General features: G+C 63.6%; 57 protein-coding genes, 1 tRNA gene, 1 other RNA gene and 1 pseudogene (1 of these 60 cut by a window edge). 33 read left to right on the top strand and 27 right to left on the bottom strand.

Annotation, left to right across the window (positions count from 1 at the left end; all coding sequences use genetic code 11):
* Positions 1-21 precede the first annotated feature (21 nt).
* The 4 genes and pseudogenes from EKN06_RS15945 to glmU form a co-directional block, all read right to left on the bottom strand.
* Positions 22-123, bottom strand: a pseudogene (locus tag EKN06_RS15945) (3-hydroxyacyl-CoA dehydrogenase); the annotation flags it as partial.
* A 4-nt stretch (positions 124-127) separates the two neighbouring features.
* On the bottom strand, positions 128-1,951 hold the full coding sequence (gene glmS, locus EKN06_RS07990; protein ID WP_127612403.1) for a glutamine--fructose-6-phosphate transaminase (isomerizing): 1,824 nt from the start codon (positions 1,949-1,951) through the stop codon (positions 128-130).
* A 39-nt stretch (positions 1,952-1,990) separates the two neighbouring features.
* Positions 1,991-2,317, bottom strand: a complete 327-nt coding sequence (locus tag EKN06_RS07995; RefSeq protein ID WP_127612404.1) for a hypothetical protein — start codon at positions 2,315-2,317, stop codon at positions 1,991-1,993.
* Positions 2,314-3,678, bottom strand: coding sequence for a bifunctional UDP-N-acetylglucosamine diphosphorylase/glucosamine-1-phosphate N-acetyltransferase GlmU (gene glmU / locus EKN06_RS08000; RefSeq protein ID WP_127612405.1), 1,365 nt, complete (start codon positions 3,676-3,678; stop codon positions 2,314-2,316). Before glmU ends, EKN06_RS07995 begins: the two co-directional genes overlap by 4 nt.
* A gap of 128 nt (positions 3,679-3,806) precedes the next feature.
* On the opposite strand from glmU, the gene EKN06_RS08005 reads away from it, so the two are divergent.
* Positions 3,807-4,541, top strand: coding sequence for an HAD-IA family hydrolase (locus EKN06_RS08005; protein WP_127612406.1), 735 nt, complete (start codon positions 3,807-3,809; stop codon positions 4,539-4,541).
* Positions 4,542-4,610: 69 nt separating this feature from the next.
* On the opposite strand, the gene EKN06_RS08010 is transcribed toward EKN06_RS08005, so the two are convergent.
* From EKN06_RS08010 to EKN06_RS08025, 4 genes are read right to left on the bottom strand one after another with little or no spacing between them, the layout of a single operon-like run.
* Positions 4,611-4,958, bottom strand: coding sequence for a DUF2794 domain-containing protein (locus EKN06_RS08010; protein WP_127612407.1), 348 nt, complete (start codon positions 4,956-4,958; stop codon positions 4,611-4,613).
* A gap of 37 nt (positions 4,959-4,995) precedes the next feature.
* On the bottom strand, positions 4,996-5,706 hold the full coding sequence (gene epsC / locus EKN06_RS08015) for a serine O-acetyltransferase EpsC (protein ID WP_127612408.1): 711 nt from the start codon (positions 5,704-5,706) through the stop codon (positions 4,996-4,998).
* Between the two features lie 47 nt (positions 5,707-5,753).
* Complete coding sequence (locus EKN06_RS08020; RefSeq protein ID WP_240654686.1) at positions 5,754-6,374, bottom strand: P-loop NTPase family protein; 621 nt, start codon at positions 6,372-6,374, stop codon at positions 5,754-5,756.
* A 10-nt stretch (positions 6,375-6,384) separates the two neighbouring features.
* Positions 6,385-7,692, bottom strand: coding sequence for a heavy-metal-associated domain-containing protein (locus EKN06_RS08025; protein WP_240654687.1), 1,308 nt, complete (start codon positions 7,690-7,692; stop codon positions 6,385-6,387).
* A gap of 122 nt (positions 7,693-7,814) precedes the next feature.
* Here EKN06_RS08025 and purM point away from each other — a divergent pair, with 122 nt between their 5' ends.
* A complete protein-coding gene (gene purM, locus EKN06_RS08030; protein ID WP_127612409.1) occupies positions 7,815-8,933 on the top strand; it encodes a phosphoribosylformylglycinamidine cyclo-ligase in 1,119 nt (372 codons plus the stop codon).
* A gap of 12 nt (positions 8,934-8,945) precedes the next feature.
* Here the strand turns inward: purM and EKN06_RS08035 are convergent, their stop codons facing one another.
* Entirely contained in the window at positions 8,946-10,094 is a 1,149-nt protein-coding gene (locus EKN06_RS08035; RefSeq protein WP_164843995.1) for an AI-2E family transporter, read from the bottom strand.
* Positions 10,095-10,220: 126 nt separating this feature from the next.
* Here EKN06_RS08035 and purN point away from each other — a divergent pair, with 126 nt between their 5' ends.
* Positions 10,221-11,183 carry a phosphoribosylglycinamide formyltransferase gene (gene purN / locus EKN06_RS08040; protein ID WP_127612697.1) on the top strand — a complete coding sequence of 321 codons (963 nt, stop codon included), beginning with the start codon at positions 10,221-10,223 and terminating at the stop codon, positions 11,181-11,183.
* Between the two features lie 94 nt (positions 11,184-11,277).
* Here the strand turns inward: purN and ndk are convergent, their stop codons facing one another.
* From ndk to EKN06_RS08060, 4 genes are all read right to left on the bottom strand, one after another.
* Complete coding sequence (gene ndk / locus EKN06_RS08045) at positions 11,278-11,700, bottom strand: nucleoside-diphosphate kinase (RefSeq protein ID WP_127612411.1); 423 nt, start codon at positions 11,698-11,700, stop codon at positions 11,278-11,280.
* 130 nt (positions 11,701-11,830) lie between these two features.
* Positions 11,831-12,346: a putative periplasmic lipoprotein gene (locus EKN06_RS08050; RefSeq protein WP_127612412.1), complete on the bottom strand. Its 516-nt coding sequence runs from the start codon at positions 12,344-12,346 to the stop codon at positions 11,831-11,833.
* Between the two features lie 13 nt (positions 12,347-12,359).
* On the bottom strand, positions 12,360-12,794 hold the full coding sequence (locus EKN06_RS08055) for a DNA polymerase III subunit chi (protein WP_127612413.1): 435 nt from the start codon (positions 12,792-12,794) through the stop codon (positions 12,360-12,362).
* Between the two features lie 41 nt (positions 12,795-12,835).
* Positions 12,836-14,296 carry a leucyl aminopeptidase gene (locus tag EKN06_RS08060; RefSeq protein ID WP_127612414.1) on the bottom strand — a complete coding sequence of 487 codons (1,461 nt, stop codon included), beginning with the start codon at positions 14,294-14,296 and terminating at the stop codon, positions 12,836-12,838.
* Between the two features lie 156 nt (positions 14,297-14,452).
* On the opposite strand from EKN06_RS08060, the gene EKN06_RS08065 reads away from it, so the two are divergent.
* The 4 genes from EKN06_RS08065 to rsmA all read left to right on the top strand — a co-directional run bounded on the left by EKN06_RS08065 (position 14,453) and on the right by rsmA (position 20,230).
* Positions 14,453-16,777 (top strand): LPS-assembly protein LptD, encoded by a 2,325-nt coding sequence (locus tag EKN06_RS08065; RefSeq protein ID WP_127612415.1) that lies wholly within the window; start codon positions 14,453-14,455, stop codon positions 16,775-16,777.
* Positions 16,778-17,015: 238 nt separating this feature from the next.
* Complete coding sequence (locus EKN06_RS08070; RefSeq protein WP_127612698.1) at positions 17,016-18,398, top strand: peptidylprolyl isomerase; 1,383 nt, start codon at positions 17,016-17,018, stop codon at positions 18,396-18,398.
* A gap of 18 nt (positions 18,399-18,416) precedes the next feature.
* The gene (gene pdxA, locus EKN06_RS08075; RefSeq protein WP_127612416.1) at positions 18,417-19,415 is read left to right on the top strand and encodes a 4-hydroxythreonine-4-phosphate dehydrogenase PdxA; all 999 of its coding nucleotides are present in this window, start codon (positions 18,417-18,419) and stop codon (positions 19,413-19,415) included.
* Complete coding sequence (gene rsmA / locus EKN06_RS08080) at positions 19,412-20,230, top strand: 16S rRNA (adenine(1518)-N(6)/adenine(1519)-N(6))-dimethyltransferase RsmA (protein WP_127612417.1); 819 nt, start codon at positions 19,412-19,414, stop codon at positions 20,228-20,230. Before pdxA ends, rsmA begins: the two co-directional genes overlap by 4 nt.
* A gap of 28 nt (positions 20,231-20,258) precedes the next feature.
* On the opposite strand, the gene EKN06_RS08085 is transcribed toward rsmA, so the two are convergent.
* Together EKN06_RS08085 and EKN06_RS08090 are read right to left on the bottom strand one after the other, a co-directional pair.
* Positions 20,259-21,278: a sensor histidine kinase gene (locus tag EKN06_RS08085; protein ID WP_127612418.1), complete on the bottom strand. Its 1,020-nt coding sequence runs from the start codon at positions 21,276-21,278 to the stop codon at positions 20,259-20,261.
* Between the two features lie 125 nt (positions 21,279-21,403).
* The gene (locus EKN06_RS08090; RefSeq protein ID WP_127612419.1) at positions 21,404-23,506 is read right to left on the bottom strand and encodes a malate synthase G; all 2,103 of its coding nucleotides are present in this window, start codon (positions 23,504-23,506) and stop codon (positions 21,404-21,406) included.
* A 224-nt stretch (positions 23,507-23,730) separates the two neighbouring features.
* Between EKN06_RS08090 and EKN06_RS08095 the strand changes: the two genes are divergently transcribed.
* The 4 genes from EKN06_RS08095 to EKN06_RS08110 all read left to right on the top strand — a co-directional run bounded on the left by EKN06_RS08095 (position 23,731) and on the right by EKN06_RS08110 (position 27,614).
* Entirely contained in the window at positions 23,731-24,972 is a 1,242-nt protein-coding gene (locus EKN06_RS08095) for a hydrolase (protein WP_127612420.1), read from the top strand.
* A gap of 8 nt (positions 24,973-24,980) precedes the next feature.
* Positions 24,981-25,997: an arginine N-succinyltransferase gene (locus tag EKN06_RS08100; RefSeq protein WP_127612421.1), complete on the top strand. Its 1,017-nt coding sequence runs from the start codon at positions 24,981-24,983 to the stop codon at positions 25,995-25,997.
* Complete coding sequence (locus EKN06_RS08105; RefSeq protein WP_127612422.1) at positions 25,997-27,259, top strand: N-succinylarginine dihydrolase; 1,263 nt, start codon at positions 25,997-25,999, stop codon at positions 27,257-27,259. The genes EKN06_RS08100 and EKN06_RS08105 overlap by 1 nt, the downstream gene beginning before the upstream one ends.
* 94 nt (positions 27,260-27,353) lie before the next feature.
* On the top strand, positions 27,354-27,614 hold the full coding sequence (locus EKN06_RS08110; protein WP_338068088.1) for a hypothetical protein: 261 nt from the start codon (positions 27,354-27,356) through the stop codon (positions 27,612-27,614).
* A 66-nt stretch (positions 27,615-27,680) separates the two neighbouring features.
* Here EKN06_RS08110 and EKN06_RS08115 read toward each other — a convergent pair whose 3' ends face one another.
* From EKN06_RS08115 to mscL, 3 genes are all read right to left on the bottom strand, one after another.
* Positions 27,681-27,887, bottom strand: coding sequence for a hypothetical protein (locus tag EKN06_RS08115; RefSeq protein ID WP_127612700.1), 207 nt, complete (start codon positions 27,885-27,887; stop codon positions 27,681-27,683).
* A 348-nt stretch (positions 27,888-28,235) separates the two neighbouring features.
* Positions 28,236-28,601: a transfer-messenger RNA gene (gene ssrA / locus EKN06_RS08120) on the bottom strand.
* Between the two features lie 27 nt (positions 28,602-28,628).
* A complete protein-coding gene (mscL, locus tag EKN06_RS08125) occupies positions 28,629-29,090 on the bottom strand; it encodes a large conductance mechanosensitive channel protein MscL (protein ID WP_127612423.1) in 462 nt (153 codons plus the stop codon).
* Positions 29,091-29,289: 199 nt separating this feature from the next.
* On the opposite strand from mscL, the gene EKN06_RS08130 reads away from it, so the two are divergent.
* Genes EKN06_RS08130 through EKN06_RS08145 form a run of 4 tightly spaced genes read left to right on the top strand, consistent with a single transcriptional unit; the run spans position 29,290 to position 32,073 of the window.
* Positions 29,290-29,967 carry a LemA family protein gene (locus tag EKN06_RS08130; protein ID WP_127612424.1) on the top strand — a complete coding sequence of 226 codons (678 nt, stop codon included), beginning with the start codon at positions 29,290-29,292 and terminating at the stop codon, positions 29,965-29,967.
* Entirely contained in the window at positions 29,921-30,799 is an 879-nt protein-coding gene (locus EKN06_RS08135) for a TPM domain-containing protein (protein WP_240654689.1), read from the top strand. The genes EKN06_RS08130 and EKN06_RS08135 overlap by 47 nt, the downstream gene beginning before the upstream one ends.
* A gap of 15 nt (positions 30,800-30,814) precedes the next feature.
* Positions 30,815-31,498: a TPM domain-containing protein gene (locus EKN06_RS08140; protein ID WP_127612425.1), complete on the top strand. Its 684-nt coding sequence runs from the start codon at positions 30,815-30,817 to the stop codon at positions 31,496-31,498.
* A gap of 35 nt (positions 31,499-31,533) precedes the next feature.
* Positions 31,534-32,073 (top strand): NUDIX hydrolase, encoded by a 540-nt coding sequence (locus tag EKN06_RS08145; RefSeq protein WP_127612702.1) that lies wholly within the window; start codon positions 31,534-31,536, stop codon positions 32,071-32,073.
* A gap of 33 nt (positions 32,074-32,106) precedes the next feature.
* Here the strand turns inward: EKN06_RS08145 and EKN06_RS08150 are convergent, their stop codons facing one another.
* The 3 genes from EKN06_RS08150 to EKN06_RS08160 are packed head-to-tail and all read right to left on the bottom strand — an operon-like array spanning position 32,107 to position 34,129.
* Complete coding sequence (locus EKN06_RS08150) at positions 32,107-32,565, bottom strand: GFA family protein (RefSeq protein WP_240654690.1); 459 nt, start codon at positions 32,563-32,565, stop codon at positions 32,107-32,109.
* A 3-nt stretch (positions 32,566-32,568) separates the two neighbouring features.
* Positions 32,569-33,129 carry a YqgE/AlgH family protein gene (locus EKN06_RS08155; RefSeq protein ID WP_127612426.1) on the bottom strand — a complete coding sequence of 187 codons (561 nt, stop codon included), beginning with the start codon at positions 33,127-33,129 and terminating at the stop codon, positions 32,569-32,571.
* A 46-nt stretch (positions 33,130-33,175) separates the two neighbouring features.
* The gene (locus tag EKN06_RS08160; RefSeq protein WP_205693853.1) at positions 33,176-34,129 is read right to left on the bottom strand and encodes an ABC transporter ATP-binding protein; all 954 of its coding nucleotides are present in this window, start codon (positions 34,127-34,129) and stop codon (positions 33,176-33,178) included.
* Between the two features lie 126 nt (positions 34,130-34,255).
* Between EKN06_RS08160 and EKN06_RS08165 the strand changes: the two genes are divergently transcribed.
* From EKN06_RS08165 to EKN06_RS08175, 3 genes are all read left to right on the top strand, one after another.
* Complete coding sequence (locus EKN06_RS08165; RefSeq protein ID WP_127612428.1) at positions 34,256-34,489, top strand: zinc-finger domain-containing protein; 234 nt, start codon at positions 34,256-34,258, stop codon at positions 34,487-34,489.
* Positions 34,490-34,569: 80 nt separating this feature from the next.
* Positions 34,570-35,997 (top strand): metalloprotease TldD, encoded by a 1,428-nt coding sequence (gene tldD, locus EKN06_RS08170; protein WP_127612429.1) that lies wholly within the window; start codon positions 34,570-34,572, stop codon positions 35,995-35,997.
* A gap of 81 nt (positions 35,998-36,078) precedes the next feature.
* Positions 36,079-36,480: a hypothetical protein gene (locus tag EKN06_RS08175; protein WP_240654691.1), complete on the top strand. Its 402-nt coding sequence runs from the start codon at positions 36,079-36,081 to the stop codon at positions 36,478-36,480.
* Positions 36,481-36,487: 7 nt separating this feature from the next.
* Here EKN06_RS08175 and EKN06_RS08180 read toward each other — a convergent pair whose 3' ends face one another.
* Entirely contained in the window at positions 36,488-37,396 is a 909-nt protein-coding gene (locus EKN06_RS08180) for a hypothetical protein (protein ID WP_127612430.1), read from the bottom strand.
* A 5-nt stretch (positions 37,397-37,401) separates the two neighbouring features.
* Positions 37,402-38,451, bottom strand: a complete 1,050-nt coding sequence (locus EKN06_RS08185) for a diacylglycerol/lipid kinase family protein (protein WP_164843996.1) — start codon at positions 38,449-38,451, stop codon at positions 37,402-37,404.
* A gap of 161 nt (positions 38,452-38,612) precedes the next feature.
* On the opposite strand from EKN06_RS08185, the gene EKN06_RS08190 reads away from it, so the two are divergent.
* From EKN06_RS08190 to EKN06_RS08250, 13 genes are all read left to right on the top strand, one after another.
* On the top strand, positions 38,613-39,029 hold the full coding sequence (locus EKN06_RS08190) for a secondary thiamine-phosphate synthase enzyme YjbQ (RefSeq protein ID WP_127612432.1): 417 nt from the start codon (positions 38,613-38,615) through the stop codon (positions 39,027-39,029).
* Between the two features lie 98 nt (positions 39,030-39,127).
* Positions 39,128-39,925, top strand: coding sequence for a transglutaminase-like domain-containing protein (locus EKN06_RS08195; protein WP_127612433.1), 798 nt, complete (start codon positions 39,128-39,130; stop codon positions 39,923-39,925).
* Between the two features lie 158 nt (positions 39,926-40,083).
* Positions 40,084-41,535: a glucose-6-phosphate dehydrogenase gene (gene zwf / locus EKN06_RS08200; RefSeq protein ID WP_127612434.1), complete on the top strand. Its 1,452-nt coding sequence runs from the start codon at positions 40,084-40,086 to the stop codon at positions 41,533-41,535.
* 130 nt (positions 41,536-41,665) lie between these two features.
* Complete coding sequence (gene edd / locus EKN06_RS08205; protein WP_127612435.1) at positions 41,666-43,495, top strand: phosphogluconate dehydratase; 1,830 nt, start codon at positions 41,666-41,668, stop codon at positions 43,493-43,495.
* 67 nt (positions 43,496-43,562) lie between these two features.
* Positions 43,563-44,177 (top strand): bifunctional 4-hydroxy-2-oxoglutarate aldolase/2-dehydro-3-deoxy-phosphogluconate aldolase, encoded by a 615-nt coding sequence (gene eda, locus EKN06_RS08210; protein ID WP_127612705.1) that lies wholly within the window; start codon positions 43,563-43,565, stop codon positions 44,175-44,177.
* 16 nt (positions 44,178-44,193) lie between these two features.
* On the top strand, positions 44,194-46,977 hold the full coding sequence (locus EKN06_RS08215; protein ID WP_127612436.1) for a phosphoenolpyruvate carboxylase: 2,784 nt from the start codon (positions 44,194-44,196) through the stop codon (positions 46,975-46,977).
* Between the two features lie 25 nt (positions 46,978-47,002).
* Positions 47,003-47,980 carry a bile acid:sodium symporter family protein gene (locus EKN06_RS08220; RefSeq protein ID WP_127612437.1) on the top strand — a complete coding sequence of 326 codons (978 nt, stop codon included), beginning with the start codon at positions 47,003-47,005 and terminating at the stop codon, positions 47,978-47,980.
* Positions 47,981-48,016: 36 nt separating this feature from the next.
* Positions 48,017-48,922 (top strand): acetylglutamate kinase, encoded by a 906-nt coding sequence (gene argB / locus EKN06_RS08225; protein ID WP_127612438.1) that lies wholly within the window; start codon positions 48,017-48,019, stop codon positions 48,920-48,922.
* A gap of 4 nt (positions 48,923-48,926) precedes the next feature.
* Positions 48,927-49,442 (top strand): hypothetical protein, encoded by a 516-nt coding sequence (locus EKN06_RS08230; RefSeq protein WP_127612439.1) that lies wholly within the window; start codon positions 48,927-48,929, stop codon positions 49,440-49,442.
* A gap of 124 nt (positions 49,443-49,566) precedes the next feature.
* Entirely contained in the window at positions 49,567-49,860 is a 294-nt protein-coding gene (locus tag EKN06_RS08235; RefSeq protein ID WP_127612440.1) for a YggT family protein, read from the top strand.
* Positions 49,860-50,732: a bifunctional methylenetetrahydrofolate dehydrogenase/methenyltetrahydrofolate cyclohydrolase FolD gene (folD, locus tag EKN06_RS08240; protein ID WP_127612441.1), complete on the top strand. Its 873-nt coding sequence runs from the start codon at positions 49,860-49,862 to the stop codon at positions 50,730-50,732. The genes EKN06_RS08235 and folD overlap by 1 nt, the downstream gene beginning before the upstream one ends.
* Entirely contained in the window at positions 50,729-51,436 is a 708-nt protein-coding gene (locus EKN06_RS08245) for a Cif family virulence factor (RefSeq protein ID WP_127612442.1), read from the top strand. Before folD ends, EKN06_RS08245 begins: the two co-directional genes overlap by 4 nt.
* Positions 51,437-51,439: 3 nt before the next feature.
* Positions 51,440-52,075 (top strand): MarC family protein, encoded by a 636-nt coding sequence (locus EKN06_RS08250; protein ID WP_127612443.1) that lies wholly within the window; start codon positions 51,440-51,442, stop codon positions 52,073-52,075.
* A 19-nt stretch (positions 52,076-52,094) separates the two neighbouring features.
* On the opposite strand, the gene EKN06_RS08255 is transcribed toward EKN06_RS08250, so the two are convergent.
* Positions 52,095-52,718, bottom strand: a complete 624-nt coding sequence (locus tag EKN06_RS08255; RefSeq protein ID WP_127612444.1) for an LON peptidase substrate-binding domain-containing protein — start codon at positions 52,716-52,718, stop codon at positions 52,095-52,097.
* Positions 52,719-52,732: 14 nt separating this feature from the next.
* Positions 52,733-53,644: a tetratricopeptide repeat protein gene (locus EKN06_RS08260; protein ID WP_127612445.1), complete on the bottom strand. Its 912-nt coding sequence runs from the start codon at positions 53,642-53,644 to the stop codon at positions 52,733-52,735.
* 229 nt (positions 53,645-53,873) lie between these two features.
* Here EKN06_RS08260 and EKN06_RS08265 point away from each other — a divergent pair.
* Positions 53,874-53,948: transfer RNA gene (locus EKN06_RS08265), tRNA-Gly, on the top strand.
* A gap of 67 nt (positions 53,949-54,015) precedes the next feature.
* On the opposite strand, the gene EKN06_RS08270 is transcribed toward EKN06_RS08265, so the two are convergent.
* Both EKN06_RS08270 and EKN06_RS08275 read right to left on the bottom strand, forming a co-directional pair.
* Positions 54,016-54,420 carry a nuclear transport factor 2 family protein gene (locus EKN06_RS08270; RefSeq protein ID WP_127612446.1) on the bottom strand — a complete coding sequence of 135 codons (405 nt, stop codon included), beginning with the start codon at positions 54,418-54,420 and terminating at the stop codon, positions 54,016-54,018.
* Positions 54,417-55,475, bottom strand: coding sequence for a zinc-dependent alcohol dehydrogenase (locus EKN06_RS08275; RefSeq protein WP_127612447.1), 1,059 nt, complete (start codon positions 55,473-55,475; stop codon positions 54,417-54,419). Before EKN06_RS08275 ends, EKN06_RS08270 begins: the two co-directional genes overlap by 4 nt.
* Positions 55,476-55,644: 169 nt before the next feature.
* Between EKN06_RS08275 and yghU the strand changes: the two genes are divergently transcribed.
* Positions 55,645-55,681, top strand: partial view of a glutathione-dependent disulfide-bond oxidoreductase gene (yghU, locus tag EKN06_RS08280; protein WP_127612448.1) — the 5' end (the start) only. Its footprint extends 797 nt past the window's final position; only the first 37 of its 834 coding nucleotides appear in the window; the start codon lies at positions 55,645-55,647; the stop codon falls past the right edge of the window.

Here is a 55,681-nt window from a genome sequence, read left to right on the forward strand (position 1 = left end):
GTTCCGATATCTCGGGGAAATTCATTTCGGGGCCATCCTGATTGCTCCATCCAGACGGATCGTCTCGCCATTCAGCATCGGATTGGAAACTATCATTTCAACCATCTGAGCATATTCGTCAGGGTGGTTATTCCACCGTCACCGATTTCGCGAGGTTCCTTGGCTGATCGACGTCGGTGCCCTTCACGCAGGCCACGTGATAGGCCAGCAACTGTACCGGAACCGCGTAGACAAGCGGCGCGATCAGCGGGTGGACGCGTGGCATTTCGATCGTTGCCATGCAGCCCTCGCCCGCTTCGGCAATACCTTCGGCATCGGAAATCAACACGATCCTGCCGCCGCGGGCACGCACTTCCTGCATGTTCGACACGGTTTTCTCGAACAAGGGGCCCGACGGAGCCAGCACGATAACCGGCACCTTGTCGTCGATCAGCGCGATGGGGCCATGCTTCATCTCGCCGCTGGCATAGCCCTCGGCGTGGATGTAGCTGATCTCCTTGAGCTTAAGCGCGCCTTCGAGCGCGAGCGGATAATCCGGCCCGCGCCCCAGATAGAGCACGTCGCGCGCCGGCGCGATCAGCGGGGCCATCGCCTTGATATCCTCGTCGTGGTCGAGCGCGGCGTTGAGGCACGCAGGCGCTTCCAGCAGGTGCTCCACCACCTCGCGCTCTTCGGCTGCATCCATCATGCCTTTCTTCACCGCAAGGTGCGCGGCCAGAGCGGCCAGCACGGCCAATTGGCAGGTGAACGCCTTGGTCGAAGCGACACCGATCTCAGGCCCAGCGTGTGTGGGCAGCAGCAGGTCCGCCTCTCGCGCCATGGAGCTGGTCGGCACATTGACGACGACCGCGATCGTCTGTCCCGCCGCCTTGCAATGGCGCAACGCGGCCAGCGTGTCTGCCGTCTCGCCGCTTTGCGAGATGAAAAGTGCCAGCCCGCCCGGCGGTAGCACCGGGTCGCGATAGCGAAACTCGCTCGCCACATCGATGTCGACCGGAACGCGGGCGAATTTCTCGAACCAGTATTTCGCCACCATCCCCGCGTAATAGCTGGTGCCGCACGCCACGATGGTGATGCGGTCGATTGCGGCGATGTCGAAATCGATCTGCGGAAGCGCCACCGTGCGTTCAAGCTGCCGCACATAGCTGCGCAACGTCTGCGCCACCACGGTCGGCTGCTCGAAGATCTCCTTCTGCATGAAGTGGTGGTAATTGCCCTTTTCAGTAGCGGCGGCGGTTGCGCCCGAATGGACCACCGGGCGATCGACAGGGTTGTTGTCCTTGTCGTAAATGCGCGCTCCATCGCGCGTGATGACGACCCAGTCGCCTTCGTCGAGATAGCTGATCTTCTGGGTCAGCGGGGCAAGCGCCAATGCGTCGGAGCCGAGATACGTCTCCCCGTCACCGTAACCCACCACCAGTGGCGAACCCAGCCGCGCGCCGATCAGCATGTCGGGATGGTCGCGGAAAGCGACTGCCAGCGCAAAGGCGCCGCGAAGGCGCGGCAGAACGCTCTGCATCGCCGCTTCCGGCGTTTCACCGCGCTCGATCTGGCGGGAAACAAGGTGGACGACGACTTCCGTATCGGTTTCGCTTTCGAAATTGCGCCCCTCGGCGATCAGTTCGTCGCGCAGCGGCTTGAAGTTTTCGATGATCCCGTTGTGGACCAGCGCCACTTCTTTCGTCGCGTGGGGGTGGGCGTTCGCCTCTGTCGGGGCGCCATGCGTGGCCCAGCGGGTGTGGGCGATGCCGACCGTGCCCGGCGCGGGATTGTCGGCAAGCTCGGTGACGAGGTTGCCCAGCTTGCCCTCTGCCCGCCGGCGGACGAGCGCGCCGCTGTCGATCGTGCAAATCCCGGCGCTGTCATAACCGCGATATTCCATGCGCTTTAGCCCGTCGACGAGCCGCTGGGCGACCGGTTCGTTGCCGACGATGCCGATTATTCCGCACATTGATCTAAATTCCTTGCTTCGCCCCCAAAGGGGAAGGTTTTAGTGGGGGAACTTGCTGTCCACGAACATCCGCGCAAATTCGCGTGGGTCGGGTTCAGTGCCGTGGGTGGCCAGGAATTTCACCTTGCCCTTGTCCCAAACCTCGCGGATCGCGCCCGGCATCCCTGTGGGAAAGCTCATCCGCTGTTCGACGATCGATCGCCAGCTGCCCTGCAATCCGAACTTCTCGCGAAATTCGGGTTCCCTGATCCTCAGGCTTATATCCGCGGCCTGATCGAGATGACCGGTCGCGTCCAGTACATAGCTGTCGAGCAGGCGCAGGAACGGCTTACCGGCATAACGGCCCGTGGTCGGCAGTTCGCTCATGCCTCGCCACCTTTTGCGGCCGCCTTTTTCCGCTTCATCGCATCGTGGAAACGGTCGGCCCAGCCGGGTTTCACCAGTTGTTCGGCGCGCACCATGCGCATTTCGCCATCGGCGACGTCGCGGCTGACTGCGCTACCCGCCGCGACGATGGCATCCGCGCCGATTTTTACCGGGGCGATCAGCGAAGAATTGGACCCGATAAAAGCGCGGTCGCCAATCTCCGTCCGGTGCTTGAAATAACCGTCGTAATTGCAAGTGATTGTACCCGCCCCGATGTTCGCGCCTGCGCCCACAGTGGCATCGCCAAGATAAGTCAGATGGTTTGCCTTGGCCCCCTTGCCCAGCGTCGCCTTTTTCATCTCGACGAAATTGCCGACCTTCGATCCTTCGGCCATGACCGCGCCGGGACGCAGCCGTGCGAAAGGACCGACTTCGCAACCTTCGCCCACCGTCGCGCCCTCAAGATGACTGAACGCGCGGATCGTCGCGCCGCTGGCCACCGACACGCCGGGACCGAATACGACGTTCTGTTCGATCGTCACATCCTCGCCGATCTGTGTGTCATAACTGAAATACACGGTTTCGGGAGCCTTCAGCGTTACCCCTGCGTCCATCGCTTCTGCCCGCCGGAAATCCTGCCACTGCGCCTCGGCTGCGGCCAGTTCGCTGCGCGAATTGACGCCGGTGACTTCCTTGTAATCCTCACACTCCACCACTGCGCAACTGCGCCCGTCTTCGTTGGCAAGGTTCACGATGTCGGTAAGGTAGTATTCGCCCTGCGCATTGCGATTGCCGACGCGGGACAACAACGCGAAAAGTTCGCTGCCCTTTACCGCCATCACGCCCGAATTGCAGAGGGTGCAGGCACGCTCCGCCTCGTTCGCGTCCTTTTGCTCCACCATTTTTTCGATACGGCCGAAACGGTCGGCGATGACGCGGCCATAACCCTGCGTCGCTGGCGGCCGGAAACCCAGCACGACCACGGCGGGCGCATCGTCGGCGTGCAGCCTGTCGAGCATCGAACGCATGGTCGATGCCTTTACGAACGGGACATCGCCATAAAGGATGAGCACGTCGCCATCGAAACCGGACAGCGCGCCTTCGGCCTGTTGCACCGCGTGGCCGGTGCCAAGCTGCGGTTCCTGCACCGCATAGGCCACCCGGTCGCCCAGCGCGTCCTGCACCTGTTCGCGATATTCGCCGACGATCACGACAGTCTTTTCTGGCTGCAGTTCGTCGGCCTGTTCCAGCAGGTGGAGGATCATCGAACGTCCCGCGACGGGGTGCAATACCTTGTGCAGCCCGCTTTTCAGGCGTGTGCCCTTGCCGGCGGCGAGAATGACGGTAGCGACGTTCTTCATGTGATCCCCAGGAAGGCATGGTCAGACCAAAAGGCCCATTCACTCGCGCTGTGCAAAAGCCCGGTGCAACAGGCCTTGCCAGCTTTCCGTTGCGCTTTCCAGACTGTCGGGCCAAGGCCCACAGCCTTATGCAAGACTTGTCACGCCCCTCGTCCGCGCCTGTCCCTGCGCCGCATCCAGCCAACCCCGCGCGCGCGCTGCGGTTCCACGCCGTCGGTTTCGACCTCGATGGCACCCTGCTGGAAACTGCTCCCGATATCGCCAATGCCCTGAACCATGCGCTTCGCATGGCCGGGCGACCGACGATCGCGTTCGAACAGGTGCGCCCGATGATCGGCGGCGGGGCCAAGCGGCTTTTGGCAAAGGCATTGGCAGGCGATGGCAAAGAACGTGTCCCGGCCGAAACGCTCGATCCGCTTTATGCCGAACTGCTATCGCATTACGAAGCGAACATCGCGGTCGAAACCAAGGCTTATGACGGCCTGATGCCCGCGCTGGACCAGTTGGCCGAAGCAGGCATCGCGGTGGGTGTCGCGACGAACAAGCTCGAATCGCTGGCCCGTCATTTGCTCGACCAAATGGGAATGCTCGACCGGTTCGCCTGCGTCATCGGCGGCGACACGCTGGGCACGCAAAACGCCAAGCCGAAGCCCGACATGTTGTTCGAACTGCAACGCCAATGCGGCGGCGGTCCGGCGGCGTTCGTCGGCGATTCGATCTATGACACCGGTGCGGCGCGGGCTGCGGGGCATCCGTGCGTGGCGGTAAGCTTCGGTTATCGCACCCAGCCTGTGACAGAGCTTGGGGCTGATGCGGTCATCGATCATTTCGACGAATTGATACCCGCGCTTTCGATGCTTTGATCGGCGAAAGTGGTGTGGGGCTGGCCCGCCGCCCCCACTGACATCATTACGCGATGAGACAGCGGTGGTTCAGTCGACGAGCTTCACCAACCGCCGTTCGACCAGTGCCAGCACGTTGGCAAGTTCATGCCCGCGCTTCAAGACGTGGCCCGCTTCGCCGAACAGGGTCCACATGCCCTGACGTTGACGCAGCGCAGGCCGCTTTTCCAGACGCATTTCGGGCCGTTCGGAAGACCGGCGAAATGCTGCGAAATGGGCGGCGTCCTTCTGAAAATCCATCGCGTAATCGCGCCACTGTCCGGCGGCGACCATGCGGCCATAAAGATCAAGAATCTTTAGGATTTCGCCGCGCTCGAATCCTACTTGCAGCGGCTGACCCCGTGCGGGCGCAAGCGGCAACGGGACGACGTTATTCATTCAGGCGCTCCGCATCGGAACGAACTTTCCGCAACGATCATGCGCCGCGGGTTCCGTCTCCGTCGCGGGCGGCGCCGATGGTTTCGGGTTCGCCCGCCTGCGCACGCAGCCGTTCCAGTTCCGCCTTCATCGCGCCGATCTGCGCCTCAAGATCGTCGAGCCGGGGCGACGGTTCGCAGGGATCCTTGCACGGTGTGCCATATGGCATGAATTCACGCTGATAGGTTTCTGCCGACACCAGCGTCGAACGAGCCTTGACCCCGATCATGGTCGCCCCGTCGGGCACGTCCTCGGTCACGACCGCCGCCGCGCCGATGCGCGCACGCTTGCCAATGACGACCGGGCCAAGGATCTGTGCGCCCGAACCGACGATGGCGCCGTCCATCAACGTCGGGTGACGTTTTCCGGCGATGCCGTTGGTGGGGTTCGTGCCGCCGAGCGTCACGCACTGGTAGATCGTGACGTTGTCGCCGATCTGCGCGGTTTCGCCGATGACGGTAAAGCCATGGTCAATGAACAGGTTGCGCCCGATGGTCGCGCCTGGATGAATGTCGATCGCGGTCAGAAATCGCGAAAAATGGTTCACGAACCGGGCGGCAAAGAACATCTCCGCCTCGAACAGCCAGTGCGCCACGCGATGCAGGCCAAGTGCGAGCACGCCGGGATAAAGCATGATTTCCCAACGCGAACGGGGCGCAGGATCACGCTCGCGGACGCTATCGAGATAGGCGATCAAATTCTCGAACATGCCGGGATACTCCCACCTCGGCCGTGGATTGGCAAGATTGCCGCGTGCTAGAGCAGGTCGCCCTGCTCCGGCTCGTGGCCCGAAATCGCCTCTCGCCAGATCGTCTGCCGGGCGGGAGCCTTGCGCTCCATGCTCAGTCTGTCGATCTCGGCAATCAACGCCTCGACCGCGGCAAAGCTACGCTCCACCCGCGGCACGAGATAAGTGGTGGCCCCTTCGTCCAATGCAAGACCGCGCTGCGCAGCATGGGCTTCGACAAGGCCCGCCAGCATGGCGTCGTCAGGCGAATCGATCCCGAGATTGAGCGCCGCGCCAAGCCGCGAACCCAGATCGGGCAGCGTCACATTCCATTCCGAGGGGACTGGCCTACCGACCAACAGCAGTGGGCGTTTCGCGGCCTGTGCACGGTTCCATGCGTGGAACAGCTCATGTTCGTCCGCCAGTTCCGCATCGTCGATCGCGGTGCCAAGACCCGACGCTTCGAACCAACGGGCGATGAGCGATTTTCCCGAGCGCGGCGGGCCGGACAGGATCGCGGTGTGAAACGGCCAGTTGGCGTGATCCTCACATGCCCGCAAGGCTGCCTCGTTCGCGTTGCCGACGACGATGGATCGTTCGCGTCCCACCCCCGTAAGCGGCAGGACGATCTGGACCGGACGGCGCGTCACGCGCCGATACTCAGCGGCTGATCCGCAGCGCGTCTGTGCCCTGCGTGACTTGCCATCCGCGCGCCCGTAGCGAGCCTGCAAGCGCCGCGATGTCGCCCGAATATCCCACCTGCATGACCGACGTGCCGCCGATGGCGAGGCTGGACGTCGTCGTGCCGGTCACACCGGGAACGGAATTCAGCGCGCGCAAGGCCGCATCGAACGAAGCCGGATCGGGCGTTGCAATCTGCACCGCGATGGAAATGCCCGCTGGCGTAGCGGTTTGTGCCGGCGCAGGGGTTGCAGCGCTGGTCTCCCGGGCAACGGGCGCGGGTGCCGCGCCATCGTTCGCCGCTGCGGTCAATGCCGCCAGCAGTTCGGGATCGATGACACCTTCTTCGATGTCGAGCGTCTTGTCGGCGCTCAATTTCCCGCTGGCCAGCGCCTGCGCATAAATCGAATCGAGCTTGTTCACCGCTTGTGCCAGCATCGCCGGCAGCGCTTCTTCGGTCTTTGCCGTCATCGTGAAACTGGCAAGGTAAGTGTTGTCGGCGCCATAGCGGGCCGTAAACGTCCCTTTAACCGGCCCTCCCGGCCATTGCCGTTCCAGCCGCGCAACGGGGAATACCACGTTGGCGGCGCCGAATTCGTCGAGAATCACCCGCCACCACGACCGGCTGCGACGGCCCATCTGTCCTGCGGTCAGCAACAGCGATTCGCCGCCGCCGCCATAGGGCCGGACATAATCGATAGGGCTATTGGCATTGCGATATTCCGCCCAGGCCCGCTGCCACGGGGTGCGCATTTCATACAACTGGCCCACGCCGCCCTGATAGACGATCGGGACCACCAGTTGCGGCGCGGATCGCGTCAGGCTGTTGGTGGTACCGAAAATTTCGCCGGTGCGCGCACGATCGAAAATCACGCCAAGCGTCGCAATATAGCGGCGCGGGCCGATTTCCTCTCTCTCGATCACAACGGCAGAAATCATCGACTGCAATTGCGATTCGGGCAGCACGGGTGCCTTTTCGCCAGCGTGAGTCCGCTCGTAAAGCACTTCCCACGCCTTGCGCTGCGCTTCCTTCCACCCGTTTTCACGGGCTTCTATCGCGTTCTTGCCAGTGGTATTCACCTTGATCCCGCCGACTTCGAAATCGCCCGTGTTGGCAAACGGGGCAATGCCGCGATCGCCTTCGACCTGCGCGATAAGGCGCCATCCGGCGAGCACGGCGAGCGCCAGCAGTGCGGTGACTAGCACCAAACGCCATTGCGCATCGCGCCCGAAAGGCGGTCGGAAAAGGGCCGCGAACGGGCGTGAGGGAGCTGTGGCGGTGGTCATGGCGGGCAAATCAGCCGAGGATATCGGGCCGGGAAGCGAACATCGTTTGGCCTCTTTGCCGAATGAGACGTGGAAATCCAAGCGCGAAAGCGATAATCGCCCCGCAACTTGCGAGAGACCGAATGACTGACACCTCAAAACCGACCAGTGAAACACACGAAAGCTATACTTACGCCAAGGCTGGCGTCTCGATCGAAGCGGGCAACGCTCTGGTGAAAGCCATCGGCCCGCTGGCAAAATCGACCGCCCGGTCCGGCGCAACCAGCGAACTGGGGGGATTCGGCGGCTTTTTCGATCCTCGCGCCGCCGGTTACATCGACCCGCTGCTGGTCGCCGCGAACGACGGCGTGGGCACCAAGGTAAAGCTGGCCATCGATCATGACCGCCACGACGAGATCGGCATCGACCTGGTCGCCATGTGCGTCAACGATCTCATCGTGCAAGGCGCAGAACCACTGTTCTTCCTCGACTATTTCGCGACCGGAAAGCTTGAGAACGGTGTCGCCACCCGCGTCGTCGCCGGGATCGCCGATGGCTGCAAGATGGCCGGATGCGCGCTGATCGGTGGCGAGACGGCGGAAATGCCGGGCATGTACGCGACCGGCGATTACGACCTCGCCGGTTTCTGCGTCGGCGCGGTCGAACGCGGCGAGCAATTGACCGGGGAAAAAGTGGCCGAAGGCGACATCCTTTTGGGCCTGGCGTCGTCGGGCGTCCATTCCAACGGCTATTCGCTGGTGCGCAGGCTGGCCGCGGACAAGGGCTGGAAGCTCGACCGCCCGGCCCTGTTCGATCAGGATACGCTGCTGGTCGATGCGCTGATCGCGCCGACGAAGATCTATGTGAAGAGTCTGCTCGGCCCCATTCGCGCAGGGCGCATCCATGCGCTGGCCCACATTACCGGCGGCGGCTTGCTGGAAAACGTGCCGCGGGTCCTGCCCGACGGATTGCATGCTCACATCGACGTCGGCGGCTGGATGCTGACGCCGCTGATGGCGTTCCTACAGGCGCAGGGAAATATCGAGCCAGAGGAAATGGCCCGCACCTTCAATTGCGGCATCGGCATGGTACTGGCCGTCGAAGCGGGCGAAGTCGAAAGCCTGATCGCCGATCTGACTGCGGCGGGCGAGCAGGTCTTCGTCATCGGTGCGATCCGGTCTGGAGACAAGGGTTGCACCGTTGCGGGACGCGAAGGCGAATGGTCGGCGCGCGAAAACTGGAGCGCGACGCACTTCGGCTGAACGATGTCCGGTTCAGGTTGGGGGTGCCAAATCGCAGGCCGGCTCCGGCATTTGTGATACCGGGCGGTTCGATGACGCGAGCGATGGCTCGTCGCCGGTCACATCATCCTTGATCACTTTGGGCACGCTTTCGATATCCTCGCTCAGCGTGTCGCGCAGGTACAATTCGCGCACTCCGACAAAAGCGACCACCAGCAGGGCGCCGGCAAAGAAAACGCCGTAAATGCCGAACACAGCACCTGCGCCAAGAATCACGAACAGGGTGAGCGCTGGCGGAATGTTCACCACCTGCCTGTTGACCAACGGCGTAATCATCCACGCTTCCACCACCCGAATCACGAGGTAGGCTATCAGCGTATAAGTCAGGACATCGCCGTCCTGCGTTGCGGCAATGCCGATCGCGGGCAGCATTGCGACAGCCGGACCGACATAGGGAACGAATTCGCTGATCCCGCCCAGAATGCCGAGCGCAGCCCAATGCTCGACCCCCGCCAGCCATAACGATCCGCCGATCAGCACGGCCATCGCGGTCATCGAGATAAGTTTCGCCTTCAGCCACAAGCGCAGCGCGATGCCCATTTCGCCCAGCGCGCGATCCATCGTCGCCCGCCCGCCACGCGGGGTCAGCAGGATGGCGGCGCGGCGATAGGGGCCAGGATTTACGGCAATGAACATCGCGCCGATCAGCACGATCACGAAATTGAGCAGTATCGTCCCGACGCCCGCGACCAGCGAACCCAACCGATCCGCGATCGCACTGCCAGCGACTGCGGCCTGCACGGCTTTCACCACCGTTGCACCGACCGGGCTGGAGCCGACAGTCCTTTCGATCGCGGCGACGGTTTCGGGCAAATTGTCGATCAGGTTCGCGATCTGGGCGCCGAACTGCACGGTCAGCAGATACCCCATCACGCCAAGTACCGCGAGGCAGAGCACGATGCCCAACCCCATGGCAAGATTGCGCTGCCTGACCCCGAATCGCACGAAAAGGTCGCCGGCGCTGCGAAAAGCGACCGCGCCCAGAATCGATCCGAATGCGAGCAGCAGGAGGTCCGCCGCGCGCCACATTACGATCAGCACAGCCGCGATTGCGAGCGTATAGAGCAGGCGGCGCAAATATGGCGCATCTTCGGGATGCGGCCGAAACGGGACGCGTATCAAGCCATTGCCTGTGCAGGTTGCCGCGCGTAGGGACTGCGGCTCGTCCGGGTCGGATTATGTGTCATCTGACACAGAACCCCGCGTACCGGCACCCTGTTCCACGGTTTCGAGGATCCTCGCGCCATGATGCCGATCCGCGCGAAAGTCGCCGTCCTGATCAGCGGCACCGGTTCCAACATGGCCGCGCTGCTCTACGCCAGCCGCCGTGACGACTGTCCCTACGAGATCGTGCTGGTTGGATCGAACGATCCCGAGGCCGGTGGCCTCGCGCTGGCCAAGGCAGAGGGCATTGCCACTTTCGCCCTTCCACACAAGGGGATGAAGCGCGCCGAACACGATGCGGCGATGGAACGCGCGGTGCTGGATGCGGGCGCGCAGTACATCGCGCTGGCGGGTTACATGCGCATTCTGTCGCCCGAATTCGTGTCCCGGTGGGAGGGGCGGATGCTCAACATCCATCCCTCGCTGCTGCCGAAGTACAAGGGGTTGGACACTCACGCCCGCGCGATCGAGGCAGGCGACAGCCACGCCGGTTGTTCGGTCCACCTCGTCACGGCGGAACTGGACGATGGGCCGGTGCTGGGCCAGACGCCGGTCGCTGTCGTGCCCGGCGATACGCCCGCGACGCTGGCGGGCCGCGTGCTGTTCGCCGAACATCAGCTTTATTCGCGAATGCTGGAAAAGCTCGTCACTCGCCCCTTTCGCGCCGACTGGCTGCTGGAGCGGGTGGGCGAAATCGCGCTTGCTTTGCCAGAGGCTGAACCGCGCGACAGCCACGGCGCGCCAGGCTGGCGCACAGGCGGCAAGAGCGGCAAGTTCTTCGCCTATTTCAACGACCAGCATCACGGCGAACCGCACATCGCGGTGCTCGTAAAAACCGACGGACCGGACGAACTGGCCGCGCTGGTAGAGCGCGATCCCGACATCTGGTTCCGCCCGGCCTATTACGGGGCGAGCGGGTGGGCGGGACTGATCCTAAACCGCCCCGGCGTAGACTGGGACCACGTAAACCACTGGCTGATGCGCAGCTGGCGGCAGGTCGCGCCCAAACGGCTGACCCGGTTCATGGACGCTGCGGACGAATTCTAGCGATCGGTTGCGTGCCGGTTTAGGCCCGGCAAACGAATAAGGCCGCCTTCCTTTCGGAAAGCGGCCCTTTTCATCTGGCTCTTGAGAGACGAGATCAGCCGACGATTTCTTCGGGCTTGAAGAAGTAGTCGATCTCGATCTTCGCGTTTTCTTCGCTGTCCGAACCGTGGACGGTGTTCGCCTCGATCGATTCTGCGTAAGTCTTGCGGATCGTGCCTTCGGCGGCGTCGGCCGGGTTGGTTGCGCCCATGACGTCGCGGTTGCGCTTCACGGCGTCTTCGCCCTCAAGCACCTGCACGACGACGGGGCCGCTGATCATAAAATCGCACAGTTCGCCGAAGAAGGGGCGTTCCTTGTGGACCGCATAGAAGCCTTCGGCCTGTTCGCGGGTCATGTGAATGCGCTTGGATGCAACGACGCGCAGGCCGGCTTCCTCAAGCATCTTGGTGACGCCGCCGGTCAGGTTGCGACGAGTGGCATCGGGCTTGATGATCGAAAAGGTGCGGGTAACCGCCATGGGATGTTCCTTCGAATGTCTGTCTGAAATTGTTGTCGCGCCGGTCGGCACGTTGCGCGCGCCCCTAGCGCCGCTGACGCAAAGGCACAAGTGCCTGTAGGGTCATGCCACCCGGTCGGACGCGGTCCGTCTAGCTCCCAAGCCCGCTGCCCGCGATCAGCTGCACCGAAGTCCCGCCCTCGCGGTCGGACGCAGTGACGCTGAATTCGCGTCCGTCGTCCGTCTTGCCGCTGACCATGTGCAGCTTGCCGGTCTGCAACTGCGCCGCGATCTTGTATCCGGACTTTTCGCCTTGCGCCTTGTACCATTCGGCCACTTTCTGCGCGCCGTCTGCAGTGTCCATCGCCACCAGCGAACCGCTGCCCTGTTCGCCCAGCCCGACGTTGGAGACATTGGTCACTTTCGCGCCCGGATAGACGGCCAGACCGGCGGGCAGGTCGGGCGCAAGATCCTTTCCGGTGTCGACCGTCGCTTCGCCGTCAGGACCCTTCAACTGGATGTTGTTCGCATCTTCGTCGCCGGACATCCGGTAGGCGACATCGCCTTCGCCGGTCGCGATCGTGCCCTCTTTGTCGGACCCGCACCCTGCCAAGGCGATGGCGGCGATGGCGGGGACAAGGCAGTGGCGCATGACGGCGAAATTCAAGGCAAAAACCCTTTCACGGTCCGACTACCCAGCGGCCGTCGACCAGCTTCCAGTAATGTCGCTCGACATCGTCGCGTTCGCCCAACGTGCGCCAGGCGGCGCGCGCGCCGTCGATGGTGGCGGCATCGAAAAACAGCATTGTGCGATCGAACGCCAGCGCGTCGTCGCGCCATCTGCCGTCGGCCAGCGCAACCACTTTCGCACCGTTTGCGGCAGGACCGACTTTTGGCGCGATCAGGACGGGCTGAAGTTCTGCGCCGCGATCGCCCACCTCGCCGTTGGCGAGAAAGCCCGCCGCCGACCATAGCGCATCGGAAAGGGCCGCGCGCTGTGCGTCGTCATCCGAAACGACGAACAGCCGCTGCCCCTGTTCCAGCGCCTTTGCCGCGATCTGCGCCAAGGCCATCGGCGCGGGATCGCGGGAAAGGTGATAGAAATCGACGCGCATCGCGACCTCCGCCCCGAACCGGGACCCGAAACCCGGACCGCTCAGCCCTTGGCCGTGCTGCGGACGAAGCGGTCAAGCAGGCGCACGCCGAAACCGGTGGCGCCCTTTTCCCACGTCGCACCCGGCTTGTCGGCCCAGACCACGCCCGCGATGTCGAGATGCGCCCAAGGCGTGTCGTTTTCGACGAAACGCTGCAGGAACTGCGCCGCGGTGATCGAACCGCCATAGCGCGGGCCGACGTTCTTGACGTCGGCAATCTGGCTGTCGATCAGCTTGTCGTATGCAGGCGACAGCGGGAAACGCCACAGCGAGTCGCCGCTGGTCTTGCCCGCGTCCAAAAGGTCGCTGGCCAGATCGTCGTTGTTCGAAAAGATACCGGCATTTTCGTGACCCAGCGAGATCACCATCGCGCCGGTGAGCGTAGCGAGATCGACAATCCGCGAAGGCTTGAACGTCGCCTGCGTCCAGGTCAGCGCGTCGCACAGGACAAGCCGCCCTTCGGCATCGGTGTTGATGACCTCGATCGTCTGGCCCGACATGCTGGTCACGACATCGCCGGGACGCTGGGCATTACCGTCGGGCATGTTCTCGGCAAGGCCGCAGATGCCGACGACATTGGCCTTGGCCTTGCGCGTGGCGAGCGCGAGCATCGTGCCCGCGACCGCGCCCGCGCCGCCCATGTCCCACTTCATCTCTTCCATGCCGCCAGCCGGCTTGATCGAAATGCCGCCCGAATCGAAGGTCACGCCCTTGCCGACGAACGCGATCGGCGCGTCGCCGTCGTTGCCACCCTTCCAGTGCATGGCGATGATGCGGCTGGGACGGTGCGAACCCTGTCCGACACCGAGCAGCGCGCCCATGCCCAGCTTTTCCATCGCTGGAACGTCGAGCACGGTGATCTCGATCCCGGTACCTTCAAGCCGCGCCTTGCAGCGTTCGACGAAGCTTTCGGGATAGATCACGTTGCCCGGTTCGGAAACGAGTTCGCGGGTGAATTCGACGCCCAGCGCCACGGCGGCGGCATCGTCCCAAGCGCCTTCGGTCCCTTCGGGCGCGGCGACGGCGACGATTTCGGTCAGCGTCGGTTTCTGTTCGTCCTTCAGCTTGGTGCGATAAGTATCGATGCGCCATGCGCGCAGACGCAGGCCCATCAGCACGGCGGCAGCCTGTTCGGCCGAAAGCCCGCTTTTGACGAAATCGACGGCCATCGTCTTTTCGCCGGAGGTCAGGAATTTCGCGGCCAGGCCAGCGCCCGCCTTTTCAAGGTTGGCCAGCCGCTCCTTGTCGTCGGGCTTGCCCGCACCCGACAGCGCGATACGGCGCACTTTGCCGTCCATTTCCGCGAAGCCCTCGAACACCTGCCCCGACTTGCCGGCAAAGCGCGAAGCCGAAGCCCCTTCGGTCACCGTCTGCGGAAGACCGCCCGGCAGGGTGTCGGCGTCGGCGATCATCGCCACGAGGCGGACGTCGGCGGGCAATTCTTTGGCAAAGCGGATGTTCATGGGGACTCCTCGGGGATTTCTTGGCTCGCGGCGTACATAGTCTCTTTTGAAACCGGAATCACGCGGTTATCAGAAAGCCGCTCTATCGCCGTTGCAGTTAGGCATGAGCGGTGCGATAGGCAAGCCATGCCGCCCGGATTGCAGAGCCACCCCAACATGTTCGACTCCGCCCGAAATGCCGCCGATGCGGACGTGTGCCGCACTCGCGTGCCGCGCGGCCTGCCGCTGCTGGCGCTGGCGATCTCGCTCGCCCTTGCGCCTGCGTTCGCCGAAAAGGCAGCGGCGCAACAGTCCGATTTCTTCTGGACCGACGGCAAGAACCCCGAACCAGAGCCGGTCGAACCCTTTCTGATCGATGCCCCGGAAGACAGCGATTCCATCGGGTTCGAGGCCGATTCTCTCGATTACGACGCGGACAACGATACGGTTACCGCGGCAGGCAATGTTGTCCTGCGCCGCACCGAACAGCAGCTTTCCGCCGATACGGTCACGTGGAACCGCACATCGGGCGAAATCGTCGCCAGCGGCAATATTCGCCTGCGCGATGCGGACGGCAACGTCATCTATACCGACCGGCTCGAGCTGGACGACGAACTGCGCGCCGGCGCGCTGGAAAACATGCTGCTCGTCATGGACGGGGGTGCGCGGCTGGCGGCGCGCGATGGCACCCGGGCCGAAGACGGCTCGATCATGCTCGACTACGCGGCCTACAGCGCCTGTGCGATCGAAACACCCGGCGGCTGTCCGCGCGAGCCGAGCTGGCGCATCACGGCCAAGCGCGTGCGATACGATCCCGACACGAAGACGGTCAATTTCCGCGGTGCCCGGCTCGAAATGTTCGGTGCGCCGATCCTGCCGCTGCCCGGACTTACGGTCCGAACCGACGGGCGGCCGGTGTCGGGCTTCGGTACGCCCAACCTGCGCTTTTCGGATTCGAACGGCGTCGAGGTGATCGGCGAATATTATTGGCGTCTCGCCGAAAACCGCGAAGTGACGCTGGGCGCGAACGTCTATACCGATGTGCTGCCACTGATATCCGGACAGTACAAGGCGCTGACCGAGGATGGTGCCTATCAGGTGACCGGCTACCTCACGAACAGTTCGCGCATCCCGATTGGTTCTCCAACGTCGTCCATCGACAGTGAAAATGACTTGCGCGGCTATCTTGACACGAATGGCCGTTTCCAGCTGGACCCTAACTGGTCGATTTCCCATTCGCTGCGGTTCGCCAGCGATCGTACATTCCTGCGCCGCTACGACATCAGCCGCGACGACCGGCTGCGTTCGACGATCCAGGCCGAACGCATCGACGAAGACAGCTATCTCAACATCGCTGGCTGGGCGACGCAGAGCTTGCGGCAGGGCGAAGATCAAGGGCTGGTGCCATTTGCGCTGCCGCTGGTCGATTACCGCCGCCGCCTCGACGAATCAGTGCTGGGGGGGCGCATCACGCTTCAGGCCAATTCGCTGCTGCTGCAACGCGACGAAGGGCAGGACACGCGGCGCGCCTTTGCCGCAGCGACGTGGAACTTGCGCAAGCTGACCGGTCTGGGCCAGGAAATCGTCTTCACCGCGCTGGGCCGCGCGGATGTCTATCATTCGAGCGAAAACGAACTCACCACGGTCGACTTCTATCGCGGCGATCCGGGCTGGCAGGCGCGCGGCATCGCGATCGGTGCGATCGACATGAAATGGCCGTTGGTGGGCGGATTGCTGGGCGGCCAGCAGGTGCTGACCCCGCGCGTCCAGTTCACTGCGAGCCCGCCGATCCGCAACCTTTCGATTCCGAACGAAGATGCGCGGGCGGTCGACCTCGAAGATTCGAACCTCTTCGCGTTAAGCCGCTTTCCGGGCTACGACCGCGTCGAAGACGGAGCGCGTGTCACGTATGGCCTCGACTGGCGATGGTTGGCGCCGGGTTGGCGCATCACGACGAACGTCGGGCAAAGCTACCGTTTGTCCAGCCAGAACGACATCCTGCCCGATGGCACCGGGCTCAGTTCGCAAACGTCGGACATCGTCGGCCGAACCGAAGTGCGCTGGAAGGATTTCGTTTCATTCACCCACCGGTTCCGGTTGGACAAGGACCACCTTTCGCCCCGCCGGACCGAAGCCGACCTTACCGTCGGATCGCGCAGCACCTACGTCGAAGCGGGCTATTTGCGGCTGGACCGCAACATCCCCGACACGCTCGAAGACCTTCGCGACCGCGAGGAATTGCGCCTCGCCGCCCGGGTCGCTTTTGCCAATTACTGGTCGGTGTTTGGATCGACCGTCATCAACCTGACCGACCGCAGCGAGGATCCGACGCTCACGTCCGACGGGTTCGACCCGCTGCGCACGCGGCTTGGCGTCGCATACGAAGACGACTGCATGCAGATCGCGCTGACCTGGCGCGACGATCGCTTTACCGCGGGCGACGCGCAGCGGGGCAACACGTTCCTGTTCCGCTTCCGGTTGAAGAACATCGGCATGCGTTAAGGCAACGGCGGCAGCGGCTTTTGTGCGGTTTTTCGACCCGCGCGGCGGTGTTGCTGTTGCCCTTGGCGCAGGTGCCCCCTAAACGCCTGTGCGACAAGGGGGCGCCGTCTGGCTCAGCTATCGTTAAGCCGGGCCCCGCCATGCGCACCTCTAACGTGGCCGCTGCTTATCGCGCGGTGAAAGGATGTCAGGCTAGTATATGAGCAAGGTTGCAACGACCTCGGGCGATTTCGGGACCATGGGTGGCAAGGTCGCCCGGCTTGCGGGCCGCGTCGGCCTCGCGCTCGGCGCGGGCGCGCTTGTCGCATCGCCGCTTGCGGCTCAGGGCCAGACCGCAGCGGCACAGGCCGCGAACCAGGAAGATCCCGGCGCTAGCGCCGACCTGAACCTGCCCGCCAATGCATCGACCTTCGGCAGGGTGGATGCCAACCAGTTTCGCGGCGCGACCGCCATCGTCAATGGCGCGATCATCACCGGCACCGATATCGAACAGCGGCTTGCGCTGGTCATGGCTGCCAACAAGAACGAGATCGGCGCCGAAGAACTCGCCCGCCTTCGTGCGCAGGTCCTGTCGAACCTGATCGACGAAACGCTACAGATCCAGGAAGCCGAAGCATCCGACGTCGGCGTCGGCGACGCCGAGGTGGAGGCAACCTACAATCGCGTCTCGCAGCAAAACTTCGGCATGACGCCCGAACAGCTCGACGCCTATCTCGCTTCGGTCAAGTCGTCGCCCGCTTCGATGAAGCGGCAGATCAAGGGCGAACTGTCGTGGCAGCGCATCCTGCGCCGCAACATCGCGCCGTTCATCAACGTGTCCGAAGAAGAAGTGAACGAACGGCTTGAACGGCTAAAGGCGGACAAGGGCACCGAGGAATATCGCCTCGGCGAAATCTTTATCGCCGCAACCGCCGAGACCAAGCCGCAGGCTCGCCAGCAGGCCCAGCAGATCATGGAACAGCTGCGCCAGGGCGGCAGCTTCGTGGCTTATGCCCGCCAGTTCAGCCAGGCATCGACAGCGGCGGTCGGCGGCGACCTGGGCTGGGTCCGCACGGCGCAGCTTCCGCCTGAACTGGCCGAAGCGGCCAGCGCCATGAATTCGGGCCAGCTGGTCGGTCCGGTCGAATTGCGCGGCGGCTTTTCGCTCCTGTACCTCATCGACAAGCGCAAGGTGCTGATGGCCGACGAGCGCGAAGCATTGCTGAGCCTGAAGCAGATTTCGATCAGCTTCCCTGCCGGAACCACAGCCAAGCAGGCGGAGGCCAAAGCCAAGAAGTTTGCCGAGGACGTGAAGCAGATATCGGGTTGCGGAGCGGCCGAAACAGGCGCCGCCGCCATTGGCGCAGAGATCGTCAGCAACGACAACATCCGCGTCAAGGATCTGCCGCCGCAATTGCAGGACACGTTGCTCGCGCTGCCGCAGGGCGGGATCACCCAGCCGTTCGGCTCGGCCGAAGAAGGCGTGCGTGTGCTGATGCTGTGCGGACGCACCGATCCGCAGATGGCGGGCGGCCCGACCTTCGACGAACTGATGGCACAGGTCGAGGATGAGCGCGTCAACAAGCGCGCCCAGATCTACTTGCGCGACCTGCGTCGCGACGCGGTTATCGAGTACAACTGAGCCGATGGTATCGATACAGTGACGGTCCGGGGCCCGCTCGTCGCCTCTTCCGGCGATCCGGCGGGCGTCGGGCCCGAATTGTTGGCAAAGGCTTGGCTGACGCGGGCCGATCATGACCTTGCGCCCTTCGCCGTCGTCGCCAGCCTGTCACACATGCAGTCGGTTGCCGGCGCAATACCGGTTCGCGCCATCACGGACCTTTCCCAGGCCGCTGACTTGTTCGGCGCTGCGCTTCCGGTGCTCGATCTCGGGCCGCTGGACCAGACGCCGGGCATGCCTACGCACGAAGGCGCGCGCATGGCCTTGGCTTCGCTCGAACGCGCGACCGCGCTGACCGTAGCGGGAGAGGCGAGCGCGCTCGTCACCGGCCCGATTGCCAAGGCGGAATTGCAGAAAATCGGTTTTTCGCATCCCGGACAGACCGAATTCGTCGCTGCCGCCTGCGGCATCGCGGCCGACGATGCGGTGATGATGCTGGCCGGACCGTCGCTTAGGGTCGTGCCGATGACCGTCCATGTCGCGCTCGCTGCCGTACCGAACCTTTTGACCATCGACCTGATCGCGCGGCGCATCCGCATCGCGGCACGGGCTTTGCAGCGCGATTTCGGGCTGGCCCGGCCGCGCATCGCGGTGGCGGGGCTGAATCCCCATGCGGGAGAGCAAGGCCGCATGGGCGACGAGGAAATCCGTGTCATCGCACCGGCGGTCGAGCAATTGCGTGCCGAAGGGATGGGCGTCACCGGTCCCTTGGCGGGCGACACGATGTTCCATGCAGAGGCGCGCGAACGCTACGACCTTGCCGTGTGCATGTACCACGACCAGGCGCTGATCCCCTTGAAGGCGCTTGATTTCAATGCCGGGGTCAACGTGACGCTCGGCCTTCCGATCATCCGCACTTCGCCCGATCACGGCACCGCCTTTGCGCTCGCCGGTACTGGCCGCGCCAGCGCCGGGCCGACCGTCGCGGCAATCCGCATGGCCGCCGACTGCGCCGCGCGTCGGGCGAACTTCGCATGAGCCTGCCGCCGATCCGCGAGACCATCCGCCAGCACGGTCTTTCCGCGTCAAAGGCGTTGGGGCAGAACTTCCTGCTCGACGAACAACTGCTGGATCGCATCGCAGCCATTCCTGGCGATCTCCACGGGCAAGACGTGCTGGAGATCGGTCCCGGTCCCGGTGGCCTCACCCGCGCGCTGCTTCGCGCAGGGGCAAACGTCACCGCGATCGAAATGGACCGCCGCTGCCTGCCCGCGCTGGCCGAAGTAGAGGCCGCCTTTCCCGGCAAGCTTCGCGTGATCGAAGGCGATGCGATGGGCATCGATCCGGCCACGCTGTTTCCGGGTAACTATGCGATCGTCGCGAACCTGCCCTACAATATCGGCACCGCGCTTTTTACCGGCTGGATGAGCGGACGCGAATGGCCGCCGCAGTGGACTTCGCTGACGCTGATGTTCCAGCAGGAAGTCGCCCAGCGCATCGTCGCCGAACCGGGCGGCGGCATTTATGGCCGATTGTCCATCCTGTCCCAATGGCGTGCCCGTGCCCGCATCGCGATGAAGGTGCATCGCAGCGCCTTTACCCCGCCACCAAAAGTGATGAGCGCGATCGTGTCTGTCGTGCCGATCCCCGCACCGCCGGGTGTCGACAGCCCGGTGCTGGAGGCTGTCACCGAGGCTGCGTTTGGCCAACGTCGCAAGATGCTGCGCCAGAGCCTGAAACGCCTTCCCGGCGCGCTCGATGCGCTCGCCGCGCTTGGCATAGACGATACGCGGCGGGCGGAAACGCTGTCCGTCGGGGAATTCGTCGCGATCGCGGAACGTCTGTCGGCCTGATACACCGTCAGGCCGGCGGCAATCGGCGCTAGGCCGCGACACTTTCCATGCGGACGCAGTGCCCTTCCTCCTGCGGGCAGATCGCATAAGTCGCACCGGCTTGGCAGGCAAAAGCCTGCATCAAACCCGCGCCCATCCCGTTGGTGGACTTCCCGCCTGCGACATTGGTGCCGTCGCCCAAACCTATGCCGTTATCCCGAACGGAGACCGACCAGTCCGCATCGCCACGTGCGAACGCGACCTCGACCCGGCCGACGCGCCCTTCGGGAAAGGCGTATTTGGCGCAGTTGGTCAGCGCCTCGTTCACGAAAAGGCCGATTGCCACCGCAACCTGCCGCGGCAGGATGCAGGGTTCGACGTGACAAGTGACCTGCACCCCATCGTCGAACGCACCGTCGTGCATATGACCGACGACTTCGTGCAGATAGTTTTCCATCTCGACACTCGCGCCCTCGCCCTGACTGTCGACCAGATTGGCATAGGCGCGGGCAAACGTATGAACCCGGCCCGTCGCCTGCTCGATCGCATCGGCCACCGCCGCATCGGACGTGCGCCGTTTCTGTAGTTCCAGCAGGCTGGCGACGAGCGCGAAGTTATTCTTCGTACGATGCTCAAGCTCGGCCAGCAGCATGCCGCGCCGCTCGATTTCGGCATCGCGAGCGATGGCCGCGCCCTTTACCGCACGGCGGAACGCTTCGGCAAAAACCGCAACGACGGCGACCGAAATGAGGTTGATGGCGACGCGCGATGCATCGTTCGGCACCTCGAATTCGAAGCTGCCAACGGTGGGCAGGACATACCACCATGCCCAGAAGAAACTGATCAGATACGCGACCAACCCGCCGCGCCAGTGCCCGAACAAGGTGGCGATCAGCACCGTGGGATAGACGAGCGCGAAGGGGCCCGACGACGGTGCGATGACATCGACGAGGCTGCGCAACCCAATCATGGTCAGGGCGCACACCAGCCCGAAAAGCGCTTCGGCGGCCAGCCGAACGGCAGGCGAGCGAAAACGCGAACTTACGTCGTAACTGGCAAGACGATGCATTGCGACCCTCGCATCGAAGCTTTGGGGTCGCCCCCCGGGATAGCCGCACGATATGCGAAGACGGCCAATCCCGGGATTATAGACTAAACATCAGTATCAGGACAAGAATTTCTCGGAACGGGCGCTCATGCCCCGGCGGCGTTGCGTTCCTTCTTCACCCGGCGCCATGCATGAAGCAGCGGTTCGGTATATCCCGACGGCTGCTCCAGACCCTTGAACACAAGATCTTTGGCCGCCTGGAACGCGCAGCCGTCCTCGTTCCCGACAAGCGGTTCGTAGGCGGGATCGCCCGCGTTCTGCGCATCGACCTTGGCGGCCATGCGGCGCATCGCGTCCATCACCTGGTCTTCGGTGACGACACCGTGCAGCAGCCAGTTGGCCATGTGCTGGCTGGAAATGCGCAAGGTCGCGCGGTCTTCCATCAGCCCGACGTCGTTGATGTCCGGCACCTTGGAACAGCCGACACCCTGATCGATCCAGCGTACGACATAGCCCAGCAGCCCTTGCGCATTGTTGTCGAGCTCCTCGCGCAGTTCTTCTTCCGACCAGTTGACGCCATCGGCCAGGGGCACGGTCAGCAGTCGGTCGAGCGAGGGTACGCCCTGTGCGGCGATCGCGTCACGCAGGGCGAACACGTCGACCTGATGATAGTGCAGCGCGTGCAGCGTCGCGGCAGTCGGGGACGGAACCCAAGCGGTGTTCGCCCCTGTCATCGGATGGCCGATCTTTTCGACCAGCATTTGCCCCATGCGATCGGGCGCGGCCCACATGCCCTTGCCGATCTGCGCCTTCCCCGACAGTCCGTGCTTCAGCCCAATGGCGACGTTGCGCTTTTCATACGCGTCGATCCAGTCGCTGCCCTTCATCGCGCCTTTGCGGATCATCGGCCCGGCCTGCATCGAGGTGTGCATCTCGTCGCCGGTGCGATCAAGGAAGCCGGTGTTGATGAACACGATGCGGTCCTTCACCGCATGAATGCAGGCAGCGAGATTCGCGGAAGTGCGGCGTTCTTCGTCCATCACGCCAACTTTGATCGTGTGGCGTGCAAGGGCGAGCAGGTCTTCGACCGCGTCGAACAGGTCGTTGGTGAACGCGCATTCTTCGGGTCCATGCATCTTGGGCTTCACGATGTAGATCGATCCGGTGCGGCTGTTGCGGAACTTGCCCAGCCCTTCGAGATCGTGGCACGAGCAGGCGCTGGTGATCACCGCGTCCATGATGCCTTCGGGAATCTCGCTGCCGTCTGGCAGCAGGATCGCCGGGTTGGTCATCAGGTGGCCGACATTGCGCACGAACAGCAGGCTGCGGCCCGGCAGGTCGAACGTCTTGCCATCCGGCAGCGCATAAGTGCGATCCGGCTCCAGGGCGCGGGTCAGCGTCTGGCCGCCCTTCTGGAATTCCGCCGTCAGCGTCCCGCGCATCAGGCCCAGCCAGTTGGCATAGGCTTCGCGCTTGTCCTCGGCATCCACGGCCGCGATCGAATCTTCCATGTCGACGATGGATGTCAGTGCCGATTCCAGCACGATGTCCGAAATGCCCAGCGGATCGGTGGCGCCAACGGGATGATTGCGGTCAACATGGATTTCGATGTGCAGGCCGTTGTGCTTGAACATCACGCCTTCGGCCCCGCCGGTCAGCGTGGCGAACGGGTGCGGGCAATCGCCACCGCTCAGCGCCGCTTCCCAGCCGGGCAGCGCATCATTCATGAACTTTCGCCCCGCCGCGACCACCGCCGCGCCGCGCGCCGGGTCGTACTCCTTGCCGGTTGCGGGCGGCGTATCCGGCAGCGCGTCGGTGCCGTAGAACGCATCGTAAAGGCTGCCCCAGCGGGCGTTGGCGGCATTGAGCACGAAGCGCGCGTTAAGGACGGGCACGACCAGCTGCGGCCCGGCCATCGTCGCGATTTCCGCATCGACGTTTTGAGTGCCGATTTCAAAATCGCCCGGTTCGGGGACGAGGTACCCGATCTCGGTCAGGAAAGCCTTGTATTCGGCCATTTCGACCGGCTTGCCGGCACGATCCTGATGCCACGCGTCGATCTTCGACTGCAGCTCATCGCGCTTCGCCAGAAGCTGGCGATTGACCGGCGCGAACTTCGCCAGGAGGCCGGCAAAGCCCTGCCAGAACGCGCGGGCATCCATGCCCAGCGGCGCCAGGACATCGCTCTCCACGAACTGCGCCAACGCAGTCTCGACCAGGAGCCCTGCTTTTTCAACGCGATCAACCATAAACCTGCCTGCCTTTTGTTCGAATTGAAATCACGACCCTTCGCACGCGCGGATCGCAAAAATCGATCCGAACGCTCGTCGGGGAGGGAGGATGTAGATTCGCCGGGCCGGCTCATGCCAAGCACGGCGGACGCTGGCAAGCACTACCATCGGACGGGCCGGCGCGTTAGGGTCAGCACGCGGTGTTGGCAAAACCTGTCCACGACCGCTAGGGATCGTTGCCGATGAAACCTGATGCAACCGACGTGATCGAATTGACACCCGAAACCCGCGCGATGCTCGATCGCGTGGATGCGTCGGCAATGCTGCGGCGGACGCTGGAGTGGAGCGCGATCCAGACCGGCACCGGCAACCTGGCGGGCCTCGGCATTCAGACGCAGGCGCTGGCCGACGCTTTTTCGGCCCTGCCCGGCGAGGTGCGGCTGGAGGCTGCCGCGCCGGTGTCCGCCATTGATGCCGACGGGCGCGAGGTCGCGATCGAACGCGGGCGCAACGTGGTGCTTTCCGTCAGGCCGACATCGGAGCGACGCATCCTCTTGACCGGACACATGGACACGGTCTTTCCCGCCGACACGAGCTTTGTTGAGACGACCGAGCCTGAGCCCGGCGTGCTGAATGGCCCCGGCCTTGCCGATATGAAGGGCGGTCTTTCCGTGATCCTTGAGGCGCTGACCATGTTCGAAGGCTGCGACGCGGCACAAGCCATCGGCTACGACGTCATGATCAATTCGGACGAGGAAACCGGCAGCGCGGGCAGCGCCGCGCTGATCGAACGGCTGGCTCGCGGCAAGCTGGCGGCGCTTACCTACGAACCGTCTACCGAATCCGACGGCACGTTCGCCGGCGCGCGCGGCGGTTCGGGCAATTACAGCGTGATCGTCACCGGCCGGTCTGCCCACGCCGGGCGCAACCCTCAGGACGGACGTAATGCCATCGTCGCCGCCGCCGACATCGCGGTGCGGCTGGCGGCGCTGGCCCATGCGGATCTTCCGATCAACCCGGCCCGGATCGAAGGCGGCGCTGCCAACAACGTCGTGCCCGACCACGCGGTGCTGCGCTTCAATATCCGGCCCCGAACCACGGCAGCGGCGGAACGGTTCGTCGTCACGCTGCGCCGAATGCTCGACGAAGTCGCCATCGCGCGCGATGTCGGCGTGCACCTGCATGGCGGCATCTCGCGTCCGCCCAAGCCGGTCGACCAACGCGCGGCCCGCCTGTTCGAAACAGTCCGCGAATGCAGCGAACGACTTGGCCTGCATTACGCGCGCAAGGATTCGGGCGGCGTATGCGACGGAAACAATATCGCCGCCTGCGGCATCCCCGTGGTTGACACCATGGGCGTGCGCGGCGGGTCCATCCATTCGCATCAGGAGTTCATGATCGTGGACTCGCTGGCCGAACGCGCGCAACTCTCCGCTCTCGTGCTGCATCGCCTTGCGACCGGCGCGCTCGACAAGGGACGCTGATCCAGCACATGACTTACGTAATACGCCCGGCCCGCGCCGACGACTTGGAAGCGATGTACGAAATGGCCAAGCTGACGGGAGGCGGCTTTACCAACCTGCCTGCCAACCGTCCGGCGCTGTCGGCTAAATTGCAGCGAACAGAGGACGCACTTGCCCGCGACGAAGACAGCGTGGGCGACGACCTGTTCGTGATGATGCTGGAAGATGTCGAGACCGGCGCAATCCGCGGCACGTGCCAGATTTTTAGCCAGATCGGCAGATCGTGGCCGTTCTATTCGTACCGGATCACCAGCCACACTGCATACTCGCGCGAGCTGGACCGAACGTTTCGCAACCGGTCGTTGCAGTTGGTCACCGATCTTGAAGGATCGAGCGAGGTGGGTGGGCTGTTCCTGCATCCGTCGGCCCGCGCCGGTGGTCTTGGCATGTTGCTGGCGCGCAGCCGGTACATGTTCATCGCGATGCACCGCGCACGCTTTTCCGACCGCATCCTTGCCGAACTGCGGGGCATCGTCGATGCAAACGGCAATTCGCCGTTCTGGGACGGTGTCGCCGGGCGATTTTTCGGCATGAATTTCCGCGAGGCAGATGATTTCAACGCGCTGAACGGCAACCAGTTCATCGCCGACCTGATGCCCAAGCAACCGGTCTATGTCGCAATGATCAGTGACGAAGCGCGCAGCGCCATCGGCGTGCCCCACAAGACCGGCCGCCCTGCGATGCGCATGCTGGAGGAAGAAGGGTTTGCTTGGGAAAACTACATCGACATCTTCGACGGCGGACCGACGATGACCGCGCGGACCGACAATGTCCGCACCATCTCCTCTGCCGCACAGGCGATCGTTGCCCCCGACGCCGCCGACCATGGCATGAAGGCGCTCGTCGCGCGGGGACGACTGGCGGACTTCCGTTGCACGATGGGTGATGTCGAAGTCCGCGCCGACGGCACGCTGGCAATCGACCAAGCGGCGGGCGACGCGCTGCATGCACAGCCTGGCGATACCGTAAGCTGGGCAGCGCGCTGATGGGCGGGAACGAAAACCTCGTCGAAATCAATTTCGACGGCATCGTTGGGCCGAGCCACAATTACTCCGGCCTCAGCCTCGGCAACCTGGCCGCGACGAAAAGCGCGGGGAAAATCGCTTATCCCCGGGCCGCCGCGCTGCAGGGTCTCGCCAAGATGCGGCACAACATGGCGCTGGGGCTGACGCAGGGGTTCCTGCTGCCCCTGCCCCGCCCCAACACGCAGTTCCTGTCCGACATGTCTGTCGACGTTGACGCAGACCCCGCGCTTACCGCCATGGCATGGTCGGCCAGTTCGATGTGGACCGCCAACGCCGCGACCGTCAGCCCCGCGCCCGATACGGCCGATGGTCGGTGCCATCTTTCGGTTGCGAACCTCGTCACGATGCCGCACCGTTCCATCGAATGGGCCGATACGCTGGCGCAGCTGCGCGTGGCCTTTGCCGACGAACGTCACTTTGCGGTGCACGGCCCGGTGCCAGCGACCTTTGGCGACGAAGGCGCGGCCAACCACATGCGGATGGGTCAGGCGCATGGCGAACCCTGTGTCGAGATCTTCGTCTATGGCAGGCCCGGCGGCCGGTTCCCCGCGCGCCAGCACGAACAGGCGAGCCGCGCCATCGCGCGCCGCCACGGGCTTGGGCCCGAGCGCAGCTTGTTCATCGAACAGTCCTCTACCGCGATCGAGGCCGGCGCATTTCACAACGATGTCGTTGCCGTCGCCAACGAAAACGTGCTGTTTTGCCACGAACAGGCCTTTGCCGACCGGGATGCAGCCTACGCCGCGATCCGCGATGCCGTGCCCGGGGCGGAAATCGTCGAAGTACCCGCCAGCGCCGTCAGCCTTGAGGAAGCGATCTCCAGCTACCTGTTCAATGCGCAGCTGCTCACCCTGCCCGATGGCTCCATGGGTCTGGTAGTCCCCGGCGAATGCGTCGAAAGCCCTTCCGTCAGCGGCTGGTTGGATCGGATGCAAAGCGGCAATGGCCCGATCCGTCGGGTGCTGCCCGTCGACGTGCGCCAATCGATGGCCAACGGCGGCGGCCCGGCCTGTCTGCGTCTGCGCGTGGTGGCCGATCCGGCGACGGTCGATTCGCGTTTCCTGCTCGACGCCGAAAAGCTCGATTCGATTGCGACAATCGTGGAAGAATATTGGCCCGAGACCATCGATCCTACGCTAATCGGCAGCTTCGAACTTAGCGAACAGGTGGAGAAAGCACGAATTTTTCTTCTGCAATCCCTGAACCTTAACGAATTAGGTTAACGCTTTTGCTTCGGAACTTACTAGCGGTTACTGTTTTCTTAACGTGAAGGCTCGGCAGTCGGGTCGATCGGACGCAGAAGAAGGTAACCGCCGCGTGTTCCTCGCCAAGTGCAAGAAGCTGGGACGCTTGTTTGTCATCAAGACGCGCCTCGAAGTGTTCATGGTGATTTACGCACTCGCACTTGGTGCAATCGAACGGGGCACGACCTATCTCGGCCAATATCCCGGCATTGGCGGAAAACTGCTGTTCCTTGCCTGCACCGGTTCCGTGTTCATGGCCGGGGCCAAGATGCTCGACTGCGTCCGCCACGAAAAAGGTTCTCCTCAGGACAAGGCAATGCCCGCCGAAACCTGAGATCGATCGAGAAGTCACTAGCAAAATCGTGGGGCGGTTCCTGGTGGAATCGCCCCCTTTTTATGTTCACCCACCACCCAAAGCATGTTCTTCGGCGGTGACGGGATCGCCCTTAGACGGGGCTTGCTGCCAAGCGCCGACGATCCAGACAGTTGAAAGAACGATGATCGCCAGCAGGATGCTGAACAACAGGACATAGCGCATGATATGCGGCGTTTCGCCGCCACGCGCTTCGTCCGTCGGAATGTGCACTTCTTCGCCGATTCTCTCCATCGCGTACGCTCCGCTCATACGCGGCCCGGCATAGCGGCGGGGCGAACCGGCCGTAGGGTTGCACGGATTCGCGCGAGTTTCGCGGAGCGGGCCGCTATCATTGGCTGCCGGTCACGCATTCGCGAGGCAGCAACGGCACCATACCACGCGATGTCGAGTCGGAATAGAAAAGAGGGCGGCGCGGCAATATTCGCGCGCTTGCACGCAAACCTAAGGTGGAAGACTTCTGTTGCTGTCCGCCCGCCCATTATCTTTGGGGGGCTGGACCGTCCGAGTCGACTGCGCCATCAGCCTATCCATCGACGGTAAGGTGGGGGGACTTCTGTTGCTAGCCGCCCCCCGAGGCCCCGGTATCCCTTCTGTTGCCCGGTGGGTCCAACCGCGCTTTGGCTTTGTAAGATCAGGCCGTTAGGCCGTCAGATTACGCTGCGAGAGCGAGTGCTTCGTTATCGTTGGCACTTGTGGGTTTTTGAGCCTTAAACGGGTTACTCAGCCCGGGCAAAAACAGTGCCTTTCAACACACGTCGATCCTGGTTCGGCCCCATGATCCAACCCCACGGCCCCTCCGATAACAAGGGCTTGGCGGGGAAAACTGGTGGAGCCGCCGGGTACTGCCCCCGGGTCCGCTGTGCCTATTGCACACCGCAATTTATCGCCATATCCGGTCGAAACCGGCACGCCCTATATAGCGACCCTTGGCTTAATGTGAAGTGACCAATGGCCGATTTTGAGCGAAGGCGATCACGGCCGCTTCTTCAGTTCGGTCAGGATTTCCTTCAGCGTGTCGAGATGCGGATCGGTTGGCACCGACGGCGTATCGGCCGTCGCCTCGGCAGCCTTCTTCTCCTCCTCCATCGCGTCAATCATCCGGTTGACGCCACGGACCAGCAGGAACAGGGCAAAGGCGATGATGAGGAAATTCAGCATCTGCGTAATCAGATCGCCATATCCGATCATCGGCACGCCCGCTTCCTTCAGCGCGGCATAGTTGTCGAGCGCGCCGTCGTACCCTGCTGGCACGGAGCCCAGCATGATGAACTTGTTCGAAAAGTCGACCGAACCGAACACCGCGCCGATCAGCGGCATGATGATGCTTTCGGTAAGCGATGTCGTGATCTTGCCGAATGCCGCGCCGATGATGACGCCGACAGCCAGGTCGAGGACATTTCCCCGCGCGATGAATTTTCTGAACTCGCCGAACATGTGCTTGCCCCTTCAACGCTTGCGATCCCTCGCCGCCATCCTGCCCATGGATCTTCGTCAGGCAAGCCTTGGTTCATGACTATCCCCGAAACGTCCGCTTCCTGTTGCAGCGTTTCGAAAGCGCCTTATACTGCTAATACACCGTCGGCATCGCCAGACGCCTTTGCCGCGGGCCTGAATTCAAGAGGATACTGATCGCATGACCACCAGCTCCATTACTCGCGCTGTCAGGCTTGCCGTCGCCGGCCTTGCTGCGCTGACCCTTTCTGCATGCGGCATCAATTCCGTGCCCACGGCAGAGGAAAACGCCAAGGCTCGTTGGGCCGACGTGCAAAGCGCCTATCAGCGCCGCGCCGATCTGGTCCCCAATTTGGTGTCGACGGTGAAAGCCGCCGCCGCTTCGGAAACGCAGATCCTGACCAACGTGACCGAAGCCCGCGCCCGCGCGACCAGCATCAACATCACGACCGACGATCTGTCCAACCCTGAAGAACTGCGCCGCTTTTCGGAAAGCCAGAACCAGCTGACGCAGGCGCTGGGCCAGCTTCGCACCGTGGTCGAAAACTATCCGCAACTGCAAAGCCAGGCGCGCTTCGCAGATCTGATGGTCCAGCTCGAGGGCGCGGAAAACCAGATCAACGTCGCCCGCGTCCGCTACAATGAAGCGGTGCAGGAATATAACACGACGATCCGCACGTTCCCCGACATCATCGGCGCAAAGATCATCCATGGTGCAAAACCCATGGCTCCGTTCAACGCCGCACCCGACGCACAGGAGGCGCCGACGGTGGATTTCGGCAACATGGGTGGCGAACCGGCCCCGGCGGCCAATGACAATGCGCCTGTTGCCGACCAGCCAGCCGCTGCCGCCAACTGAGCCAATGGTGCGCATCCTGATCCGCTTCCTCGCGCTTTGCGCCCTGTTGGCCGGTGTCTTGTCGGCGCCGGCCTTCGCGGCCTATCCCGCGCCGCCCGAAGGCCCGATTCTCGACGCTGCCGGGATCATCCCGGATGCTGACGAAGCGGCGATGGACGCGCGCCTTCGCGAATATAACGAACGGACGGGTCGCGCCGTCGTGGTGGCCACCGTCAATGGCCTCGATGGCGAAACGATCGAGATGTACGCTGCCAACATGTTCGAGGAATGGGGCATCGGCGGCGCCAAGTCGGATCAGGGCCTGCTGTTGCTGGTCGCGCCCAACGAACGCAAGGTGCGGATAGAAGTCGGATATGGCCTGACCCCCATCTTCCCGGATGTTCTGGCGGGCCGGGTCGTGCGCAACCAGATCCTGCCCGCGTTCAAGGCGGGCGATTATGCTGGCGGCATCAATGCGGGGCTGGACGAAGTGATCGCACAGCTGGACCGCACCCCGGCAGACGCCAAGGCAGTCGCCGAGGCCGCTGCTGCGGCTGAAAAGGCGGAGGCAGAACAGGGCAGTCCCAGTTTTGCCGGGATCGGTTTCTGGATTGTGCTGATCGTCGTGTTCATGATCCTGTTCGGGCGTGGCGGCGGCGGGCGGCGTTATCAACGCGGTGGCGGCGGCATCAATCCGTGGGTCGTTATGTGGGGCGCCAGCGAACTGGCGCGCCACGCGGGCGGACGCGGATCGGGCGGATTTTCCGGCGGCGGGGGCGGTTTTGGTGGCGGCGGTTTTGGCGGCTTCGGCGGCGGGATGTCCGGCGGCGGCGGCGCGAGCGGGAGCTGGTGATGACCGGAGCGTTCCATGGTTAGGCCGATCTACCTTTCAGACGCCGAACACAGGCAGGTCAGCGAGGCGGTTGCCGCGGCGGAGATGCTCACCTCGGGCGAAATCGTCACGGTGCTGGCCGATCGGTCCGACGGCTATGCCGACATCGCGCTCGCCTGGTCGGCGCTGGCGGCGTTCACCGCGTTGGCGGTCATGGCGTTGTTGCCCGAATTTTATCTGGGCCAATTCGATCGTCTTACCGGAAACTGGAACCCGGAATGGAGCGCGGGCGGAATCTTCGGCATCGCGGCGGCGGTCGGCATACTCAAGTTTCTGGCCGCATGGCTCATCCAGTTGTGGCGACCGGTAAAGTTCGCGCTCATCCCCTCTCCGGTAAAGACCGGCCGCGTGCGCGCTCGTGCGGTGGACCTGTTCAAGGTGGGGGCCGAACGGCGGACGCATGGTCGCACCGGCGTCCTGATCTACCTTTCGATGCGCGAACACCGCGCCGAAATCGTCGCCGACGAAGCGATCGCCACGATGGTAGAGCCCGAAGTGTGGGGCGAGGCGATGGCCGCCATGATCGCGCAAGTGCGCGAAGGCCGCATCGCCGATGGTATAGTCGTGGCCGTGGCCGAAGTCGGCAAGGTCCTGGCCGAAAAGTTTCCGCGCTCCGAAAATGACGTCAACGAAGTTCCCGACAGACTGATCGAACTTTGAGCGATTTGCACGACGACGACCGGCCTGCGCACGATATGCACGATGACGAACACGTGATGTGGGAAGGCCAGTGGATCGTCGCGAAGAAGCGCGGTCGCTGGGAATATGTCAGTCGCGCCCGTTCGATCAGGGCGGCGGTCATCTTGGCCATCGATGACGGGCACGTCCTCTTGGTCGAACAGTTTCGCACGCCGTTGGCGCGTCCTTGCATCGAACTGCCCGCCGGTCTGATCGGAGACGGGGACAATGCTGATGAAGAGCACGCACTCGACGCCGCCGGGCGCGAGCTTGAGGAAGAAACAGGTTATCGCGCCGCAGAACTGATCGACGCGGGCGAATTTTTTTCCAGCCCGGGCATGGTGACGGAAAGCTTCACGCTGGTCATCGCACGTGGTTTGACGAAAGTCGGCGAAGGCGGCGGCACTCACCACGAAGACATCGTGGTCCACCGCGTGCCGTTGAACGGTGTGGAACGCTTCGTCGCCGACCGGCGCGCCGAGGGCAAGGCCATCGACGTTCGGATGCTGATGCTGCTGGCGGGCGGATTACTGGATCGGGCTGCCGCCGCCGACTAGGCGTGGCAACCCTCGATCCGGGAAGCCGTCAGTTCAAACCGATTTGTCGCGCTGCCAGATCGTCACGGGTTCCCGCACATAGCCAAAATCGCCTTCGCCCGACCACGCCCTTCCGTCTGGAAAGCGCAATTCGATGCCGACAAGGTCGCCCTCTTCCGCCAGACGCATGTTGACGCCCATCATCCCGTTCCCGAACTTTGCAACGGCGCTGTCGGTCAGGACGAAATGCGTCGTGCAGCCGCAGTTTGCGCAAAAACGGACTTGCGCCGCCGGATCGCCCTTGTCGGTCCGGCAATATCCGTGGGTCGTTCCAGCGACGCTCGCTTGTGACGGATCCAAATAGGCCCAGCGCGCGCCCGCTTTGCTGCACAGGCTGCAATTGCACTGATTGATGTAATCGGGCCGCGTGGCCAATTCGATGCGGACTTGGCCGCAATGGCACGATAAACTCAACATGGCGACGCCCATGCCCGAAAACGGCACGGCTGTCATGCCTCACGCCGTTCCGGTCTGTCCGACAAGCAGCGACGGATCCACGCCCTCCGCCTGCCACGTCGCGGTCCAGCGAGCATGCCATGGCGTGTCGAACAGGATCGCCTCTCGCCCGTCGGCCGCATACCAGCCGTGGCGGTGCATTTCCTCGTCCAGTTGGCCTTCGCCCCAACCGGCATAGCCCAGCGCCAGCAGCCAGCGTCCCGGACCCGTCCCGCCCGCAATGGCCCGCAGGACCGCAGCAGAACTGGAAAGCGCGCCGAGCGGACCGCCATCCAGCGTGCTTTCATCCCGCCAGTCGGCGCTGTGCAGAACAAAACCGCGCCCCGGTTCGACCGGCCCGCCGTGATGCACTTCGCAATCGGGCGCAACGCCGGGCTCTATGTCCAGTTCGTGCAAGACGTCGTGAAAGCTGATGCCTTCCCGCAGTGCGCCGATGCCGACGCCGAACGCGCCCGCGTCTTCGTGGACATAGATCGGGATCACCGCATGGTCGAAATTGGGATCGCCCATGCCGGGCATCGCCAGCAGGATTCGACCCGTCAGGTATTGCGCTTCGCTCATACCCCCAGGGTAGGCATTGCGGCGGCAGAGCGCAAAGGCCGCCCGATCAGCTTGCGCGGTCGCTGGTCAGTTGGACGAACACGTCCTCGAGATCCGCTTCGCGCGTCGTCACATCGACGATCGAATAACCCTGGCTGTTCAGCAGCGTCAGCACGTCGCCCGCGTTCATCCGGTCCATGTCATAAGTGATCGCCACGGAACGGTCGCCGGTGATCTCGCTCTTGCTGAAAGCTTCGTGCGCAGGGGCGACGTCGATGTCGCGGTCCAGCGTCAGCACGACGACTTTTTCGCGCCCCATCGCAACGAGTTCGCGGGTCGTCTTGTCCGCGATCAGCTTGCCGTGATTGATGATCGCGATCCGGTCGCAAAGCTCCTCGGCTTCTTCGAGGTAGTGCGTCGTCAGCACGACCGTCACGCCGCGCTTGTTGAGATCGACGACAAGTTCCCAAAGCTGCCGACGCAAATCGACATCGACACCGGCCGTCGGTTCGTCGAGCACGAGGATCGGCGGCGAATGGACCATCGCCTTGGCCACCAGCAACCGCCGCTTCATGCCGCCCGAAAGCGACCGGGCATAGGCGTCGGCCTTGTCCGACAAGTGCACGGCGGCAAGCAGTTCGTCGGTTCGCCGCTCGGACTTGGGCACGCCGTAAAATCCGGCGGTGTTGTCGAGCACTTCGGCAGGCGTGAAGAACGGATCGAACACGATTTCCTGCGGCACGATCCCGATCGACGCTTTTGCGTTGCGACGATCGCGGTCGATGTCGAAACCCCAGATCGACATCGATCCGCTGGTTTTGCCGACAAGCCCTGCCATGATGTTGATCAAGGTCGATTTGCCCGCGCCATTGGGACCAAGCAGGCCGAAGATCCCGCCCAACGGCACGTCGAAACTGACGTCGTCGAGCGCGAGCTTGCCCTCGTCCTGCTTGCCGGTGGGGGCATAGCGTTTGGTGATGTTGCGGATGGAAATGGCTGCTTCGGTCACGCAGCGCCTCATGCGGCATGACGGATGATGAGGCAAGACCGCGTACGAAGGGTTTGCACGCAGCGGGTGCGCAACGGGAACGCCACGGGTGGACAGATCGTCTTGCGGCAGCGCGGCAGCATTGGTAATGGCCGGGCCATGATCCAGCCGCCCGAAACCGTCCATACCGAATCGACCCGCGTGCAATGCGACGGCGCCGACGACATCCGCGCCCGCAACGGAGTTGCCCCGTCCGCGCTCGGCCATCCGCGCGTGTGGCTTGAAATCGACGAAAAGGGTTACGTCGATTGCGGTTATTGCGACCGCCGCTTCGTGTTGAAGGGCGGTCATGCCCACGACGTGACCGGCGCCCCGCCCAAAGAGGCCGCCTGATCTTCGCCAGCTTTGTCGAAATAGCGGTCAGGCAAAGGCCGCTCTTTTGATACGGTTACATTTGTGCCTATATGGCGCCGATGGAAAATTTCGCTGATCCCCGTGCGCTGCTCTACCGGCCGGAGCTGCTTGATCCCGATACCGCCAAGGCGCTGACGCATCAGGCGTTGAAGGACTGCGACGACGGAGAGCTGTTCCTTCAGTACACCACTTCCGAAGCGCTCGTTTTCGACGACGGGCGGCTGAAGACCGCCGATTATTCGTGCGAAAGCGGATTTGGCCTGCGCGGTATTTCGGGCGAGGCGACAGGTTTCGCCCATGCCAACGACATCAGCGCTTCGGCGATCCGCCGCGCTGGCGAAACGCTGCAACTTCTCGACCCGTCGAAGACGCCGCTGGCCCCACCGCCGCGCTCGACGAACCGGCACCTTTATACCGACGCAAGCCCGCTCGATGCCGTCGGGTTTGCCGAAAAGGTAAAGCTGCTGGAAACGATCGATGCCGCTGCCCGCGCCCGCGACCCGCGCGTGCGGCAGGTCAGCGTAACCCTGATGGGAAGCTGGTCGGTTGTGGAAATTGTGCGCCCCGACGGTTTTACCGCATTCGACGTCAGGCCGCTCGTGCGGCTCAACATATCCATCGTCGCGGAAACGAACGGACGGCGCGAAACCGGCGGATTCGGCCTGGGCGGGCGGCGGCTTTATGACGACCTGTTCGATCCGGCCACCTGGAACCGCGCGCTCGACAGCGCGCTTGAACAGGCACTGGTCAACCTTGAAAGCGTGCCTGCGCCCGCCGGGGTCTGCCCCGTGCTGCTTGGCCCCGGTTGGCCCGGCGTGCTGCTGCACGAAGCGGTGGGCCACGGATTGGAAGGCGACTTCAACCGCAAGAAGACGAGCGTGTTTTCCGGACGCATCGGCGAACGCGTCGCCGCGCCCGGCGTGACGGTAATCGACGACGGTTCGATCGCCGGTCGCCGCGGATCGCTCACCATCGATGACGAAGGCACGCCGACCAGCAGGACCGTGCTGATCGAAGACGGCATTCTCAATGGCTACATGCAGGACCGCCTCAACGCCCGGCTCATGGGGGTCGAGCCCACCGGCAACGGCCGCCGCCAATCCTATGCCCACGCGCCGATGCCACGCATGACCAATACGTTCATGGAAGCGGGCAACGACGATCCGGCCGAACTGATGGCGCGGATGAAAGACGGCATCTGGGCCAAGAATTTTGGCGGCGGACAGGTCGACATCGTTTCGGGCAAGTTCGTGTTTTCCTGTACCGAAGCGTTCAAGGTCGAAAACGGCAAGATCGTCGCCCCGATCAAGGGCGCAACGCTGATCGGCGACGGCCCGACCGCGCTGACAAAGATCGTCGGCATCGGCAACGATTTCGCGCTCGACGAAGGGGTCGGCGTTTGCGGCAAGGGCGGGCAGAGCGTTCCGGCGGGCGTTGGTCAGCCGACCTTGCTGGTCGAAGGATTGACCGTCGGCGGCACCGGGTAACGCGCCACTTGACCGCATCGGGGCAAGTCAGCCTCGGTTAAGCGCCGCTGTGCTACGACCCGTCGCGATAGGAGCGAGATGATGAAATTGACCAGCAAGCGCAGAATGATCGCGGCGGCGGCTCTCGTCGGATTGGTCGCGGCACCGGCCATGGCAGCGGCGAAGAAGGACCCCGAAGTCCGTCTGGCTGAACGGCTTGAAGGACGCGTTGCGGGAGAGCCCGTGCGTTGCATTGACACCAGTCGCATTCGCAGCAGCACGATCTACGATCGCACCGCAATCGTTTTCGAAGCCGGATCGACGCTTTACGTCAATCGACCTGATAATGGCGCCAGAGCGTTGCGGCGTAGCGATATCATGGTGACCAGACCGACGATCAACCGCCTGTGCAATATCGATACGGTAGAGATGCGCGATCAGTCCGGTTTCTACAGCGGGTCGGTCTTCCTTGGCGATTTCGTGCCGTACAAAAAGGCATCCTGACCGGCCGTTATCCTTTGGCGCGAGCACGCGATCGGGCGCGCAGATAACTTGCGACCAGCACCGGGCTGCTGATCAGCGGGTGCCGTTCGCGAAACCGCGTCAATGGCACGACCACGCCGGTATGCCGCTCTACCTTCCATGCAAGGTAGCGCGCCCCGCCTTCGAATGTGGTTGCGGCTCGTAACAGGCGAAGAATGTTAAGCGGCTTGCCCGCCCGCCTGCGTTGCGACCAGCGTTTCAGGATCGCAGCCTTTTCCGGTCCGGCAAGATCGGGTCGCAGCTTGTCGCCATCGCGGGCGAAGGCGATCCCACCCGCGCCCCATGCCAGCGGCAGCAAGCCATCGAAATGCTCGGCGCCGAAAGCCAGTATCTGCCCTTCGCGCCCCGCCTTTTCCACGCGCAATTCGGCACGATAGGTCGCGCGAAACAGCGCGGCCCAATAATCGGCTTCCGTCCCCTCTTCCGGGCCGAGCGCGGCGGCAAAGCGGCCAGCGGTCATCGCCGCTGTCCGGATCGCCCCAACAACGGCATCGCGCGCCGCATCGTCCGCGGTCCAAGCCAGTGCGCAGGGCTGGACGAAGCGAGCCCAGATCGTCGTGTCGAGGTGCCTGCCCGCTGCGGCATGGGCGAATGTCGCCAGGCGCATTTGGGCGACCTTGGCGCGCAGAGTGACGCCGTCCGCCTCCATCTCATGATATCCGACGCGCGGCCACAGTCCCCGTTCGCGCGGCCCATCGGTCAGGACATAGAAATCGAGCACGCCGTCGAGCACGCCCGTTCGTAAGTTCGACCCGTAGAAAATTACGGCGCGGGCCTCGCTTTCACGCGCCAGCCTGGCAGCAAAGGCGATGATTTCGGGTCGGACAGTGGCGGACAGGGCCGACATGACCCGCGCCGCGAGCGGATCAAGCGTCATCGCGATCAGGCGGTTGCGAAGCGTATGGGAGCGCCCTGCCGCAGCAGGTAGTCGCCGGCAGGAAACCGTTCGCCATCCAGCACGAAACCGCCTTCCAGCATTACGCGGACTTCTTCGGCATCGACCCGGTGGATGCCATCGCGTTCCAGTGCGGGCACGTCGACACCGCGCATGATCCGCACGAAATTGCGCAGGAATCGTCTAGGTGGCGCATCGACGACCAGCGTTTTCAGGCCGGCACGCCTTTCACCGAAAACCGCCGCATCGAGCGGTAGCCGTTCCATGGTGGACGCGAGAAATAGAAACCGCGCCGCTTCGCTGTCGAGCGTGGCGCCGTGGCGCGGGCGTGCGCCCTTGCCATAGCGGATCGCCATCTGCTTGCCCTGCCGCCAGGGCGAACGCGCGCCGCCGAAAAACGTGCTGAAAACGCCGCCGAACACCGACATGCCGACAGCCAGATTGTTGACCGCGCCCCAGCGATGGGTCGTCTGAGCCAGTTCCGTGGCATCGACGAAAGCGCCGCCGCCGAACAGGAAGCCGAGCACCGGCGTTCCTTCGCCCGCCAGTTCGATCTCGATCGGCGAACGATCGATCGTCGAGCCAGCGCGCCACGAAGCGATCAGGTCCGCAACCGTCGCATCGTCGGGCACGCCAAGGTCGATGGCGAGCGCATTGGTCTTGCCACAGGGCAACACTCCGATAACGGGTTCCGATCCGGCCCAGATTTCCGCGCCGCACGTCAGCACGTCGCGAACCGTGCCATCGCCGCCCGCCACGATCACGAGATCCAGCCCGTCCCGCACGAGTTCGGCCAACAGGCGGCGCAGTTCGGGCCGCGTCTTCGGCTCTTCGATGCGCACGCCTTCGGGCACTTCGAGACCACGGGTCTTGTTGCGGTGACTGCGCGGATTTGAAATGACGACGACGTTCGGAATAGCACCCGAATTGGCGCGACGATGTGGTGCTGGCTCCGCCTTTTCGCCGGGCGCGGCATCGCCTACGCTGTCGAATGCGAAGAGCGGCCTTGTGCAATCGTCGTAGATAGTGCCGTTCATCACGCTGCCCATAGCGGTTAACGGTGATAAAATCATCCGTAAAAAAACTGTCATATTCGGATATGCGCAACAGGGGCGACAAGGAAATCGGTTCGATCGCAGGGACATCCGCGTGCCGCCCGAACATCGCCGCCGTAGGGCGAGTCATGAAAGGGATAAGGATGCGACAGTCCATCACCACCATCGGCATCGCAAGCCATGGCCGCGGCATGATCGAAATCACTGCGCAGGTTTGCGACTGGGTCCGCGACACGGGCATGGCGACCGGGTTGCTCACCGTGTTCTGCCGCCACACTTCCGCTTCGCTCGTCATTCAGGAAAATGCGGCGCCCGAAGTTCGCCACGATATCGTCGACTGGCTGGACCGGATTGCGCCCGAAACCGCGCGCTACCGGCATGACGACGAAGGGGCGGACGACATGCCCGCGCACCTCAAATCGGTGCTGACCGGCGTGTCGCTGTCGATCCCCGTTCATGGGGGACAGCCGATGTTGGGCGCGTGGCAAGGCTTGTACCTTGTCGAACACCGTGTCCGCCCGCATCGCCGGGAGGTTGTCCTGCACCTGATCGGCGAGTAGGCGAGCGCCCGAGACCAGAATTATTTGACCGGCGCAGGATAGTTCGCGGCCGGCCTTCGTTCTGGCATTAACCTTCACCCCTTTTCGTTGCGAGACCCATGCCCGTCACCATCAAGGCGCACATCGCCTATCGCTTTTACGCACCGACCGACTTCCTCTTGCAGATGGAGGCCGCGGCGATTCCCGAACAGATTCTGTCGGGACCGGGCCTGACGTCGACCCAGAGCGAACACTTCGCGCGTATTGCCGGGCAGGACACGATCGGCGAACGCATCTGGTTGCGGGTCAACGGCGACTTCACCGCCGATTACACAATCACCGCGGAAGTTCAGCGGACGCTGGCGGATATTTCGACGCTCGGCGCGCTTCAGCCGCACAAGCTTCCTGGCGAGACAGTGCACTACTTGTTCGATTCCCGGTTCTGCCCGGGCGATCGCTTTCACAGTTTTGTCGAAGCCGAGTTCGGCGACGCCAAGGGCGGTGCCCGCATTGCGGCGATCCGCGACTGGGTCGCGGGCAACTTCACGTACGAGCCGGGCTCGAGCGTCGCGACGACGACCGCGCTCGACAGTTTTGTCGAACGGCGCGGCGTGTGCCGCGATTATGCGCATGTCGTGGTCACGATGGCGCGCGCGTCGGGCATTCCGGCCCGTTACGTAAGCTGCTACGCACCGGGCGTCGACCCGCAGGATTTCCACGCCGTGGCCGAAGTTTTCCTTGCCGATAGCGATGCGCCCGACGGCACCGGCAGTTGGCACATCATCGATGCGACCGACATGGCAGATCCAGCCAAGACAGTGAAGATCGGCGTCGGCCGCGATGCGGCCGAAGTCAGTTTCCTCACCTCATACGGCTTCGCCGAAATGCTGGACAAGCAGATCGAGGTCATTGGTTAGAACCAGCTTGTTGTGAACGTTCCCATGACGTAACGATGCTGGCTGACGACAATGTGGGCGTAACGCTGGTCAAGCCTTTCGGCGCTTGCTAACAATTCGCTTCGCACTCACCGTGAGGCCATTGCAACCATGATATTCGAAGCCGGGCAGGCCGGGGCATGACGTTCTCGGCCAACAAGCTATTGCTCTTTGGCGCGACCGGCGACCTTTCGCAGCGCATGTTGTTGCCTTCGCTTTGCGGGTTGATGAGCGACGGGTTGCTCCCCGAAAACATCGACATCATCGGCACGGCCCGTTCGGAACATTCCGATGAAAGCTTCCGCAACTTCGCCGCCGATGCGCTGGCAAAATTCCTGCCTGCAGGACGCGAGGTAAAAGTCGACTCCTTCCTGAAACGCCTGCGTTATCAGGATCTCGACGCATCGACGCCCGAAGGGTTCGATGGGCTGGCCAAGTGTGTCGGCCCGATCGGTGCGGGAGAGGACGAAGGGCTGTCGATCTTCCTGTCGACAGCACCGTTCCTGTTCGAACCCACGATCAAGGGTCTGGCCGCCAACGGCCTTGCGACGGGCAACGTGCGCATCGGGCTGGAAAAGCCGCTGGGCACCGATCTTGCCACGTCGTGCCAGATCAACGACGCGGTCGCCGCCGCGTTTCACGAAAGCCGGATTTACCGGATCGACCATTATCTGGGCAAGGAAACGGTCCAGAACCTGCTCGCCCTGCGATTTGCCAACATCATGTTCGAACCGTTGTGGAACGCGGCGCATATCGACCATGTCCAGATCACCGTGGCCGAAACCGTCGGCCTCGAATCCCGCGTCGGGTATTACGACACCAGCGGCGCCTTGCGCGACATGGTGCAGAACCACATGCTCCAGCTGCTAGCGCTTGTCGCGATGGAGCCGCCGACCAGTTTCGATGCCACCGCCGTGCGCGACGAAAAGGTCAAGGTGCTGCGCGCGCTGCGTCCGGTTCAGCCCAACGAGACCGTCACAGGCCAATACAAGGCGGGCGCGATCAACGGCGAGGCGGTTCCCGGATATGACGAGGAACTGGGCAAAGGCAGCGGCACCGAGACGTTCGTCGCGATCAAGGCGCATATCGACAATTGGCGCTGGAAGGGTGTGCCGTTCTATTTGCGAACCGGCAAGCGGATGCCCGAACGCACAACCGAGATCATCGTGAAGTTTCGCTGCGTGCCGCACTCGATTTTCGCCGACAAGGGCGCAAAGACGCTGCCCAACACGCTGGTCATCGGCATCCAACCGCGCGAAAATATCCAGCTTTCGCTTATGGCAAAAGTGCCCGGCCTCGATCGTGAGGGCATCCGGCTGCGGCAGGTTCCGCTCGATATCGCCATGCCCGATGCCTTTGCCGGGGCGGATCGGCGCATCGCCTACGAACGCCTGTTGCTCGACCTTGTCGAAGGCGACCAGACGCTTTTCGTGCGCCGCGACGAGGTAGAGGCGCAGTGGCACTGGATCGACGCCATCCGCGCGACATGGGCCGCTGAGGGAATCGAGCCGAAGAGCTATACCGCCGGAAGCTGGGGACCGTCCGCGGCCATAGCCCTGGCGGAACGCGACGGCGTCACGTGGCATGAGTAACTAACGTCGCAGGCCGGGCGGGTTTTCCGGTTTGAGCCTGACGGACAGCCCTGCTACGCTGCACTGCAATAATCGGTGGGACATCGGGAAGAGGGAGCCCGACAACCGCCCAATGACATGAAGGAACGATGTGGCCGAACTGCACCCTACCCTCGCCCGCGTAACAGAACGCATCGTCGCACGAAGCCGCGATAGCCGGCAGCGATATCTCGACCTCATGGCCAGAGAGGGCGCGCGGCATCCCGACCGGAATGTGCTGGCCTGCTCGAACCTTGCCCACGGTTACGCCGCGATGGGCGATGACAAGGCCGCGATCGGCGGCGGCAAGGCGCCCAATCTTGCCATCGTCACCGCCTACAACGACATGCTGTCGGCGCATCAGCCCTATGGCCGCTATCCCGAAGCGATGAAGATCTACGCCCGCGAAGTCGGCGCCACCGCGCAGGTCGCTGGTGGCGTTCCAGCGATGTGCGATGGCGTGACGCAGGGCCAGGACGGGATGGACCTGTCGCTGTTCAGCCGCGACACGATCGCGATGTCGACGGCCATCGCGATAAGCCATGAAATGTTCGACGGCATGGCCCTGCTCGGCATTTGCGACAAGATCGTGCCCGGCCTTTTGATCGGTGCGCTGCGGTTCGGGCATCTGGCGGGCATTTTCGTGCCCAGCGGCCCTATGCCCAGCGGCATCGGCAACAAGGAAAAGCAGAAGACACGGCAGCTTTACGCCGAAGGCAAGGTCGGCCGCGACGAGTTGCTGGCAAGCGAGTCCGCGTCCTATCACGCGCCGGGCACCTGCACGTTCTACGGCACGGCCAATTCCAATCAGATGATGATGGAGATGATGGGCCTGCACTTGCCGGGCGCAGCCTTCGTTTCGCCCAACACCCCGCTACGCAGCGCGCTGACCCGCGCGGCGGTCCATCAGCTGGCAAAGATTTCGACCCGAGGTTCCGACCCGCGCCCGCTGTCGGCTTGCATCGACGAAAAGGCTATCGTGAACGCCGTCGTCGGCTTGCTCGCCACGGGCGGTTCGACCAATCATGCGCTCCATGTGCCGGCCATCGCGCGCGCCGCTGGCGTGCTCATCGACTGGAGCGATTTCGACGAACTGTCGCACGCCGTGCCGCTGATCGCGCGCGTCTATCCCAACGGTTCGGGCGACGTGAACCATTTCCATGCCGCCGGGGGCATGGGTTACGTCATCCGCGAACTGCTTGATTCAGGCCTCGCGCACGACGACATCGTCACCGTGGGTGGCGCAAGTTTGGCCGATTATGCGATGGAACCGGTCATGGCGGAAAAGGACCTGTCGTGGCAGGCCGCCCCCGCCACCCCGCTCGACCCCACGATGCTGGCGCCGGTGTCCGATCCTTTCCTGCCCGACGGCGGAATGCGGCTGCTGACCGGAAATCTTGGCCGTGCGACGATCAAGACCAGCGCGGTGGACAAGGAACGGTGGGTAGTCGAAGCCCCGGCCCGAGTGTTCCAGACGCAGGAAGATGTCGCCCACGCGTTCAAGGCGGGCGAGCTTGACCGCGACGTCGTCGTCGTCGTCCGCTTTCAGGGCCCGCGCGCCAACGGTATGCCCGAACTGCATAAATTGACCCCGCCGCTCGGCGTATTGCAGGATCGCGGGTTCAAGGTCGCGCTGGTCACCGACGGGCGCATGTCGGGCGCATCGGGCAAAGTGCCTGCCGCGATCCATTGCACGCCCGAAGCATTGGCCGACGTCAACGGTACCAGCGGCCCGCTCGCCTATCTGCAGGACGGCGACATCGTGCGCGTCGATGCCGACACAGGCACGCTTTCGACCACCGCCGACCTGTCCGCCCGCGTGCCGGCCATCGCGCCCCCTGCGGCGCAGGGCGTGGGGCGCGAACTGTTCGCCATCATGCGGGCCGGGGCCGATGGCGCCGAAAAGGGCGGTTCGGCGATGCTGGCGCTGGCCGGACTTTAACGCGGAAATTTGCCGCGGGAATGCGATGCCGGATCAGGCACCCGCAGGATTTGAGGATTTTGACGACATGACCGACATCTATTCCATCATGACCATGGCGCCGGTGATCCCGGTGCTGGTGATCGACGATCTCGACACTGCCATTCCGATTGCAGAAGCATTGGTCGCAGGCGGATTGCCCTGTCTCGAAGTCACTTTGCGCACCCCATGCGCTCTCGACGCGATCGAAGCGATGAAGACCGTGCCCGGCGCGATCGTCGGTGCCGGCACCGTGCTGTCGACCAAGGACCTTGAAGCGGTAATGCGCGCGGGCGTCGAATTCGTCGTCTCTCCGGGCCTGACCGAAAACCTTGGCCGCGCGGCACGCGAGGCGGGCGTGCCTTTCCTGCCCGGCATCGCGACCAGCGCGGACATCATGACCGGCCTCGATCTCGGCCTGTCGCATTTCAAGTTCTTTCCGGCAGAAGCTAACGGCGGCCTGCCCGCGTTGAAGGCGATCGCCGCGCCGTTTGGGATGGCGAAATTCTGCCCCACCGGCGGCATCACGCTGGAAAGCGCGCCCAAGTGGCTCGCGCATCCGCAAGTGCTTTGCGTCGGCGGCAGTTGGGTCGCGCCCAAGGGGGCCGATGCCGAAACTATCCGCATGCTCGCCGCCGAAGCTGCCGCCATCACACCTTCCTGACGGGGAAAATCCGCCCATGAACCCCAAGATCGCCGCTCTCCACGAACGCCTGCGCGAACTGCACGATCGCACCCGCGACACCCCGCTGTTCAACCCGGTCTTCCAACTGGGGCTGGAGTTTTCGCGAAAGCTTGAAACGGGCGACATGGGTCTCGCCGACATCGACGATCTGGTCAGCTCGCTGGAATGCGAGGGATTGCTGGCGCGGGCGCAGAAGCTCGATCGCATGGTCGCGCCGATGGATCCGGAAACGAACCTTGCCACGTTTCGTGAACGGCCCGGCGATTTCGCTGCATTCGCCGAACGGTGGCGGCATCCGTTGCTGCACGTCGTGTTCACCGCGCACCCCACCTTCCTGCTGACCCCGGCGCAGGCCGGGACGGTCGCGCAATCGGCATCCGACGGTTCGATGGATGGCGCCCACGTGTGCACCGCCCCGTACGATCGCGTGCCGATCACGCTCGATTCCGAACACGACGCCGCGATGTCGGCGATGAGCCGCGCACAAGGCGCACGCGACCGCATCGTGCGCACGCTGTTGGCAAGCGCACGGGATGCCTTTCCGTCAGAATGGAAATCGCTCGCCCCGGTGCCGGTGCGGCTGGCGACGTGGGTCGGTTACGACATGGACGGGCGCACCGACATCGGCTGGAACACGTCCATCCGATACCGCCTGTCGGAAAAGGCCGAGCGGCTGGCCGGATATGCGGCGATGCTGGCCGAAGCCGCGCCCGATATCGCGGGCAAGCTGGCCGCCGCTGCCGAATATACGGGCGAAATGGCCGTCAATTTCGCCAAGGACCTGTCCGACCCCGCGCTGTTGAGCCATGCGGCCAACACGCTGACTGCTGCGCACCCGGACAAGCTTACCAGCCTCGCGCCCATCATGACGCAACTGGAAACCGCCGCGGCCGATGCCGATGACGCGACCGCCATCGGTTTGCTGACGGCGGTTGCCGCGATGCGGGCCGACGGGCTGGGCATGGGCTGGATCCACTTCCGCGTGAATTCCAGCCAGCTGCAGAACGCAATCCGCCGGCGGGTCGACCCGGAATCCAAGCTCGACCTGTCGAGCCAGGCTGCGCTGGGCGCCATCCGCACCGCGCTTCGCGAAGCGAGACCGCTGAACAGCAATTTCGCCGCGCTCGCCATCGAATCGAGCACGGCGATTCGCCAGTTCCTCGCGATGCAGCAAATCCTGAAGCACATCGATGCCGATGCGCCGATCCGGATGCTGATCGCCGAATGCGAACAGCCGCAGACGGTGCTGGCCGCGCTTTATTTCGCAAAGCTGTTCGGCATCGACGACAAGGTCGACGTCTCGCCGCTATTCGAAACCGAAACCGCGTTGGAACACGGCGGACGTTTCCTCGATGCACTGCTGGCCGAAGAGGACTACCGCGCTTACGCCAAGCTGCGCGGGCGCGTCTGCATCCAGACCGGCTTTTCCGATGCCGGTCGCTTTGTCGGGCAGATTCCCGCCAGCCTAGCGATCGAACGGCTGCAGGGTCGGCTTGCCGATGCGATGAAGGCCAACGGACTTTCTGACGTGGCGGCGCTGATCTTCAACACCCACGGCGAATCGATGGGTCGCGGCGCGCATCCGACATCGATGAAAGACCGGCTGGAATGGCCGCTGTCGCCATGGACCCGTCGCCGTTTCGTGCGTGCCGGGATCAGGCTGGAACCGGAGGTCAGCTTTCAGGGCGGAGACGGCTATCTCTGGTTCGGGACGCCCGAACTGGCGCTCGCCACGCTGACGCGGATCGCGGAAAATCCTCCCGGCGAAACCGATTCCGATGCGCCGACCGACCAGTTCTATCGCCGCACCGATCTCAGCCTCGATTTCTATCGCGCGATCCGACGGGTGCAGAACATGCACCTCGTTTCATCCACCTATAGCCGCGCGGTGACCGCGTTCGGGCTGGGCCTGTTGAACGATACCGGCAGTCGCCGTTCGCGCCGCCAATCCGATCTGGCATCCGACCGCAAGATGAGCCTGCGACAGATCCGCGCAATCCCACACAACGCCGTGCTGCAACAGCTGGGCTATCCGGTGAACGTGATCGCGGGTTTCGGCACCGCGGCGGACACCAACCGCGAGGAAATCGCCGCGCTGCTGGTCGAAAGCGAACGCGGGCGGCAGATGCTGCGGCTGGTTCGCGCCGCCGACGCATTGGCCAGCATCAAGACGGTGGCCGCGCACGGCGAACTTTTCAACTCCGCCTATTGGGCCAGCCGCCCCTATCGCGGGACCGAAGAACACCTGACCGACGCCTGCCTGTCGCTTGCCGAATACCTGACGAAGGATGACCGCGTCGGCGTGTTCCGCCGTCTTGCCAGCCGGTTGCGGGTCGATGCCATGCACCTGCACAAACTGATGGACGTGCTGCCCGAAGCGACAGAGGAATTGGGCGCGCCCATCTCCGGCCGCGAACACAAGCGTCGCTCGATCGGCTTGCTACAATCGCTGCGGCTGGCGCTGTTACAGCACATGTTCCTGAAAGCAGTACAGGTGCCCGTCTTTTCCCGCAGCAACGACATCAGCCGCGAAGACGTGCTGGAGATGGTGTTCACGTTGCGCATCGACGATGCGCTCACGCAATTGCGCCGCGCCTTTCCAACCAGTTTCCCGTCCATCGACGACTTCGCGGTGGATGAGCCAAGCGATTATCCCGACGGCGGCGACAGCGGTTACCTCGCCATCCGCCGCGATTTCATCGACCCCATCGAAAAGGCCTATGAGCTAGTTCTGCGGATAGGCACTGCCATTGCCAACGAATTCGGCGCACACGGCTGATCCACGGCGCGCAAGGGGGCACACGATGACCGGCTGGATAACGCGGCTGCGGCCGGACCCGTTCGTGCTGTCGCTGTTTGCGGCGATCGTGCTGGCATCGTTTTTTCCGCCACGCGGTAACGCGGCGCAGGTATTTGCATGGATGGCCGATGCGGGAATCGTGCTGCTGTTCTTCCTGCACGGGGCGAAGCTTTCGCGCGATGCCATTGTTGGCGCGCTGACGCACTGGCAGCTGCATCTCGTGATCCTTGCGGCGACTTTCGTGCTGTTCCCGGTCGTCACGTTGGCGTTGGCGCAAGTACAGGGGCTGGACGCCAATCTTGCGCGCGGCATGATCTTCGTCGGTGCCGTGCCATCCACGATGCAAAGCGCGGTCGCCTTTACCGCCATGGCGGGCGGCAATGTCGCGGGGGCGGTCTGTGCCGCCGCGGTGTCGAACATGGCGGCGGTGGCGATAACCCCGGCGCTTTCGGCGCTGTTTGCGGGCGGCGGCGGCGGGGCCGAAATCTCCGGCACCGCGGCGTTGCGCATCGTGATGCAGTTGCTGCTCCCCTTTGTCGCCGGTCATTTCCTGCGCCCGTGGATCGGTGCTTTCGTCGGCCGCCACAATCGTACGGTGTCGCTGCTTGATCGCGGTACGATCGTGCTGATCGTCTTCGTCGCTTTTGCCGCTTCCGTCGTCGAAGGGTTATGGCAGCGCACCGGCGTCGGCGAACTTATGCTGGTAATCGTGCTTTGCCTCGCGCTGCTGGCGGTGGTGTTTGCAGGCAATGCGTTGGCCGGACGCATCCTGCGCTTTTCGCGCGAGGACCGGATCACGATCCAGTTCGCGGGCTCTAAAAAGTCGCTTGCGGCGGGCATCGCCTTTGCCGGTGTCCTGTTTCCACCGGCCAGTGTCGGCGCAGTAATGCTGCCGCTCATGATCTATCACCAGCTCCAGATGATCGTTTCGGCCATGCTGGCGGCGCGCTGGGCGAAACAGAACACTGCGCGAATCGTTTGATCGCGGGGGGCCGACATGCAAAAGCGCGAACCCATTATGGCAAACCCGCTCGATCCGCATGACAAGGCCGTACTGGCCAAGGCCGAAACGCTGGTAGAGGCTTTGCCTTACATCAAGCGATACGCAGGCCGTACCTTCGTCATCAAGTACGGCGGCCACGCCATGGGCGACCCCGAAGCTGCGCTGGACTTTGCCGAAGACGTCGTGCTGCTGGGCGCGGTGGGCATCAACGTCGTCGTCGTGCATGGGGGTGGACCGCAAATCGGCGCGATGCTCAAGAAACTGGGCGTCGAATCGAGCTTCGTCGATGGACTGCGCGTTACCGACAAACAGACCGCGGAAATCGCGGAGATGGTCCTGTCGGGTCGCATCAACAAGGAACTGGTCAGCTGGATCGCCAATGCCGGCGGCCGCGCGCTGGGCATTTCGGGCAAGGACGGCGGGCTGGTGACGGCCACGAAAGTGCACCGCACGCGCAAGGACCCCGACAGCCTGATCGAACAGGTCGTCGATCTCGGTTTCGTGGGCGAACCGAAGAAAGTGGACACACGGATCATCGACACGGCCGTCAACGCGGGCCTGATCCCGGTGATCGCGCCGATCGGCGTGGGCGAAGACGGGCACACCTACAACATCAACGCCGATACCATGGCGGGCGCGATTGCCTCTGCGCTGGGCGCGGCGCGGCTGTTCCTGCTGACCGACGTGCCGGGCGTGCTGGACAAGGATGGAAGCCTGCTTACCGACCTGACGCCGGGCGATATTGCAAAGCTCAGGGAAGATGGCACGATCTCGGGCGGGATGATCCCCAAGCTCGAAACCTGCGTTCAGGCGGTTGAGGCTGGTTGCGACGCGGCGGTCGTGCTCGACGGGCGCGTGCCCCATGCGATGTTGCTGGAAATCTTTACCGAACGCGGCGCGGGCACCCTGATCAGGAACTGATCCGATGCGCGCGATGCTAATTGCCGTCCCATTCGCCTTTTCGATCGCGGGGTGCTCCGGCAGCGGCAGCCCGGCACCGGATACGGGCGACACCGCCACCCCGTCCGCAACCGCATCGCCAACAATCAGCCCCGAACCCGGCGCCAGCGCGACGGGCGACGCTTTCGCAGAACCTCTGCCCGGGCCGACCGACAAGGATCCGCTAAGCCTGCTCGTATACTGGAAGGGCGCGATTGAGTCTGGCGACTTCGCTGCCGCGAACAAGGCCTGGCGCGCAGGCACGACACCCGCCGCCGTGCCGCAGGGGACTAGCCCCGCCATCGTCAGCGTTGGCCTAGGCCAGCAGGAAGGCGCCGCCGGTTCGATATATTTCACGGTTCCGGTCACGGTGACCGTCGATGGCCCCGATGGCGAACAGATCCCCGCCACCGGCACGCTCACTGCACGTCGGGTCAACGACGTCGAAGGCGCCAGCGCCGAACAGTTCAGCTGGCGCATCGTTTCCATCGACTGGAATTAGGCGCAACGCCGAGGATTCGCGAAAGGACCGGATAACCCGCTGTGCGAAGCGCATGTGGCGGTTGATACACCGCACCACCGTGGGCTAGATGGCGGGCACCCCGCCACGGCCAAGGATAGATCGAGTGTTCCTGCTCACCCTGCTTCAGATCGTCGACCTTTTGGTCTCGGTGGTCGTATTCCTCATCATCGTGCAATTCGTGCTGTCGCTGCTGATTGCGTTCAACGTAGTGAACACCAGCAACCAGTTCGTGTCCGCAATTTACAGCGCAGTGAACGCCCTGCTCGATCCGATCCTGCGACCGATCCGGCGGTTCATGCCCAAAACCGGCGCAATCGACTTTTCGCCGCTGGTGCTGATCCTCGCGCTCAACATCATTCAGATCGTGCTGCGCAATCTCGTGATCGCCGGTTACTGATGGCCGATATCATCGACGGCAAGGCATTCGCCGCAGCGCTTCGTGAAAGCATCGCGGATGGCGTGGCGGATTTCGTGGCAAAAGCCGGACGCAAGCCGGGTTTGGCGGTAGTGCTGGTCGGCGAAGACGCGGCCAGCCAGGTCTATGTCCGCAACAAGCACAAGGCGACCATCGCGGCAGGCATGGAAAGCTTTGAATACCGCCTGGCCGCCGACACGTCGCAAGCCGAACTGCTCGCACTGGTCGAGGCGCTGAACGCCGATCCGGCGGTTGACGGTATCCTCGTGCAATTGCCGCTGCCCAACGGGCTGGACGAAAACGCGGTGATCCAGACGATCGACCCGGACAAGGACGTCGACGGCTTCACCACCACCAGCACCGGACGCCTGCTGACCGGGCTGCCGGGCTTTGTCGCCTGCACCCCGCTGGGCTGCCTGATGCTGCTCAAGGACCGTCTGGGCGACCTTTCGGGGAAAAGCGCGGTCGTCATCGGACGCTCGAACATCGTCGGCAAACCGATGGCGCAACTGCTGCTGCGCGAAAGCTGCACGGTGACCATCGCCCACAGCCGCACCGCCGACCTGCCCGCCGTTGTGCGCGGGGCGGACATCGTGGTCGCCGCGGTCGGCCGCCCCGAAATGGTGAAGGGCGACTGGCTGAAGCCGGGCGCGACCGTCATCGACGTGGGCATCAACCGAGTTCCCGCCGCCGAAGAGGGCAAGACGAAGCTGGTCGGCGACGTCGATTTCGCCAGCGCGAGCGAGGTCGCGGGCGCGATCACGCCAGTGCCGGGCGGGGTTGGGCCGATGACGATCGCCTGCCTGCTCTACAACACGCTCGAAGCGGCGAACCGCCGCGAAGGGATCGCTTGACCATGTATCGCCTTGGCATCGCCTTCGCCTGCGCAGCCCTGTTGGCCGGATGCGCCGCATCGCCGCGCGGACCGCAGACGGGCATGCGCAGCGAAATGCTCAAACCGATCGCCAAGCCGGGCGACGTCGTCGCGACCGAGCTCGCATTTGCACGTGCGGCAGGGGAAAAGGGCCGGTGGGCCGCATTCCGCGAATATGCCGCAGATACCGGCGTGATGTTCGTGCCCGAAATGGTGAACGCGCAAAGCTGGCTTAAACGCCGCGCCGAACCGACGACCCCGCTGGTGTGGGAACCTTACGAGGTATGGTCCAGCTGCGACGGTTCGATCGGCGTTACGCGCGGGGGCTGGCGGTCGGATACGAAAAAGGGATGGTTCACGACCGTATGGCAGCGGCAGGATGACGGTTCTTACCGCTGGCTGCTCGACCATGGGGACGAGGATGCGAAAACGCCCCCGCCGCCCGAAATGATCGAGGCGCACGTCGCGGAATGCCCCAAATTGCCATGGCCGCCGGCACAAACACTGAACGTGGCCGCGCCCGGCAACGGCGAATTCTTCGGCGGTGCGTCGGATGACGGCACGCTGCGCTGGGGCGGACGCGTCGACAACTGGGGCGGTCGCATCGTCACGATCGATGTGTTCAACGGCACCGAGTTCCAGCGCGTCCTGCATCAGACCATCGCACCCCCGGTCAAGGACTGAACCGTGTTCGAACTGTTCGTTTCGGCCTTCGTCACGTTTTTCGTCGTGATCGACCCGCCCGGCTGCGCGCCGATCTTTGCAGGTCTGACCGCCGACGCCTCTGCGGCGCAGCGCCGCAGCATGGCGATCCGGGCCACAGTCATCGCGACCATCATCCTCGTAATTTTCGCCCTGTTCGGGGAAGACCTGCTGGGCACGCTGCATATCGAACTCGATGCGTTTCGCATAGCCGGCGGGATCATGCTGTTCGCCATTGCCATCGACATGGTGTTCGAAAAACGCACCGAACGTCGCCATGACCGGGCGGACAAGGTTCTGGCGCAAAGGGACCCGACGCACGAGGTTGAGGATGTCGCGGTTTTCCCGATGGCCATGCCGATGCTGGCAGGGCCCGGCGCGATCGCGTCCATCATGTTGTTGATGGCGCGCGCGGGCGGGTGGGAACAGACCGCGGCGATCCTCGCCGCGCTGGCTGTCGTGATGTTGTTGACGCTGGTGGCCTTGATTGCCGCCACGCCAATCATGCGGTTGTTCGGGCAGCAATTCGAATCGGTGGTGACGCGACTTCTTGGCGTGATCCTTGCCGCGCTTGCCGCCCAGTTCGTGATCGACGGGCTGCGGGGCAGTTTCGATATCTAGCGCCTATCGCAAGAAACCATCACTGCAATGTCGATTGGTCGTCGCCGTCGTGGTGCCCATAAAACTGCATGAGCTGCACCAGAAGTTCGCACCGTTCGCGCAACCCATTGGCTTCCAGCAGCGCCTGTTTCGACGCTGCATCGAACGGAGCGACCTGCGACACGCCGTTGATCAGCGCGACATCATCCAACCGGCTCACCTGCTCCCAATCCACGGCATAGCCTTGGCTGTCGGCGAAATGGCGCGCTTCCTGTTCAATCGAAGCGCGTTCGACCGGATACAGGACCTCGTCTTCGTCTTCCTGCAGAAGCTCGGCATCGACTTGCCGAAACGGGGTCGTCACGTCGAGTTCGCGAACGATCCGGAAGCGTCTGAGCCCGTCGAGCACAATGTTGAAACGTCCGTCCTCCAGCGCCTCCACATCCTCGATCCGGCCAAGGCAGCCGATCTCGAAGAGGGGCGCACCCTCGGCCGGACGGACCGGCTGGATCATGCCGATCATCCGGTCGCGGGCCAGCGCATCCTTGATTAACGAACGATAGCGCGGCTCGAACACGTGCAACGGCAATTGCAGGCCGGGAAAGAGCAACGCCCCCGACAGCGGGAAAATCGATACCCGTGCAGTTTCGACGATCGATCCCATGCGCAATGCCATCCTCAGCCGAACAGGATCAGCGAGAGGCGACGACGGGTTGCGGAAACCCACGGATCTTCCATTCCGACCGCCTCGAAAATCTTCAGCAGCGTCGATTTGGCCGCGCCGTCGTTCCAGTCGGGCTCGTTCTGGATCATCTTCAACAGCGTATCGGCGGCGATATCGCGCTGGCCCGACGCAAAGGCGGCATTGGCAAAGGCGATCTGCGCATCCATGTCGGCAGGACGTTCGGCGGCGGCCATGCGCAGGTTTTCAAGCTCGCTGTCGTCGGGACGATTTTTCGCCAATTCGATCGCAACGGCAGCGCGTTCGACCGCGGCATCCTTGCGGACATCCTCGGGCAACGCGGCCAGCGCTGCATCGGCCTCTGCCACCTGCCCTGCTTCGACCATCGCGCGCAGCAATCCGGCGTGCGCGGTGGGGTTTTCCGGCGCCATGTCGACGATCTGAGTGAAGATGCCCATCGCCCGTTCGGCGTCGCCGGTGGCCAGCACTTCTTCGCCCATGGCCAACAGCGGGCCGACATCGGGGGCCGCGCTCTCTTGGCCATAGGCGCCCGCTTCGACCGGCAACTGGGTCAGGAGCTGATCGAGCACCTGCTTCAACTGTGTTTCACTGCGCGCCTGCGTCAGGTCGGCAACCGGCTGGCCCTGAAACATCGCATAGACCGTGGGTATCGACCGCACTTGGAACTGCGCGGCGATAAACTGGTCCTCGTCGACATTCACCTTGGCCAGAACGACGCCCTTGTCGGCATATTCGGCGGCGATCTTTTCCAGCAGCGGGGTAAGCGCCTTACACGGCCCGCACCATTCGGCCCAGAAATCGAGGATGACCAGCTTGGTCATCGACGGTTCGACAACCGTGGCGCGAAAACGCTCGACCGCCTTCTGCTCGTCGATTTTGAGGCCCATGCTCGCCAAGTCCGCTTCTCCTGTATGTCGTTCGTTGCACGCGGGGCCGGATAGTCGGCCGGGCGGCGGTCAGATGCGCAATGTGGGACAGATGCGGGCTTTTTCCAAGGGCCGGCGTGGAACGTTGCGATATACGGAAATTTCCGGTTGCAGCCCTATCGGGTGCCTGCTAATGGCGCGCCTCACCCCGACCGGAAGGGCATTTATCCAACCGGTTTCAGGCGTTCGAGCGGGCGTAGCTCAGGGGTAGAGCACAACCTTGCCAAGGTTGGGGTCGAGGGTTCGAATCCCTTCGCCCGCTCCATTTTTTGCACAAACGACATCATGTCTTCGGTGGCCCTTGCGGGCCGCCCGAAGGCATGTGCGCATGGTCACAGCGGCCGCAGGTCGTAGCGGCCGATCAGGCCGTCCTTCATTTCGAACCACACCATGAAATGATGGTCCGGGCCCGGTCCCTCCACCGCGCCGAGGAACGCGCCCCTGTTCCCTTCCATCACCATGTCGCGCACGTGGTGTGTGATCCCGGCGTCTTTCAACTGATCGACACGCGCGCTCAACAGTGCGTGCACCGCGTCGCGGCCATGGATGCGGCTCGGCTCTCCGCGGGCGAATTCGTGGTGCGCCCAGACTTGCGCGTGGCTCCATTCGACGTCCGGGTGAAACGCGGTCACGGCGATGTCCATGTCGCCCTTGTCGACGTGGCCGTAATAGATGTCCTGAAACAGGTGGTGGGCGCGCGCCTTGTCGCCGGTCTGGTCGGGCATCGTTTCGGTCATGCAAACTCCTGCGGTTTGGAAATACGGATCTGGGCCGGATTGATGAGGCCGTGGCGCCCCTTGTCCAGCGTCATGGCAAAGGCCTGCGGCAGCGCCTCGATCCCGTCGAGCGTGCAGCCGATCAGCGGGTCGAGCTCGATCCGCCCGCTGGCGACAAGCGCGACCGTTCGTTCGAACAACGATCGGGTCAGCACGGCGGGAAAACAGAACCGGATGCTGCGAAACCGGAAATCGGCATAGGGCAGCACCGCCGCCTCTCCGTCGAAGGCGAGGCCGACGATGCGTGCTTCGTCTCGTGCCATGCGAGCCGCCTGGATCATCGTCTCGTTTCCTGCCAGCCCGCGCGAAACCGGCCCGCCTGCGCATTCGAACACGATATCGGCGCCGCAGCCACCCGTCAGTTCCAGCACTGCCGCGACAGGGTCGGTTGCGCGCGCATCGACGACCGCGTCCGCGCCTAGTCGCAACGCCATGTGCAGCGCTTCGGGCCTGCGTCCCACCGCAATGGTACGGCCCGCACCGGCGGCGCGAACAGCCTGAAGGCAGCCGAATCCCATTGCACCCAGACCGATTACGACCGCCGTATCGTCCAGCGTCGGGGCCGCGGCATGGGCAGCGGCGACGCAATCGGTCAGCGCCTGAATCGATGCGCCGGCACTGTCGCTGACAGATGGCGGCAGCTTGGCCAGCAGGGTTTCGGGAAACACGCCCTGTTCGGCAAAGGCGCCGGGATAATCGAACCCGACGATACCTTCGGGATGGGAACCGCGTGCGCAGACGCGATCGCCGACCGCAAGGCTGGTGACGCCCTCGCCCAGTTCCACGACCTGTGCCGAAAATTCATGGCCGAAAATCGGGACCGGCCCTTCGCCAAGCCGCCGCGCGATGATGTCGTGGCCATAAGTGCGCTCACCCTGAAACAGCAGGATTTCGGTAATGCTCGGCTGCGCGGTCAGGACCTTCGCCCGCACCCAGCCCGGTTTCGGGCGCGGGTCGGGCCGCTCTTCCAGACGCATGTCGCCATAGCCATGGGTTATCCATGCACGCATCGCCATCCTCTCGTCTCTACGACTTTCCGCCCCGGCTCGAACCTACCCTTCGGTAGCACGCTTCCTGCACGGTTTCGCCAATTGCCTGAAACATAGCCGTGAATCGCGGCGGTGGAAATCGCCCGCGCACAACCTATCTCGGACCCTTCTCTCTCACCGATACGGATATGCACCCATGACCGATGCCTACACCCCACCCGAAATCTGGACAT

The organism is Croceicoccus ponticola, assembly GCF_004004515.1.
GTDB lineage: Bacteria > Pseudomonadota > Alphaproteobacteria > Sphingomonadales > Sphingomonadaceae > Croceicoccus > Croceicoccus ponticola.

Coding starts and splice junctions, on each gene's coding strand:
- glmS (WP_127612403.1), bottom strand. CDS start 1,951: ATGTGCGGAATAATCGGCATCGTCGGCAACGAACCGGTCGCCCAGCGG.
- EKN06_RS07995 (WP_127612404.1), bottom strand. CDS start 2,317: ATGAGCGAACTGCCGACCACGGGCCGTTATGCCGGTAAGCCGTTCCTG.
- glmU (WP_127612405.1), bottom strand. CDS start 3,678: ATGAAGAACGTCGCTACCGTCATTCTCGCCGCCGGCAAGGGCACACGC.
- EKN06_RS08005 (WP_127612406.1), top strand. CDS start 3,807: ATGCAAGACTTGTCACGCCCCTCGTCCGCGCCTGTCCCTGCGCCGCAT.
- EKN06_RS08010 (WP_127612407.1), bottom strand. CDS start 4,958: ATGAATAACGTCGTCCCGTTGCCGCTTGCGCCCGCACGGGGTCAGCCG.
- epsC (WP_127612408.1), bottom strand. CDS start 5,706: ATGTTCGAGAATTTGATCGCCTATCTCGATAGCGTCCGCGAGCGTGAT.
- EKN06_RS08025 (WP_240654687.1), bottom strand. CDS start 7,692: ATGACCACCGCCACAGCTCCCTCACGCCCGTTCGCGGCCCTTTTCCGA.
- purM (WP_127612409.1), top strand. CDS start 7,815: ATGACTGACACCTCAAAACCGACCAGTGAAACACACGAAAGCTATACT.
- purN (WP_127612697.1), top strand. CDS start 10,221: ATGCCGATCCGCGCGAAAGTCGCCGTCCTGATCAGCGGCACCGGTTCC.
- ndk (WP_127612411.1), bottom strand. CDS start 11,700: ATGGCGGTTACCCGCACCTTTTCGATCATCAAGCCCGATGCCACTCGT.
- EKN06_RS08055 (WP_127612413.1), bottom strand. CDS start 12,794: ATGCGCGTCGATTTCTATCACCTTTCCCGCGATCCCGCGCCGATGGCC.
- EKN06_RS08060 (WP_127612414.1), bottom strand. CDS start 14,296: ATGAACATCCGCTTTGCCAAAGAATTGCCCGCCGACGTCCGCCTCGTG.
- EKN06_RS08065 (WP_127612415.1), top strand. CDS start 14,453: ATGTTCGACTCCGCCCGAAATGCCGCCGATGCGGACGTGTGCCGCACT.
- EKN06_RS08070 (WP_127612698.1), top strand. CDS start 17,016: ATGGGTGGCAAGGTCGCCCGGCTTGCGGGCCGCGTCGGCCTCGCGCTC.
- rsmA (WP_127612417.1), top strand. CDS start 19,412: ATGAGCCTGCCGCCGATCCGCGAGACCATCCGCCAGCACGGTCTTTCC.
- EKN06_RS08085 (WP_127612418.1), bottom strand. CDS start 21,278: ATGCATCGTCTTGCCAGTTACGACGTAAGTTCGCGTTTTCGCTCGCCT.
- EKN06_RS08090 (WP_127612419.1), bottom strand. CDS start 23,506: ATGGTTGATCGCGTTGAAAAAGCAGGGCTCCTGGTCGAGACTGCGTTG.
- EKN06_RS08095 (WP_127612420.1), top strand. CDS start 23,731: ATGAAACCTGATGCAACCGACGTGATCGAATTGACACCCGAAACCCGC.
- EKN06_RS08100 (WP_127612421.1), top strand. CDS start 24,981: ATGACTTACGTAATACGCCCGGCCCGCGCCGACGACTTGGAAGCGATG.
- EKN06_RS08105 (WP_127612422.1), top strand. CDS start 25,997: ATGGGCGGGAACGAAAACCTCGTCGAAATCAATTTCGACGGCATCGTT.
- EKN06_RS08115 (WP_127612700.1), bottom strand. CDS start 27,887: ATGGAGAGAATCGGCGAAGAAGTGCACATTCCGACGGACGAAGCGCGT.
- mscL (WP_127612423.1), bottom strand. CDS start 29,090: ATGTTCGGCGAGTTCAGAAAATTCATCGCGCGGGGAAATGTCCTCGAC.
- EKN06_RS08130 (WP_127612424.1), top strand. CDS start 29,290: ATGACCACCAGCTCCATTACTCGCGCTGTCAGGCTTGCCGTCGCCGGC.
- EKN06_RS08135 (WP_240654689.1), top strand. CDS start 29,921: ATGACAATGCGCCTGTTGCCGACCAGCCAGCCGCTGCCGCCAACTGAG.
- EKN06_RS08140 (WP_127612425.1), top strand. CDS start 30,815: ATGGTTAGGCCGATCTACCTTTCAGACGCCGAACACAGGCAGGTCAGC.
- EKN06_RS08145 (WP_127612702.1), top strand. CDS start 31,534: ATGCACGATGACGAACACGTGATGTGGGAAGGCCAGTGGATCGTCGCG.
- EKN06_RS08150 (WP_240654690.1), bottom strand. CDS start 32,565: ATGACAGCCGTGCCGTTTTCGGGCATGGGCGTCGCCATGTTGAGTTTA.
- EKN06_RS08155 (WP_127612426.1), bottom strand. CDS start 33,129: ATGAGCGAAGCGCAATACCTGACGGGTCGAATCCTGCTGGCGATGCCC.
- EKN06_RS08160 (WP_205693853.1), bottom strand. CDS start 34,129: ATGAGGCGCTGCGTGACCGAAGCAGCCATTTCCATCCGCAACATCACC.
- EKN06_RS08165 (WP_127612428.1), top strand. CDS start 34,256: ATGATCCAGCCGCCCGAAACCGTCCATACCGAATCGACCCGCGTGCAA.
- tldD (WP_127612429.1), top strand. CDS start 34,570: ATGGAAAATTTCGCTGATCCCCGTGCGCTGCTCTACCGGCCGGAGCTG.
- EKN06_RS08175 (WP_240654691.1), top strand. CDS start 36,079: ATGAAATTGACCAGCAAGCGCAGAATGATCGCGGCGGCGGCTCTCGTC.
- EKN06_RS08180 (WP_127612430.1), bottom strand. CDS start 37,396: ATGACGCTTGATCCGCTCGCGGCGCGGGTCATGTCGGCCCTGTCCGCC.
- EKN06_RS08185 (WP_164843996.1), bottom strand. CDS start 38,451: ATGAACGGCACTATCTACGACGATTGCACAAGGCCGCTCTTCGCATTC.
- EKN06_RS08190 (WP_127612432.1), top strand. CDS start 38,613: ATGCGACAGTCCATCACCACCATCGGCATCGCAAGCCATGGCCGCGGC.
- EKN06_RS08195 (WP_127612433.1), top strand. CDS start 39,128: ATGCCCGTCACCATCAAGGCGCACATCGCCTATCGCTTTTACGCACCG.
- zwf (WP_127612434.1), top strand. CDS start 40,084: ATGACGTTCTCGGCCAACAAGCTATTGCTCTTTGGCGCGACCGGCGAC.
- eda (WP_127612705.1), top strand. CDS start 43,563: ATGACCGACATCTATTCCATCATGACCATGGCGCCGGTGATCCCGGTG.
- EKN06_RS08215 (WP_127612436.1), top strand. CDS start 44,194: ATGAACCCCAAGATCGCCGCTCTCCACGAACGCCTGCGCGAACTGCAC.
- EKN06_RS08220 (WP_127612437.1), top strand. CDS start 47,003: ATGACCGGCTGGATAACGCGGCTGCGGCCGGACCCGTTCGTGCTGTCG.
- argB (WP_127612438.1), top strand. CDS start 48,017: ATGGCAAACCCGCTCGATCCGCATGACAAGGCCGTACTGGCCAAGGCC.
- EKN06_RS08230 (WP_127612439.1), top strand. CDS start 48,927: ATGCGCGCGATGCTAATTGCCGTCCCATTCGCCTTTTCGATCGCGGGG.
- folD (WP_127612441.1), top strand. CDS start 49,860: ATGGCCGATATCATCGACGGCAAGGCATTCGCCGCAGCGCTTCGTGAA.
- EKN06_RS08255 (WP_127612444.1), bottom strand. CDS start 52,718: ATGGGATCGATCGTCGAAACTGCACGGGTATCGATTTTCCCGCTGTCG.
- EKN06_RS08260 (WP_127612445.1), bottom strand. CDS start 53,644: ATGGGCCTCAAAATCGACGAGCAGAAGGCGGTCGAGCGTTTTCGCGCC.
- EKN06_RS08270 (WP_127612446.1), bottom strand. CDS start 54,420: ATGACCGAAACGATGCCCGACCAGACCGGCGACAAGGCGCGCGCCCAC.
- EKN06_RS08275 (WP_127612447.1), bottom strand. CDS start 55,475: ATGGCGATGCGTGCATGGATAACCCATGGCTATGGCGACATGCGTCTG.